This window comes from Brachybacterium sp. B718/18, assembly GCF_055454375.1.
Genome location: NZ_JBVDDO010000005.1, coordinates 139531 through 195566 on the forward strand (window position 1 = coordinate 139531; position 56036 = coordinate 195566).

Here is a 56036-nt window from a genome sequence, read left to right on the forward strand (position 1 = left end):
GGGCGCGCCCCACCGACGGTGATGGTGTCCGTGCGCCCCATCTCGGGCAGGCGCAGGGTGAAGGTCGAGCCCTGTCCGGGCATCGACCAGGCCGTCACCTCGCCCCCGTGGTCGGAGGCGATGTGCTTGACGATCGCGAGGCCCAGTCCCGAGCCGCCGGTCTCCCGCGACCGGGCCCTGTCCACGCGGAAGAAGCGCTCGAAGACCCGCTCGAGGTTCTCCTTCGAGATGCCGATTCCCTGGTCCTTCACCGACAGCTCCACCATGCCGTCCTCGCGGCGCACCGAGACGCCCACCCGGGTCATCGGACCTGAGTAGGTGATCGCATTGGAGATGAGGTTGGACAGGGCGGTGGTGAGCATCGGCGCGGAGCCGAAGACCCGCAGGCCGCTCGCGCCGCCCACGGTCACCTCGATCCGCGACCCCAGGGCGAAGTTCCGATTCATCGCCACCGCCTCGCGGACCACCTCGTCGATCTCGGTGGGCTCCGCATCCTGCAGCGCGGAGGAGCCCTGGACCCGGGACAGCTCGATGATCTCCTGCACCAGGCGCGCCAGGCGCCGGGTCTCGGACTGCATCCGCTCGGCGAAGCGGCGCACGGCCTCGGGATCCTCCGCGGCGTCCTCCATGGTCTCGGCGAGCAGGGTGATCGCCCCGACCGGGGTCTTCAGCTCGTGGGAGACGTTCGCGACGAAGTCGCGGCGCGTCTCCTCGACGCGCACCTGGCGGGTGAGGTCGTCGGCCAGGAGCAGCGCCCCGTGCTCGCCGAGAGCCCCGATGCGCACATCGATGACCGACTCCGAGTCGCCGCCCGCCGCGCGGCGCAGGGTCAGGCGCTCGTCCCGGAAGCCGCCGTTGCGGCCGACGTCGGCCGCGAGCTCCATCAGCTCCGCGCTCGCCAGCCGCGGGTAGTCGCCCTCCGCGGCACGCACGATGCCGTAGGAGTAGGCGAGCGGGGAGGCCCGCAGCACGTCGCCGCTCGCGTCGAGCACCACGTACGCGGAGGACAGGATCGCGAGCACCTCGGCGGCCGCCACGGGAACCACGGGGCGCTCCTCCTCGGACTCGGCCGCGGGAATCCGGCGGTCGGCACGCAGCAGCGCCAGCGCGGCCGTGCACCCGATCACCAGGCCGATCGCGCCGGCGAGCAGGAGGAGGGCAGTCGTGGGCACCACAACAGCCTAGGCCCCGGATCGCCTCGCCTGGCATTCCGCTGCGAGAACCGGCACACTGCGAGCCAGGAGTTCATGGGGACCACACCTGTCGTTCATCCGCCGCCGACAAGCGTTCACCGACGATTGCGAGGATGCGCGGCGACGATCCCCTTCAGACAAGGAGCATCACCATGCGCGAGGCGTACCGGAGCGACCTGCAGCACGTCGTCGACGATCTGGTCGACATGGCCGAGATGGCCGGGACCGCCCTGAAGGACGCGACCACCGCCCTGCTCGAGGGCGATCTCGCCCTCGCGGAGCGGGTCATCGCCGCCGACCCCCACCTCGACGAGCGCCAGAGCGAGCTGGACGCGAAGGTCGTCGAGCTGCTGGCCCGTCAGTCCCCGGTCGCCACTGACCTGCGCCTGCTCGTCGCGGCGCTGCGGATGAGCTCCTCGCTCGAGCGCATGGGCGACCTCGGGGCGCACATCGCCCTCATCGCCCGTCGGGCCCATCCGGCCCTCGCGGTCCCCGATTCGCACCGTGCGCAGATCGCCCGTATGGCCGAGCTGGCGGGGGCGGCGCTCGTGGAGGCCGCGCAGGTCATCACGGAGCGGGACCTGGCCCTCGGGGCCCAGGTCGAGAAGGAGGACGAGGAGCTCGACGAGCTCATGCTGCAGATCTCCCGCGAGATGTCCGGCGAGTCGGGCCTCACCAACAGCCAGGTCGTGGACATGACCCTGCTGATCCGCTTCTACGAGCGCCTCGGCGACCACGCCGTGTCCCTCGTGCGTCGCGTCGGCTTCCTGGTCACCGGCGACTCGCTCGACACGCTCAGCGCGAGCGTGGACGTGCAGGACATCTGAGCTGTCCCCCTCTCCGACGACGAACGCCCCGCGGTGCTCCGCGGGGCGTTCGTCGTCGTGCGGGGGAGTGTGCGGGCCGGGCCCGGCCCGCCGGCTCAGCCGCGGTTGGGGCGGGGCCGACGACGGGTCAGCCCCTCCGCGCCGGCCTTCGCGCCGCGCTGGGCGAGCAGGCGGAAGCCCTGCAAAAGCACGCCGGAGACCAGCGCCCACAGCAAGGCCTTCCAGATCGGCTGCTCCTCGGACGGATCTCGGATGGCCTGGATCTCCGCCTTCGAGAGACCGTCCTTCTTCGCCTGCTTGCGCTGCCGCAGCGTCTCCTTGCGGGTGGCCTTGGTGGCCTTCGGAGTCGGGGCGTCCTCCCCGAAGACGACGCCCCAGCCGACGGCGGCGACCTTCCTCCCGAGGGTGGCGGCGATGACGCCCGCCAACGGGACAGCGATCTTCACGAGCGGATTGGCCACGGAGTTCCTCCAGTCGACGAGGTGGTCAGTAGGTCCCGGCGTTCTGAGCGTAGTACGTGCCCATGTCGTCCTCGCGCAGCGCGGCGCGGAGGGTCTCCATGGCGTCCTCGTCCGTCGCGACGACGCTCGCGCCACCGCTGGTGGTGGTGGGACCGCCGTGGGGCACGGAGAGGAAGTACATGTCGCCGCTGCGGATCGAGCGCATCGACAGCCCCAGCTCGACCAGCGCCGAGGAGGTGAGCTGGTCGTCGGTGGTGAGATAGGGGGAGATCGAGCCGACGGTCTCCGAGAGCTTCCCCGGGTCGCTCAGGGTGTCGGCGCTGATCAGCTTCGTCGCGATGCCCTTGAGCACGGCCTGCTGGTTCCGGTTGCGCTGGAAGTCGCCGTCGGAGAACTGCTTGCGCTCGCGCACGAAGACGAGCGCCTGCTCGCCGTTCATCGTCTGGGTGCCCTCGGTGAACTCGAAACCGCCGGCGCTGAAGTTCTTCGGGACCGCCACGTCGATCCCGCCGAGGGTGTCGACGAGGCCCTGGATGCCGTCGAAGTCGATCAGCGCGACATGGTCGATCGGCACGCCGGTGTAGTTCTCGACGGTGGTCACCGCGAGGCTCAGACCGCCGAAGGCGAGGGCGGCGTTGATGCGGTTGGTGCCGTGGCCGGGGATCTCGACGTACAGGTCGCGGGGGAAGGAGACGACGTAGACGGCCTCGTTGTCGTCCGAGACGTGCACGAGCATCATGACGTCGGAGCGCTGCCCGGTCACGCCCTCCGAGGCCGCGTCCTCCTCGGAGCGCTTGTCGGAGCCGAGCAGCAGGAAGTTGCGGCCCGATCCGGGCTCCGCCTCGGGGCGCTCGCCGTCGGAGGCGCCGCGGGTGATGCTCTCGACGGTGCGCTTCTGGTACTGGTTGTCGATCCCGCGGAGGTAGTTCGCCACCACGAGGCCGACGCCGAGCACGAGCACGGCGACCAGGCCCAGGGAGATCAGGGCGACGCGACGACCCCGTCGACCGCGGGGATCGGGAGCGTCCTCGTCCTCCCAGTCGGAGGGGAGCTGGACGTCGTCGGGGGCGTTCATGAGGACTCGCTCTCGCAGATGGTCGACAGGCGCGCGAACCCCTCGCCGCTCAGGGCGCGGAGCGGGTGTACGCGAGATCCCATACTAGGCGGCCCGCCGCGCGTCCCTTGGTCTCGAAGCTGGTCTTCACACGACCCGCGAATCGCGGAGCCCATCCCTCCACGGGGAGCCCCGGCGGGACGTCGTCCGTGGTGGTGCCCTCGGGGCGGGGGCCGTCCGGGTGCAGCGGCTCGAGATCCTCGCGCGCGTCGAGCTGCTCGCGCATGTGCCCGGCGTACTGCGCCCAGTCGGTGGCGAGGCGGATGGTGCCGCCGGGGGCGAGCAGCGGCAGCACGGCGTCGAGGAACGGAGGGTTGATCAGGCGCCGCTTGTGGTGGCGGGACTTCGGCCAGGGATCGGGGAAGAACACCCACAGCTCCTGGATCGAGCCCGGGGCGAGCAGGGCCGGCAGGGCACGCTGCGCGTCCAGCGGCAGCAGCCGCAGGTTCTGCGGGAGGGCGGGGCGGAGCCGGTCCAGGCGGCTGAGGGTCTGCGCGAGCCCCGGACGGTAGACCTCGACGCCCAGGTGATCCCGCTCGGGGTGCGCCGCGGCGGCGGCGACGATGTTCTCGCCGAGTCCGCTGCCGACCTCGACGACCAGCTCGGCGCGGCGGCCGAAGACCTTCTCGAGGTCGAGCGCGGCGTCGTCGGCGGGGAGCGTGTCCCGCTCGCCGCGCGGGAGGTCGAGGACGTAGGGGTCGGCGAGACGGTCCCAGGCGGTCCGGCGGCTCGGCGTCAGGCGCTCGCCGCGCCGGACGAAGGAGACCACGTCGCGGGTCGGACCGGGCCCTTCAGAGGACACGGCGGATCGCGCCGTCGGCGACCTCGACGGCGACCTCGGGCAGATGGGTCGTGGCCGGGCCGAGGAGCACCTCGCCCGTCGCGGCGTCGAAGCGCGAGCCGTGGCACGGGCAGTCCAGCTCCGCCTCGTTCTGGCGCAGGGCGCAGCCGTTGTGGGTGCAGTACCCCGAGTAGGCGGCGATCTCCTCGCCGGTGCCGCGGACGATCAGCACGAAGGGGCTCTGCCCGCCGAAGTTCACGAGCGTCGAGGCGTTCTCCGGGACCTGGTCCAGGGGGATCGAGCCGTCCTCCGTGGCGCGCACCGGGTCCGCGGTCCCGAAGCCCTCGTCCTCGGGGGCGCAGGCGGCGAGGACGCCGAGCCCGGCGGCGGAGGCGGGCAGCAGCAGGGCATGACGGCGGGAGAGGCACGGGCGATCCATGCGTCCAGGATAGGCCGCGACCCTGGAGGTGCGACGGGCGGGGATCTCACACATCGGCGGCCTCGAGCTCGCGGGGATCCCAGGTCAGCAGGCCGCGGGCGCGCCAGCCCCGCTGCGTCACGGCATCCAGGGCCTCGCGGCGCAGCGCGGGGGAGAGGCGGTCGAGGTAGAGGGAGCCGTCGAGATGGTCCATCTCGTGCTGCAGGGCGCGGGCGAGCACTCCGCCCTCGTCCTCCAGCACCACCTCGGCGCCCTCGAGATCGATCCCGGTCACCCGGGCGCCGCGATGACGGGCCGTCGGATAGCCCTCACCGGGGACGGACAGGCATCCCTCGAGGGTTTCCTCGTCGAGCTCGAGCCCGCCGAAGCGCTCGAGCCGGGGGTTGATCACCACGGCGCGACGGCGCTCCCCGCTCGCGTCGGGGCAGTCCACGACGAACAGGCGCCAGCGCGACCCCACCTGCGGGGCGGCGAGGCCTGCTCCGTTCGCGGCGTCGGTGGTCTCGAACATGTCCGCGACCAGGCTGCGGAGCTCGTCGGTGATCTCCCGGACCCGACGGGTGCGCTGCGCGAGCGCGCGGTGGCCGACGATGGTGATGGGGCGGACGGTCATGCGGGTGAGTCTCCTGGAGGGTCGGATCGGGGGTGGTCGCGAGCGGCGGGGGATGCGGAGGAACCGGCGGAGGCAGAGGGGGACGTGGAGTCAGAGGAGGCGGCGGAGGCAGTGGAATCCGAGGAGGCAGCGGACGAAGACGGGGTGGGGGAGGAGGTCACCCGGTGCCGTGCCGGCGGGTTCACCGCGAGGGGATTGCGGGCGTCGACGATCCACGGCGTGCGCTCGTGGCGCAGCGGGTCGCCGCTGCGCACGGACTCGGCGACCGCGCGGCCGATCTGCTCGGCGTCCGCGGCGTCGGCTGCCAGGAAGTCGAGAGTGTGCGTGGCGTGGGAGTCGAGCACGATCGCGTGCCAGGCGTCGAGACCGCTCGCGATCTGGCGGGCGCGCAGGAACTCGGCGTCCAGGGCGGCGCCGCCGATGATCACGATGTTCGCGAGCCACAGCAGCAGCAGGATCGCGATGAGCCCGTTGAGGACCGTGAGCACCTCCGCGAAGCGCGTCGCGTAGGCCAGCAGGCGACCGGCGAGCAGCGCGGCCCCGAACAGGGTCAGCACCGAGAGCGTCGACCCGAGGGTCATGAGCCGGTACCGCGGCAGGCGCACGTTGGGGAACAGGTAGTAGGCCAGTGAAACCCCGATGATCAGGATGACCAGCAGGATCGGCCACTTCACCAGGTTCCAGGCGTGGAAGGCGAAGATCGGGATGCCGATGAACTCGCCGATCCGCTGGCTCGCCTCGCCGCCGACGATGATCATGCCGATCGCGAGGAGCACCACCGAGACGATCAGCACCGTCTCCCCGAAGACGATCGTGCGGAACCAGAGGAAGGGCCGGCCCTCGCGCGTGTCGTAGACCCGGTGCAGGGCGCGGTGCAGCGCCGCGACGCCGTTGGAGGCGGAGACGAGCGAGCCGAGGGTGCCCAGCAGCAGCCCGAGCAGGCCGCCGGAGGTGCTCGACGCGGCCTCGATCGCGGTGAGATACGGCGCGGGGTCCAGGGTCGGGAAGATCTCGACGACGAGGCGGGAGAGGGCCTGGAGGGTCTCCGCCTGGATGCCGATCAGCGACATCAGCGAGACCACCGCGACCGCGCCCGGGAAGAGCGACAGCACGGAGTAGAAGGTCATGGTGCCGGCGACGTCCCACACCTGGATGTCGAGCAGTCGCATGCGCACCCGGTTCAGGACGTGCACGATGCTGAGCCGAGGCCGGGCGTGCTCGACGATCGGTCGGGGCCGACGCCCGGCGCTCATCCTCGCTCCGCCCCGCGGGTCGCGCCCTGGCCGTCGCGGGGGACGGCGGGGGTGCGGCGCATGATGCTCCTCGATCGGGACGGGCGGGACGGATCGGGAGCCTATTGCATCAGGGGCCCTCGATCCGGGACCTGCCCGCTGCTCCCCGGGAGGTCAGGGATTCTCGAGCAGGTCGTCGGGATCGGTGGGGACCGGGTACTCCCACGGCTCGTCGGGATCCTTGGGGACGAAGGAGGTGACGATGCTGCCGTCGGCCCGCTGATCGCCCAGGCCGCGCGGGGAGGAGAGCACCGCGTCGTCGAGCACCGGACCCTGGTCGGCGAGCGGGACCGCCCGGCCCGCGGCGGTGACCCGGACCTCCTCGCCGCGCACCGTGACCTCGATCTCCGGACCCTCCTCGAGGGTGAAGGAGATCTCCTCGCGCACCAGGCGGACGGTGAAGCGGGACCCGCGCACGGTGAGCGGGAAGCTCAGCTCGGGCCAGTCCACCGGCAGACGCGGGTCGAAGGAGATCCGGCCCTCGTCGTGCCGCATGCCCGCGAAGCCGTGCACGAGGGCGTTCCACACCCCGCCGGCCGAGGCGATGTGCACGCCGTCGGCGGTGTTGTGGTGGAGGTCGCCGAGGTCCACGAAGAGACCCGCGCGGAAGTAGTCCAGTGCGGCCTTCTGATGGCCCACCTCGGCCGCCATGATCGACTGCACGACGGCGGAGAGCGAGGAGTCGCCGGTGGTGATCGGGTCGTAGTACTCGAAGTCGGCGCGCTTCTCCTCGGCGGTGAACTCGCTGCCGCGCAGGAACAGGGCGAGCACCACATCGGCCTGCTTGAGCACCTGGAAGCGGTAGATCACCAGCGGGTGGTAGTGCAGCAGCAGCGGGAAGGCCTCGTCGGGCGTCGCCGAGAGGTCCCACACCTCGCGCTCGAGGAAACGGTCCTCCTGCAGGTGGATGCCGAGGGACTCGTCCTTGGCGATGAGCATGCCGTCGGCGCAGGCCTCCCACTGCTCGAGCTCGAGGTCGTCGAGCTCCAGCTCGACGCGGAGCTCCTCGTGCGCCGCCGGATCGGTCTGCTGCAGATCTCGCACCGCGGCGGCGGCCCGGCGCAGGTTGTATCGGGCCATCACGTTGGTGAACATGTTGTTGTTGACCACGGTGGTGTATTCATCAGGCCCGGTCACGCCGTGGACGTGGAAGGCGGCATCGCCGTCGGCCGTGACCCGCCAGAACCCGAGATCCGACCACAGCCGCGCCGTCTCCACGAGCACCCGCACGCCGTCACGGCGCTGGAACTCGAGGTCCCCGGTCACGTCGGCGTACTGCGCGAAGGCGTAGGCGACGTCCGCGTCGATGTGGTACTGCGCCGTGCCCGCCGCGTAGTAGGCGGAGGCCTCGTCCCCGTTGATGGTGCGCCAGGGGAACAGGGCCCCGCGCTGGTTCAGCTCCCGGGCGCGCTCCCGCGCCTTGGGCAGCAGGTTCACGCGGAAGCGCAGCGCGTTGCGGGCCCAGCGCGGCTCGGTGAAGGTGAGGAAGGGGACGACGTAGATCTCGGTGTCCCAGAAGTAGTGGCCCTCGTAGCCGGAGCCGGTGAGGCCCTTCGCGGGGATGCCCCACTGGTCGGAGCGGGCCGCGGCCTGGGCGAGCTGGAAGAGGCACCAGCGGGTGGCCTGCTGCTCGACGGGGCGGCCGGGGAGGCGCACGTCGGAGCGGGTCCAGAAGTCTGCGAGATAGCGGCGCTGGTCCTCGAGCTGGACCGCGTGCCCCGCTTCGCGCACCCGGTCCAGGGTGCGACGGCAGCGGTCGAAGAGTTCCCGGTGGGGGACCGACCGGGAGGAGTGATAGGCGACCGCCTTGCGCACGACGAGGCTCTGCCCCGCCTCGAGATGGGCGCGCGAGATGTGCCGGCCCTGGTCCGGGGTGGTGTCCACCAGCTGCTGCACCGCGGCCTCGGACTCGACCTGGTGATCGGCGCCGACGCCGAGGGTCATCCCCGACTGCGCCACCCGATAGCCGAGCAGCATCCGCCGCTCGCTGTGCCAGTCCTGCTGCGGCTCGAGCACCCGGTGCGTGAAGGCGGTGGTCTGACGGGGATCGTGCTTGTCCGTCACGGGACCGGGCCCGCCGCGGGAGCCGAAGTCGTCGGGGAAGTCCGTCCGGTTGATGATCTGCGAGGAGATCGCGATCGGCGCCGCGCCGTCGAGCATCGTCACGCGCATCTCCATCAGCGCGAGGTGGCGCTGGGTGAAGGAGACCATGCGCGAGGTCTCGACCTTCACCCGCTTCCCCGCGGGAGTGCGCCAGATCAGCGCGCGGCGCAGCACCCCCTCGCGGAAGTCGATCCAGCGCTCGTACTCCTCGACGTCCGCGGTCGAGAGCAGCAGCGGCTCGTCGTCGACGTACAGCTTCATCACCGTCGAGTCGGGGACCGGGATCATCGTCTGCCCGGTGCGGGCGAAGCCGAAGGCGGATTCCGCGTGCTGGATCGGCCAGGTCTCGTGGAAGCCGTTGAGGAAGGTGCCGTGGCTGTGCACGTCGCGGCCCTCGGAGGGCGTGCCGCGCATGCCCAGGTAGCCGTTCGCGGTGGCGAACAGCGTCTCCATCAGGCCCAGGTCGCCCCCGGGTCGGGACTCCACCAGCCGCCACTCGTCCAGCGGCAGCCGCGTGCGGTCGACGGGGTCGGCGGGGATGGTGCGCAGACGGGTCATGCCAGCTCCTCCAGGTCGGCGACGACGAGGGTCGCGCCCGCGGCGGAGAGCGCCGCGGCGCCGGCGCCGCGGTCCACGCCGATCACCGCGCCGAAGGCACCGTCGGCCCCGGCGCGCACCCCGGAGACGGCGTCCTCGTAGACGACCGCGTCGGCCGGCTCGACGCCCAGCAGACGGGCCGCGTGCACGAAGGTGTCCGGGGCGGGCTTGCCGGGCAGCCCCTCCCGGGCCGCGACGTTCCCGTCGACCACGTGCTCGAAACGATCGCGCAGACCCGCGCCGCGCAGCACCTCCTCGGCGTTGCGGCTCGAGGAGACGATCGCGAGCCGCGCCCCCTCCGGCAGCGCGTCGAGATAGGCGACGGTGCCCGGGTAGGGGGCGACGCCTTCGGCGCGCAGCAGCTCGAGGACCTGGTCGTTCTTGCGGTTGCCGAGTCCCTTGACGGTCTCCTCGCCCGGCGCCTGGTCCGCGGGATCGGTGTCCTCCCCGAGGGGCAGCTCGATCCCGCGCGAGGCGAGGAAGGAGGCGACGCCGTCGTAGCGGGGCTTGCCGTCGACGAAGGCGAAGTAGTCCTCGTCGGTGTACGGCTCGGCGACGCCGCGGGAGGCGAGGAAGTCCGAGAACATTCGGGCCCAGGCCCGCATGTGCACCTCGGCGGTGGGGGTGATCACGCCGTCGAGGTCGAAGAGATGGGCGCGGAAGCCCGTGCGGACGTGCGACGGGTCCAGGGACGGGGAGCGGTCTGCATCAGGGGTCACGCGCGCCATGCTACGGCCCGTCCCGTGCCCTCCCCGGGGAGGGAGATCGATGGCCCCGCGGCGAAGGGTCGGCTAGTCTGCTCGCGTCCGTGCCCGCGCGAGCGCCGGTGCGGAGCCATGACGAACCCCTCCGAGGAGAAGATGGCTGTCACGGAGTCGCTGCCCGTGGTCGACGCGGTGCGCCGCGAACTCGAGATCGACGAGCAGGTGCTGGACGGGCGCCCCCGCGTGCGCGCCGTGCTCTCCCTCACCACCCACCTGTCCCGCTCCCCGGCCCAGCTGTGGCCGCTGCTGACCGATCCTGCCCGCCTCGCGCGCTGGTTCGGCCCGGTCGACGGCGAGCTGGTCGAGGGGGGAACATTCCGCGGCCCGGGTGGCGCCCGGGGGAGGATCGAGACGGTCGAGGCCCCGCACCGGCTCTCCCTCGTCTGGGAGCGGGAGGGGGCGGCGGACCCGCTGCTGATCCGGTTGGACCCCGAGGACGACGGAACCACCGCGCTGTCGCTGCGCCACACCGCGCTGCTGGACCGGAAGGACTTCGCGCGCGGCGGTCCCGGCCTCGCCGCCATGGACTGGGAGATCGCGCTGCTCGCGCTCGCCGCCGAGACCGACGGCTGGCGCGACACCTGCCAGCAGGAGGTCCCGGTGCCCACGGCCGACTGGCTCGACGGTCCGGACGGTGCCGGCCTCGTGCGCGCCTGGTCGGTGCGCTGGGCGGCGCAGGCGCTCGCCGCGGGGGTCGACGAGGAGACGGTGCGGCGAGGCGAGAACGCGACGGTGCACGCCTTCGAGGGGTGAGCGAGGCCCCGCCCGGCGCGTGTCCACAGGGCGGAGGTCTTTGCCCGGGCTCACGATCTCCTGGCACACTCGGCAGGTGACCCCACCCGTGCCCCGCCCCCGCTCCGGGGACGGTCGCACCTCCGCGCAGGTCATCCGCTCCCTCGCCCCGTCCATCTACGCGCCGAGCTTCCTCGAGTTCGCCGGGATGGCGGCGCTCATGCCGATGGTCCCGCTGCTCGCGCTCGACCTCGGGTTCAGCCAGTCGTCCGCGGCGGCGCTCACGGTCATCTTCGGGATCGCCTCCTTCGTGGGGCCGATCCCGGCCGGCCGGGTCCTCACGCTGCTCGGGGCGCGCCTCGCCCTGGTGGGCACCGGCGTGCTGATGATCCTCGCGAGCCTCGTGGCCTTCGCGGTGATCGAGCCGGGTGCCGCCGCGGAGCCGGCCCGTCACCAGCAGCTCGTCCTGGTCGGCCTCCTGGTCGTGATCGCCGCCTGCTCGCAGGTCTGGCACCTGGGACGGCAGTCCTATCTCGGCACCGCCCTGCCGCCCATGATGCGCGCCCGCGGGATGACGCTCTACGGGGGCACGATCCGCCTCGGCGAGGTCGTCGGGCCGCTGCTCGGGGCGGTGGTGATCGCGATGATCTCCTCGACAGCGGTCTTCGTGCTCTTCGCGGTGATGGTCGGCGCCGCGACGGTGATGATCACCGTCTTCCTGCCGCCGGGGGAGACCCGTGCCGCGGTCCCGTCGCGCCCCCGGAGGGGCATGCGCAGCGAGGCCCGGGTCCGGCTCGACCGGGCCGTGCTGGGCCGCATGATCGCCGTCGGCGCCGGCATCACCCCGGTGATGATGGCGCGCGTGAACCGGCCTGTCATCGTGCCGCTCCTCGGCGCCCACCTGGGGCTGGACCCCGCGTGGATCTCGCTCGTGTTCGGGGTCGGCGCCGCCCTCGAGATCCTGCTCGTGCTGCCTGCGGGGACGATCATGGACCGCTTCGGGCGCGCCGCCGTAGCCGTCCCCTGCGCCCTGCTGATGGGAGCGGGCTTCGTGCTCCTGGCGGTGCTGGGCACGACGCTCGACGGCCACGGACGCACCGCGGCGCTGATCGCCCTGCTCGTGCCGAGCCTGCTCATCGCGCTCGGCAACGGCATGGGGTCGGGGATCGTCATGACCCTCGGGGTCGACGTCACCCCGGTGCACGGCCGCACCGGCTACCTCGCGTGGTGGAACACGATGCTCGGCGCCGGGCGGCTGGTCGCCCCGCTGCTGGTCACGGGGGTGACGCTGGTCGCGCCGGTGGCGGTCGCCGGGGCCGTCACCGGCGGACTGTGCCTCGTCGGCGGCTCCTGGCTGCTGCGGGCCCTGCCCCGGTACACCCCGGCCGGGACCGGGCGCCGGGGCGCGGACGGGACGGTGGCGGTGCCTTTCCGCCGGTGGGGCGGACGGGTCAGGCGGCGCTGGGTCCCTCGCCGGCCGCGACGGCGGCCGCGGCGAGGCCGAGCATCTGCTGGGTGGTCTCCTCACGGCTCGAACCGCGGGCGATCGCGATCTCCACGGCGAGCGGCTCCACGGCCTGCTTGAGCAGGTTCTTCTCGGCGAGGCTGGAGGGGTTGCCGCCGCTGTCGCCGTAGATCTCGCGGACGACCTCGATGCGGTCGGCGAGCCGTCCGGTCTGCAGCTGCATGGTGAGGGTCTTGATGCGATGGGCCCAGGAGGCCTTCTTCTCGGGGGCGACGATCGGCGCGGCGAGCTGCTCGAGCAGCGCCACGATCTCCTGCTCGCCGAGCAGCTCGCGCAGCCCCACGACATCCTTGCCGTCGGCGGGCACCGAGATCGCCATCTCCCCGTCGACCACCGAGAGGTCCACGTACTCCCGGTCCTCGCCGCGCACGGTCCGGGTGCGGCGGGCGACGATGCGCACCGGGCCGTGCACCGGGTGGCTCAGCAGTGAGCCGATGGCGGGGACCGACGAGGGGGCGGGGGTGGCGGCGACGGACACGGGTGTTGACCTCCTGGAAGGGCGCGGGATGCCGCGGATCGGAGCCGAGCTGCTCGGGGCGAGCGGGCGGCGCGCCGAGGGCGACACAGACCAGTTTCTCACGGTTCTGACAGAAAGGCCAGGTCACGACGTCTCCAGGGGAGGGATCTCACGGTCGCGGCGTCCTCGGCGAGGCCTGCACGACCTCTCGGAGCGTCGAGATCTCGACCAACGGCGGACGGCGCGGCGCGACGGCATGCGCTGTGATGGGGCGCATGGTCGCCGCCCCCGCCTCCCCGGTCGTCGTCTTCGACCGGGTCGGGGTCCTGCGGGACGACAGCGTGCTGCTGCTCGAGGCGAGCGGGAGCGTCGGTGCCGGGGAGGTGCTCGCGATCACCGGGGCCAACGGCAGCGGGAAGACGACGCAGGGCGACCTGTCGGTGCTGGTGATGCTCGCCTGGCAGGCCGACGCGGTGATCGTGCCGCTGCTCGCGGCCGCCCTGTTGCTGGCCGTGCTGCCGCTCGGGCAGCTCGCGGTGCTCGGCGTCGCCGCCGCGCTCGCCGCTCTGCTCGGGCTGCTGGCCGCGCGGCGCCTGCGAGCGCTGGAGAGCTAGGAATCGGAGATCCTGCAGAACCTCGAGAGTCCGCAGACCACGACGACAGGAGACGCACCGTGGACGTCCGCACCACACCGAACCCGCTGGTCCGTGCGGCCGGGCGCCTGCTGCACCGGCTGAACTCCCGCCACCCCTGGGACCACAACGCCCACTTCCACCGCTGGATCCTGCGCTCCCTGCCCGTGGGGGCGACCCGTGCCCTCGACGTGGGCTGCGGCCGCGGCGAGCTGGTCCGGGCCCTCGCCGGGGCCGGCCTCGCCGTGGACGGCATCGACCCCGATCAGGAGATGGCGTACGTCGCCGCGCAGCGCTGCCGTGACCTCCCCGCGGTGGCCATCCGCCGTCGGACCCTCGACGAGCACGCGGACGAGATGCTCGCGAGGCACCCGGAGGGTGCCTATGACGCGATCACCGTGCTCGCCTCCCTGCATCACCTGGAACTCGAGCCCGCGATCGCCCGCCTCCGCGCGTTGCTGCGCCCGGGCGGGAGTCTCCTCGTCGTGACCCTCACCGTGCCGCGCACCGCGGCCGACACCCTGTGGGACATCGGGAACGCGCTGACGAACCCGCTGATCGGACTCGTCAAGCACCCGCGACCGGTGCGAGATCCGGTGCCGGGGCCGAGAATCCCGCTGCGGGACCCCGCCTGGTCCCACGGAGAGCTCCGCGAGCGCGTCCGGGCGATCCTGCCGGGCGCGGAGCTGCGTCGGCGGGAGGGGTTCCGGTCGACGCTGCGCTGGCGGAAGCCGGCCTGAAGCCGGCCCGAAGTCGGGCCGCGTCAGGCGCGGTGCGCGGCGATGACCTCGCCGAGGCGGCCGATCGCGTCCTCGATCACCGCGGGGGCATGGGTGACGAAGCTCAGCCGCATCGTCGAGTGGTCGGGATGGTCGGCGAAGAAGGACCAGCCGGGGAGATAGGCGACCCCGGCCTCGACCGCGTCCTCGAGCATGGACTGGGCGTCGTAGCCCTCGCCGAGCGCCGCCCACAGGAACATGCCGCCGTCGGGGTGGGTGACGTGCGCGCCGTCGGGGAGGACCGGGGCGATCGCGCGCGCCATCGCGTCGCGCCGTTCGCGGTACACCCTGCTCACCGTCGCGATGTGCGCCTCGAGGTCCGCCGTCTCCAGGTATCGGGCGACCATCAGCTGGTCCACCACGGAGGACTGCATCGAGATCGCGGCCTTCGCGACCGCGAGGGTGTCCCGCACGCGACCCTCCGCCCGCATCCAGCCGATCCGCACGCCCGGCGCCATCAGCTTGCTCATCGAGTTCAGCAGGATCGTCCGCTCGGCCATGCCGGGCAGCGCGGCGATCGGCGCCCAGGTGCCGCCGGTGAAGCTCAGCGCGCCGTAGGGGTCATCCTCGACCAGCGGCACGTCGGTGCGCAGCAGCACGTCGGCGACCGCCTGCCGGCGCCCGACGGGCATGGTCCGGCCGGTCGGGTTCTGGAAGGTGGGGATCAGGTACACCATCCGCGGATGATGCGTGCGGATCGCTTCCTCGAGCGCCTCGGGGATCACGCCGTCGTCGTCGGTCGCCACGCCGATCATCCGGGCGCCGTGCACGGAGAACGCCTGGACCGCGGCCAGGTAGGTCGGGGACTCCACGAGCACCACGTCGCCCGGCTCGAGGAGCGCCTGCGCGACGACGAACAGCCCCTCCTGCGAGCCCGAGGTGATCCGGATCTGCGAGGCGTCGGTGGCGAGGTCCTGGGAGAGACGCCGCGCCGCCTGCTCGCGCAGTTCCCGCTCGCCCTCGCTCACGCCGTACTGCAGGGCGCGCTTGCCCTGATGGGCGAGCACCCAGTCGTAGGCAGCCGTGACCGTCCGGAGGTCGAACAGCTCCGGGTCCGGGATCCCACCGGCGAAGGAGACCACGTCCTCGCGGGCGGCAAGGGCGAAGATGTCCTTGAGCGGGGACGACTCCATGCCCGCATAGCGGGGGGCGATCGGGAAGCGGTACGGCGCGGCGGACGGGGACGAGGTCATCGCTCCATCGTGTCACGCGCGGGGGATGGCGCCGGGCAGCGGCACCGTGAGATCCGTCCGCGCGGCCGTCCGGCGTGCGCCTGGCGGCGCGTGGCCGCTGCGGGGAGACTGAGGGGATGGACGATCCCGGGGACGACACGACGGTCCGGCGCCTGCGCGCTGCGGGCTGCGTCTTCGCCGAGGAGGAGGCCGAGGTGCTTCGCCGTGCCGCCCGGGACCCGGCGCAGCTCGAGGCGATGATCCGCCGACGCGAGGCGGGCGAGTTCCTCGAGCACGTCGTCGGGTCGGTGGAGCTCCTGGGGGAGCGCCTCGCGGTCGCGCCGGCGGTGTTCGTGCCGCGGCAGCGCACCGCCCTGCTGATCGGGGAGGCCGTGCGGCAGGCCCGCGCACGCCGCGAGCCGCGGGTCCTGGAGCTGTATGCGGGCGCGGCCCCGGTCGCCGCGCTCGTGGCCCGGCGCGTGCCCGGTTCACGTGTCCAGGCGGCCGACGTCGACTCGGCGGCCCTCGCCGTCGCCCGGGAGAACCTGCCCGCCAGAGCGGGACTGCACCTCGGCGACGGCTGGGCGGCCGTGCCCCCGGGGGAGCGGTTCGACGTGATCGCCGCGGTGCCGCCCTATGTGCCCGAGGGTCGGCTGGCGCTGATGCCGCGGGAGGCCCGCGAGCACGAGCCGCCGGCGGCGCACCTCGGCGGTCAGGACGGACTGGACCACGTGCGAATTCTGCTCGACGGGGCGGCCGAGCACCTCGCGGACGATGGCGTGCTGCTCCTCGAGCTGCACCGGGAGCAGATCCCCGACGCCGCCGAGGCGGCCGCCGCGACCGGCCGACTCGGCGCGGTCGACCATCTGCTCGGCGAGGACGGCAGCACCGCCGTGCTGCGGGTGCGGGCACGACCGGCTCTCCCTGCCGCGGTGCCCTCCGACCTCGTGCTGCTGCGCCGGGTGCGCGACCGGATGGACCGCGAGCACCATCGACCTCTGGACGTCGAATCGCTCGCCGCCGGAGTGCATCTCTCCGCCGGCCACCTCAGCCGACGCTTCCGCGAGGAGTACGGGGAATCGCCCTACTCCTATCTCATGACCCGCCGCATCGAACGGGCGATGAGCCTGCTGCGCAGCACCGATCGCAGCGTCACCGACATCTGCCTCGAGGTCGGCTTCTCCTCGCTCGGCACCTTCAGCACCCGCTTCAAGGAACTCGTCGGCGTGCCGCCGAGCACCTATCGCCGCGACGGCGCCAGGGTGCTCGACGGGATGCCGCCGTGCATCGCTCGCCAGGTCGGTAGACCGGTCAGGAATCGAGAAGCGCCCGGCGCGGGCTCCTCGTAGCGTTCTGCCCATGACCACTCCCCAGACCACAGCGTCCGGCTCCGGCCTCAGCATCCATTCCAGTTTCCTGCCCCACACCGATCCCGAGGCCTCCCTCGCCTTCTACCGCGACGTGCTCGGATTCGAGGTGCGGCTCGACGTCGGCGGCGGCCCGATGCGGTGGATCACCGTGGGGCCCGCCGGCCAGCCCGACACCGCTTTCGTGCTCCATCCCCTCCTGGAGGGGAACGGGATCACCGCCGAGGAGCTGGCGACCCTGCGGTCGATCATCGCCAAGGGGGCCTACTTCGGCGCGAACCTCGCCGCCGCCGACCTCGACGCGACCTTCGCCGCGCTCGAGGCCGCGGGCGCCGAGATCGTCCAGGAGCCCGTGGACCAGGACTACGGGATCCGCGACTGCGCCGTCCGCGATCCCGCGGGGAATCTGCTCCGCATCCAGCAGGCCGCCTGACCCCGAGCATCCCCCCACGACCCCACCTCGAAGGAGCGCCATGAGCCGCACCACCCCCGACACCGCAGGAACCTTCAGCGACGCCGAGAAGGAGGCGATGCGCGCCCGCGCGGAAGAGATCCGCACGGAGAAGGCACAGGGCCGCGGCGCGAAGAAGCGCGAGAGCGACCGCGCGAAGCTCGAGGAGCTGATCGCCGCACTGCCCGAGGGCGACCGTCGCGACGCGCAGCGCGTCCACGAGATCGTCGGCCTCGTCGCCCCGGAGCTCGACCCCCGCACCTGGTACGGGATGCCGGCCTGGGCGCTCGACGGCGAGGTGGTGTGCTTCTTCACCCCCTCCTCGAAGTTCGACGAGCGCTACTCGAGCTTCGGCTTCAACGCCGCCGCGCGCCTCGACGAGGGCAGCATGTGGCCGACCGCCTTCGCCGTCACGGCGGTGGACGACGCCGCCGCGGAGCGGATCGCGGAGCTGGTCGCGCACGCCGTTGGCTCCTGAAGGACGGCGGGCCCGCCTTCAGTCCCAGCGGAACAGCGCCCCGGCCACGACGGTCCCCACGACCACGGCCCCGGCGAGCGCCAGCAGCGACCCGCCCGGTAGCGGCTGGCCCGCCCAGGCCGCGGCGAGCGCCTCCACCCCGGCGCCGAAGGGGAGCAGCGCCCCGATCTCCGCCAGCGGATCCGGCAGCGCGTCGCGGCCGCCGAACATGCCGCCCAGCGCGCCGAGGCCCAGGAAGCCGAGCAGGCCGATCGCGGTCCCTGCGCTCGGGGACGGGGCGACGGCGGCGATGATCATCCCCGTCGCGTACATCGCGGCGGCCGTGAGGGCGAGGGCGCCGAGCGCCGCCCCGGGGTGCAGCGGTGCGTTCGCACCGAAGGCGAGGACCGCCACGGCGCCCGCGATGAGGATTCCGAGCGTCGCCTGCACCGCCGAGACGATCGCCTGGGCGAGCAGCACCAGCACGGGGGAGGCCGGGGTCACCGCGAGGCGGCGGAGGATCCCGGATCTGCGGTAGTACGTGAGGAAGCTCGGCATGTTCAGCACGCCCACGAAGGCGAGCACCATCACCAGCACGAGCGGGAGCACGTACAGGTCCAGGACCGTGTGGCCGGCGACGACCTCCTGTCGGCTCGCCCCCGAGGCGGTCGTGAGCAGGATCAGCAGCGGCAGCGCGAGCGGGGTGACCAGTCCTGCGGTGTCGCGGAGGACCATCCTCCCCTCGGCGCGGACCGTCATCGCGAGCGCCCGCAGCCCGGGGCCGCGCGCGTCGAGGGATGCTCGGGGCTCGGGGGCGGGGGAGAGAGTACTCATCGCGAGGCCTCCTGGGCTCGGGGCGCGTCGCCGGTCAGGGCGAGGAAGGCGTCCTCGAGGGTCGCCACCCCCGCGGCGCCGATGACCTCCGCAGGGGTGCCGGCGGCGCGCACCCGACCGGCCGCGAGCAGCACGATCCGGTCGCACAGGTGCTCCACCTCGTCCATCGCATGGCTCACCAGGAGGATCGTCACCCCCTCCGCATGCATCGTCTCGAGGGTGCTCCACATGCGGCGCCGCGCGGAAGGGTCCAGGCCCGTGGTCAGCTCGTCGAGGATCAGCACGCGCGGCCGACCGATCATCGCCAGCGCCACCGAGACCCGCTGCTGCTGGCCGCCGGAGAGGTGCTCGAAGCGGGTCCCGGCCTGGTCCCGCAGCTCCACGAACTCGAGCAGCTCCTCGCGCGGGCGCGGCGCGGAATAGAAGCTGCCGTAGAGGCGGAGCAGCTCGTCCACCGTGAGGGCGCCGTGGAGGTAGCTCTCCTGGAGCTGCACCCCGAGCACCTGCCGCAGCGCACGCCGATCGCGCACCGGGTCCAGGCCCAGCACCGAGATCCGTCCCGCGTCTGGGCGCCGCAGCCCCGCGACCAGCTCGACCGTGGTGGTCTTGCCCGCACCGTTCGCCCCGAGGATGCCGAGGGTCTCTCCCTGCCGCACCTTCAGATCGAGCCCGTCCACGGCGGCGCGCCCCCGGTAGCTCCTGCGCAGCCCGGCGACGCGCACGGCGATCTCACGCGGATCCCCCCTGCCGCCTGTGCCGTCCGTGCCGTCTGTGCCGTCCGTGCGTCCGGTGTCATCGGTGCCGTCCCCGTCGCGCTCGTCATGCCGTTCCTCGGTGATCATGCCCCCGACGCTAGGGAGCGGCGGCCGGTCGGCGCGCGTGCCGCCGGTCACCGGCTCCAAGCCGCCGGACCATGACCATCGGCACGGGCGGGGACCGGAGCGCGGCCCTACGCTGAGGTCATGCCGTGGTTGAGGACGGAGGGCTGGGCCGGGGCGGTGATGCTCGTGGTCGCCGTCGGCGTCTCCCTGCCTGCGCTGCTGGGCATGATCGACTCCGCGCTGCCGCGCCCGGTGTGGTTCCTGCTGCTGGTGGCCTACCTGCTGGGCTTCGGCGCGATGGGCGTCGTCGGCCGGCCGCGGTGGGAGCGCACCGCCCTCGGCGTCGCGGTGCTGTGCTCCTGGGGCCTGATCCTCTCGACATCCGGCGGCGGGCTGATCCAGGTGCTCGTCGTGCTGACCGCCGCCGCGAGCGTGTACGTCGTCCCGGCGCCGGCCACCGCCGGGATCATCCTGCTGAACACGGCGGTGGTCACGACCTCCGTCCAGCTCGCCCACGGCGACCTGATCGAGTCGGTGCTCCTGTCCGGCTTCTACCTGCTGATCCAGGTCGCGAGCGCCTTCAGCACCGCCACCCTGCTGCGGGAGGTGCAGATGCGCACGGAGCTCGCCCGCGCTCACGTCGAGCTGCGCGCGGCGGGCGTCCTGCTGGCGGAGTCGGCGCGCACCGCGGAGCGGCTGCGCATCTCCCGCGAGCTGCACGATCTCATCGGCCACCAGCTCACCGTCCTCACCCTCAGCCTCGAGGCCGCCCGCCACCTCGAGGGGGAGGAGTCCCGCCGCCAGGTCGAGCGCGCCGACCGGGTCGCCCGGGAGCTGCTGGGCGACGTGCGGGCGACGGTGGGGGAGATGCGGGAGCGGCCCGCGGATCTCGGCGCCGCGCTGCGCGGCATGGTCGAGGGGCTGCCCGGGCTCGAGGTCGAGATCGTGACGGATCCGGGGGAGCCGCTGAACCTCGGCGAGGTCGAGCAGATCGCGCTGATCCGGCTCGCCCAGGAGGCGGTCACCAACACGCTCCGTCACGCCGACGCGACCCGGCTGCGGATCGAGGTGAGCGCTCGCCAGGGCGAGGTGGAGCTGAGCGCACGCGACGACGGGGCCGGGGCGGAGGAACTGGCGCTCGGGAACGGGCTGCGCGGGCTGCGGGAGCGGTTCGAGCAGCTCGGCGGGGAGCTCACGGTCGATCCGGGGCCCGGGTTCGCGGTGCGGGGACGGCTGGTGGGCTCGTGACGCGGGTGATCGTGGTGGACGACCAGGCCCTCGTGCGCGAGGGGATCCGCACTCTGCTGGAGCTCGCGGGGATCGAGGTGGTCGCCGAGGCCGAGGACGGCGCGGAGGCGCTCGCCGTGATCCGGGAGCACGTGCCCGACGTGGCCCTGATGGACCTGCGGATGCCGCGCCGGGACGGCATCTGGGCGCTCGAGCGGCTGCGCGAGCAGGGCAGCGAGGTCCCGGTGCTGGTGCTGACCACCTTCGACGACGACCACCTGGTGCTGCGGGCGCTGCGAGCGGGGGCGCGCGGCTACCTGCTCAAGGACGTCACGATCGAGCAGCTGGCCCGTGCTGTCGGCATCCTCGCGGGCGGCGGCACCCTCATGTCGCCCTCGATCACGGACTCGCTGCTGCGCGCGCTGCGCGACGGCGCGGCGGAGCGGGAGGCGGAGAAGTCGCCGCTGCAGATGCTGACCGCGCGGGAGACCGAGGTGCTGAGGCTCGTGGCGGAGGGTTGCAGCAACCGGGAGATCGCCGAGGTGCTGCACCTGGCCGAGGGCACCGTGAAGAACCATCTCTCGGTGATCCTGCAGAAGACCGGGTCCCGCGACCGCACCAGCGCCGTGCTGCGGGCGCTGCGCGAGGGACTGCTGGGGTGAGCCGGCGCTGCCTGCTGCGGGGGCGCCGCGGGGGTGGGCCGCGGGGGGTGAGGAGTGCCGGACGAGGACGGGCCGCGTCTCCCCGAGCGGGGAGGCCGCGGCCCGTGATGTGGAGCGGGCGACGGGAATCGAACCCGCGTAATCAGTTTGGAAGACTGAGGCTCTACCATTGAGCTACGCCCGCATGACCGGACCATTGAACCAGATCAGCGGCCCGGGAGCACCTTCGCTGTGCGCCGCGCGACATGCATCTCCTCACAGGGGCGTCGAACGCATCCGATGGGAGGGCGGGCGAACGGGTAGGCTTCCCTGGGTTGCCCTCCGGGGTGTAGCTCAGCTTGGTAGAGCACCCGCTTTGGGAGCGGGAAGTCGCAGGTTCAAATCCTGTCACCCCGACTCCGCTGCCGGTCGCCACCGCGCGCGAGCCCCGGGCATCCGTGACAGCAGTCCACCGATCCACGATCCACAGGGAGACCTGACCAGTGAAGACCGAGTCCGAGAAGCTCAGCCCCACCCGGGTGAAGCTCACCGTCGAGGTGCCCTTCGACGAGCTGAAGCCCGCCGTCGAGGCCGCCACCGCCAAGATCGCCGACCAGGTGCAGATCCCCGGCTTCCGCAAGGGCAAGGTCCCCTCCACGCTCGTCGAGCAGCGCTTCGGCCGCCCCGCGATCATGCAGGAGGCCGTCAACGACGCCCTCCCGGACTTCTACCAGCAGGCCGCCGCCGAGGCCGAGCTCAAGCCCGTCGGCCGCCCCGAGGTCGAGGTCAACGAGGTCCCGGGCCTGGACGGCACCGAGACCGGCAGCCTGATCTTCACCGTCGAGCAGGACGTCCGCCCCGAGATCGAGCTGCCCGATCTGTCGACCCTCGAGGTCGAGATCGAGGAGCCCGCGGTCGACGACGACGCCGTCGAGGTGCGCCTGACCGAGCTGCGCGAGCGCTTCGGCACCCTTGTGGGCGTGGACCGCCCCGCCGAGGATCGCGACTTCGTCTCCCTCGACATGGTCGCGACCATCGACGACGAGGAGATCGAGACCGTCGAGGGCGTCTCCTACCAGATCGGCGAGGGCAACATGCTCGAGGGCCTCGACGAGGCGCTCATCGGCCTCTCGGCCGGCGAGGACACCACCTTCACCTCGACGCTCGCCGGTGGCGAGCGCGCGGGCGAGGAGGCGACCATCAAGGTCACCGCCCAGTCCGTCAAGGTGCGCGAGCTGCCCGAGGCCGACGACGAGTTCGCCGAGATGGCCTCCGAGTTCGACACCATCGACGAGCTCAAGGAAGACCTGAAGACCCAGGCCGAGGCCGACGCCGCGGGCAACCGCGTGGCCCTGGCCCGCAACGCCCTCCTCGAGAAGCTCCTCGAGGAGCTCGAGATCCCGGTGCCCGAGCAGCTGGTCGAGGACGAGGTCCTCACCCATTTGCAGAACGAGGGCAAGGAGGCGGGCGACCCGCACGGCGAGGAGATCCGCGAGGACACCGTCAAGGCGATCCGCGCCCAGTTCCTGCTCGACGAGCTCAACGCCACCCGCGAGGTGCAGGTCGGCCAGAACGACCTGATGAACTACATGGGTCAGCTCTCCCAGCAGTACGGCATCGAGCCGAACCAGCTGCTGCAGATGCTCGCCCAGTCCGGTCAGCTCGAGCAGATCTTCGGCGAGGTGCAGCGTTCCAAGGCCCTCGACGTCGCGCTGCGCGAGGTGACCGTCAAGAACGCCTCCGGCGATGTGCTCGACCTCGGCCTCGAGGCCGACGAGGAGGACGCCGCCGAGGAGTCCGTCGAGGACGAGGCCCCGGCCGAGGCCGACGAGGCCGCCGACTCCGAGAAGTGAGTCCTCCCCGTCCGTCTGCCTAGGGCAGGGCAGGGTCGCTGAGAATCGGGATCGTGCCGCTCAGCGGCGGCGCGGCCGGTAGAGGCGCCCGCAGGTCTCGAGATCGGTGCCGATCGTGCCGGCCGCGTCCCAGCGCACCCGTCGGCCGCCCGGCACGTCGAAGATCCGCACCCCGTCGCCCAGGAAGATCGGCACGGTCCATACCTGCAGCTCGTCGACGAGATCGTGCTCGAGGGCCTGCCGGGCGATGTCGGCGCTGATGATCTGGACGTCGAGGGGGCCGGCGAGCTCCCGGGCCCGAGCGATCGCCTCGCGGACATCCAGGTCGAGGGCGATCACCGAAGGATCCGCGGCGAGCTCCTCGGGGCGGTGGGTCAGGATGATCTCCGTGCCGGACCAGGCCCCGCCGTAGGCCTCCGCCGTCAGCTCGTCCCGCTCGCCCGCCTGCTCGCGGGCCGCGTCGTAGCCGCGCCGTCCGGAGATGATCACGCCGACGGCCGCCGCGAGTCCGGCGAGCTCCGCCTCGTCGGCCGCCTGCCCCTCGGCCGCACTCTCGGCCCCGCCGGGCGCCGCGGGAGTGTCGGAGAGGAAGCTCATGTCGTGGCCGGGGCCCGCGATGAACCCGTCGAGCGAGGCAGTGAAGCCGTAGGCGACCTCGCCCATGTCTGCTCCTGGTGCGCTCGGGATGGCCGGACCCGCGGTGGCGGGGTGGCGGACCCTCGTGTCCTTCAGCCTGCTCCCGCGGTCGTGAGGAGGTCAAGGAATCCGCCCGGGATGCGGGACGAGCCCGATCCCCTCGAGGGGATCGGGCCCGTAGCCGGCGGAGCCGGAGGGATCAGCGGTAGCTGACGAAGGTCGGGTTGCCCCAGATCGAGCGCTCGACCACGCGCTGCTTCGAGCCGGAGGCGTCGATGACCTGGCCGTTGCCGGCGTAGATCGCGACGTGGCCGGGCCAGGCGACGATGTCGCCGGGACGCGCCTCGGACTGCGAGATGGTGCGGCCGCCGTCGGCGATCGCGCCGGAGGAGCGGGGCAGGTCGATGCCCGCGGCCTCGTAGGCGAAGTTCACCAGGCCGGAGCAGTCCATGCCGCTGAGGCTGGAGCCGCCCCAGGAGTAGGGGGTGCCGACGGCCGAGCGGGCCGCGTTGACGATGCTGCTCGAGGAGGAGGAGCCCTCGGAGGAGGACGCGGAGGCGGAGCCGCCGACGGGAGCCGACGAGCCGCCGTTGAGCGCGCCACGGGTCTGGGGGCCGACCACGCCGTCGACCTGCAGGTCGTTCGCGGCCTGGTAGTCCTTGACGGCCGCGTGGGTGCGCTTGCCGAAGACGCCGTCGACCTCGAGGGAGGCGCCGTTGTCGTTGAGCGCCTTCTGCAGGTCCTCGACGTTGTCGCCGCGCGAGCCCCAGCGGAGCTTCTCGGTCGAATCGAGGGCGGCGGAGGGGGCCGCGGTCTGGGCGGCGGGGGCGGACTGCGCGGGAGCGGCGGGAGCCGCCGGGGCGGCCTGGGCGGCGCCTCCGGTGAAGGCGGTGCCGACGAGGACGGAACCGAGGATCGCGGCACCGCCGACGCCATAGGCAGCCTTGCGGGCGCCGGCGATCGGGGTACGGGCGAGACCGGGGGTCCGGTGGGTGTTGTGCTTGGCCATGAGTGCGGTTCGTTCCTTCCGGGCCGGTCACGTCGACCGGGGCTGTCGTGCTGGATCGTGCGACCACCGCTGTCGGGGTGAGTGCGTCACCGTGGGTGATGGATTCACCGTAGGGGCCGGTGCGCGCCCGACCGAAGGGCTTTGGGGGAGCCGGGCAGGGGACTTGACGGGTTCTTTGCGTCAGGTCGACCAGACGTGACCCGACGGAGGGACGGCTTGACGATCCGGCGAACCGTCGGACACAGCGGCGGACGGGGTGCCCTCGCGCCGTCGGCCAGTGCGCCTGCGGCGAACAGCCCCCCGAGGCGCCCTGCGCACCGCCTAGAGTCGAGCCATCGTCCATCCCGCCCTGAAGGAGACACCGTGACCTCTCAGAACACCAGGACCTCCGCGCCGCGCGGCGCCATGGGGGACACCCCCATGGGGCTTGACGACAACGTCTACCAGCGCCTGCTGCGCGAGCGCATCGTGTGGCTCGGCTCCGAGGTGCGCGACGAGAACGCGAACGCCATCTGCTCGAAGCTGCTGCTGCTCGCCGCGGAGGATCCCGACAAGGACATCTACCTCTACATCAACAGCCCCGGCGGCTCCATCACCGCGGGCATGGCCATCTACGACACCATGCAGTTCGTCAAGCCCGACGTGGTGACGGTCGGCATGGGCATGGCGGCCTCGATGGGGCAGTTCCTGCTGTCGTCCGGGACCAAGGGCAAGCGCTACGCGACCCCGCACACCCGGGTCCTCATGCACCAGCCGCTCGGCGGCCTCGGCGGCACCGCCACCGACATCAAGATCCAGGCCGACCTCATCCTCTCCATGAAGCAGCAGCTCGCCGAGCTGATCGCCGAGCAGACGGGCAAGAGCGTCGAGCAGATCCACGCCGACTCCGACCGCGACCACTGGTTCACGGCCGCCGAGGCCCTCGAGTACGGCTTCATCGACAAGATCGTCAGCGGCTCGGGCGACGTCACCGGCGGCGGCGGCACCGACGACTGACCGTCCTCCCGCCCGCCCCGTCACCCGCCGACACCACCCCACGCCAGGAGACCTCGTGACCTTCGACCCCCGTTTCTACGGCTCGCTGCCGTCCGTCCCGACCGCGCAGGTCGGTGCGGGCACAGCCCCGATGCCCACCAGCCGCTACGTGCTCCCGCAGTACGAGGAGCGCACCGCCTACGGCTTCAAGCGCCAGGACCCGTACACCAAGCTCTTCGAGGACCGCATCATCTTCCTCGGAGTGCAGGTGGACGACGCCTCCGCCGACGACGTGATGGCGCAGCTGCTCGTGCTCGAGTCCCAGGACCCGGACCGCGACATCACGCTGTACATCAACAGCCCCGGCGGATCCTTCACCGCGCTGACCGCGATCTACGACACGATGCAGTACATCAAGCCCGACATCACTACCGTGTGCCTGGGCCAGGCGGCCTCCGCCGCCGCCGTGCTGCTGGCCGCGGGCTCCCCGGGCAAGCGCCTCGCCCTCCCGAACGCCCGCATCCTCATCCACCAGCCCGCCATGGGCGGTCAGGGCGGCGGCCAGGCCTCCGACCTGGAGATCCAGGCCAACGAGATCATGCGCATGCGCGAGTGGCTCGAGCAGACCCTCGCCCACCACTCCGGCCGCACTGCCGAGCAGGTGAGCAAGGACATCGAGCGCGACAAGATCCTCACCGCCCAGAGCGCTCTCGAGTACGGCCTGGTCGACCAGGTGCTGACCTCCCGCAAGGAGCCCCGCGCCCAGGTCGCGCGCTGAGTCCGACGGGGCGGGGGTCGTGGCCCCCGCCCCGTCCGGCACGCCTCCGTCCCCGGGCGCGGCCTCCCGCATCCGCGGGGCCCCGCACGGTACCGTGGACGAGGTCCTCCACCGCGAGGACCGCCCTGCCGGGCATCGGCCCCGGAGACTCCCGACCACCTGACGAGAGGACACGCAGATGGCCCGCACGAGCGAGGGGACGGACGTCTTCAAGTGCTCCTTCTGCGGCAAGTCGCAGAAGCAGGTGGAGCGCCTGATCTCGGGTCCCGGGGTGTTCATCTGCGAAGAGTGCATCGAGCTGTGCAACGAGATCATCGCGGAGGAGATCCAGGCGGCGCAGCCCGTCGCCGAGGAGCAGGCGCCGCTGCCCGCCCCCCGCGAGATCTTCGACTTCCTCGAGGAGTACGTGGTGGGCCAGGAGCCCGCCAAGCGCGCCCTCTCGGTCGCCGTCTACAACCACTACAAGCGTCTGCGCGCCCAGGACGCCGAGGCCGGTGCGCACGGCGGCAAGACCGCGGCGGCGGCCCTGGCCGAGGAGGCCGGGAGCCACGAGGACCCGGTCGAGGTCGCGAAGTCCAACGTGATGCTCGTCGGGCCCACCGGCTGCGGCAAGACCTATCTCGCCCAGACCCTCGCGCGCATGCTCGACGTCCCCTTCGCCATGGCGGACGCGACCGCGCTGACCGAGGCGGGCTATGTCGGCGAGGACGTCGAGAACATCCTGCTGAAGCTGCTGCAGGCCGCGGACTACGACGTCAAGAAGGCCGAGCGCGGCATCATCTACATCGACGAGGTCGACAAGATCGGGCGCAAGGCCGAGAACCCCTCGATCACCCGCGACGTCTCGGGCGAGGGCGTGCAGCAGGCGCTGCTGAAGATCCTCGAGGGGACGGTCGCCGCGGTGCCTCCGCAGGGCGGGCGCAAGCACCCCCACCAGGAATTCATCCAGATCGACACCACGAACGTGCTGTTCATCGTCGCGGGCGCCTTCGCCGGTATCGAGGACATCATCGGTTCGCGGATCGGCAAGCGCGGCATCGGCTTCGGCGCGGAGCTGCACACCCCCCTCGAGCAGGAGCAGATCTACTCCAAGCTGCTGCCGGAGGACCTGCTGAAGTTCGGGCTCATCCCCGAGTTCATCGGCCGCCTGCCGGTGATCACGAGCGTGACGAACCTGGACCGGCCGGCCCTCATCTCGATCCTGACCGAGCCGCGGAACGCCCTGGTGAAGCAGTACCAGAAGATGTTCGCGCTGGACGGTGTCGAGCTCGACTTCGAGCAGTCGGCGCTCGAGGCCATCGCGGACAGGGCGATCGCCCGCGAGACCGGGGCGCGCGGGCTGCGCGCGATCCTCGAGGAGGCGCTGCAGCCGGTGATGTTCGAGGTGCCCTCGCGGGACGACGTCGCGAAGGTCGTGATCACCGCCGGGGTGGTCACCGAGGGCCGCGCGCCTCTCATGGTCACCGCGAAGGACGGCGAGCGCGCCGGCCGCGAGCGCCAGGATCGCTCGGCCTGATGAGCGCAGACCGTCCCGCCCCGCTCGTGCCCGACGACGTCGAACGCGCCCGCGAGCTGCTCCTCGGGGAGCGCCGCAGCATCGACAACATCGACGCCGCCCTCGTGCACCTCCTCGCCGAGCGCTTCGCCCACACCCAGCGGGTGGGGGTGCTCAAGGCGGCCCACGGCCTGCCCCCGGCGGATCCGGACCGCGAGCAGCAGCAGATCCAGCGTCTGCGCTCCCTCGCCGACGAGGCGGGCCTGGACCCCGTCTTCGCCGAGGCCTTCCTGCGCTTCATCGTGACCGAGGTGATCCGCCATCACGAGCGGCTGCGCGAGGAGCACCCCTCCTCGCCGGAGCAGCCCGGCCCGTCGGACCCCGCCGCCTCCTGACCAGCAGGGGAACCTGCCAGGAGTCCCCGCCGCGCGGCGTGCGCGCTGGTAGGGTCGGCGCCATGGCTCGCACCACGTTCCTCGACTGGCCGGTGATCCGGCAGCTTCGCGGAGCGGATCCGACCGGTCGTGGCACCGCCGTCACCTCCGCGCGGACCCGCAGCATCGCGCCGCGCACCGCCGCCGCGGACGGCGTCGTCGACAGCGTCTGCCCCTACTGCGCCGTCGGCTGCAGCCAGCGCGTCCACCACCAGGACGGACGCGTCCTCAGCATCGAGGGCAACCCGGACTCCCCGATCTCCCGCGGTCGGCTCTGCCCCAAGGGGGCCGCGAGCGAGCAGCTCGCCAACTCCTCCCTCCGCCAGACCACGGTCCGCTACCGCCGGCCGTACGGGACCGAGTGGGAAGAGCTCGACCTCGACACCGCGATGGACATGATCGCGGACCGCTTCCTCGAGGCGCGCCGAAAGCACTGGGAGGACGTCGACGCGAAGGGCCACCCCCTGCGGCGCACGATGGGGATCGCGAGCCTCGGCGGCGCGACCATCGACAACGAGGAGAACTATCTGATCAAGAAGTTCTTCACCGCCGCAGGCGCCATCCAGATGGAGAACCAGGCCCGCATATGACACTCCGCCACGGTTCCCAGTCTGGGAGCCTCGTTCGGTCGTGGCGGAGCCACGAACACGGTGCAGGACTTCGCCAACGCTGACCTGATCGTCATCGAGGGCTCGAACATGGCCGAGGCCCACCCCGTCGCCTTCCAGTGGGTGATCGAGGCGAAGAAGCGCGGCGCGCGCGTGATCCACATCGATCCGCGCTTCACCCGCACCTCGGCGAACGCGGACCGGCACATCCCGATCCGCAGCGGCACCGACATCGTGCTGCTCGGCGGCGTGATCCGGCACGTGCTCGAGAACGAGCTGTTCTTCGACGAGTACGTGCGGGCCTACACCAACGCCTCGACGCTGATCTCCGAGGAGTACGGCGATCCCGAGGACCTCGGCGGCCTCTTCTCCGGCTACGACCCGGAGACCGGCACCTATGACGACTCCACCTGGGCGTACGCCGGGGATCCGGACCGCATCGCCCGCGGACTCCCCGAGCGCGACGAGACACTGCAGCACCCGCGCACAGTCTTCCAGATCCTGAAGCGCCACTACGCGCGCTACACGCCGCAGAGGGTGCAGGACACCTGCGGCATCTCCCCGGAGGACTTCGAGTTCCTGGCGCGCTCGATCGTGGAGAACTCGGGCCGCGAGAAGACGACGATGTTCGCGTACGCCCTCGGCTGGACCCAGCACCAGGGCGGTGCGCAGATGATCCGCACCTCCGCGATCCTGCAGCTGCTGATGGGGAACATGGGCCGCCCGGGCGGCGGGATCATGGCCCTGCGCGGCCACGCCACCATCCAGGGCTCCACCGACATCCCGACGCTCTACCACATCCTCCCCGGCTACCTGCCGATGCCGAAGGCCGGCCAGGACGACTTCGCCGAGTACGTCCGCTCCGTGGGGAGGAAGGAACAGAAGGGCTTCTGGGCGAACGCGGACGTCTACGCCGTGAACCTGCTGAAGGCCTGGTGGGGGGAGCACGCCACCGCCGAGAACGACTGGGGCTTCCACCACCTGCCCCGGCTCACCGGTGCCCACGGCACGTACCAGACGGTGATGCGGATGCTCGAGGGCGGGGTCGACGGATACTTCCTCTTCGGCCAGAACCCCGCCGTCGGCTCGGCCAACGGCCGCCTGCAGCGCCTCGGGCTCACCCACCTCAAGTGGATGGTGGTGCGGGACTTCTACATGATCGAGTCCGCGACCTTCTGGAAGGACGGGCCGGAGATCGAGTCGGGGGAGCTGTCCCCGGAGCAGATCGGCACCGAGATGTTCTTCCTCCCGGCCGCGAACCACACCGAGAAGGCCGGCTCCTTCACGCAGACCCAGCGCCTGGTGCAGTGGCGCGACAAGGCCGTGGACCCGCCCGGTGATGCGCGCAGCGACCTCGAGTTCATGTATGACCTGGGCTGCCGCATCCGCGAGAAGCTCCGCGACTCGACCGATCCGCGGGATCGACCGATCCTGGATCTGACCTGGGACTATCCCGTCGACGAGCACGGCGAGCCCGATGCGGAGGCGGTCCTCGCCGAGATCAACGGCCGCCACCTGACCGGGGAGAAGGCCGGTCAGCCGCTCGCCTCCTTCGGGGAGATGGCGGCCGACGGTTCGACCATGGGCGGCTGCTGGATCTACGCCGGCGTGCAGGCGGGCGGGGTCAACCGGGCACGCCGGCGCACCCCGGGACAGGATCAGGACGAGACCGCGGCAGACTGGGGCTGGGCCTGGCCCGCGAACCGTCGGATCCTCTACAACCGCGCCTCCGCCGATCCGGCCGGCCGGCCCTGGAGCGAGCGGAAGAAGTGGGTCTGGTGGGACGAGGAGGCCGGGACGTGGACCGGCAAGGACGTCCCCGACTTCCCGCCGACCAAGCGACCCGACGATCCCGGTGACCCGAGCAAGGGCGGCGCCGCAGCCCTCGCGGGAACCGACGCCTTCATCATGCAGTCCGACGGGAAGGGCTGGCTCTTCGCCCCGACCGGGATGGTCGACGGGCCGATGCCCACGCACTACGAGTCGCCCGAGTCGATGATTCGCAATCCGTTGTACGCGCAGCAGTCCAACCCCACGCGCGTCACCTTCCGCGACGAGGACAACCTCAGCTCGGCGGGCGCGATGGGGGCGAGCGGCGAGGTCTACCCGTACGTGTTCACCACCTACCGGATCACCGAGCACCACACCGCGGGCGGCATGAGCCGCTTCCTGCCCTATCTCGCCGAGCTCCAGCCCGAGATGTACTGCGAGGTCTCCCCGGAACTCGCCGAGGAGCTCGGACTCGAGCCCTACGGCTGGGCCACCATCATCTCGGCGCGCAATGCCATCGAGGCGAAGGTGCTGGTGACCGAGCGGATGACGCCGCTGCGCGTGGGGGAGCGGACCGTCCATCAGATCGGCCTGCCCTTCCACTGGGGGCAGGGCAGCGAGGCGATCGTGACCGGGGACGGGGCGAACGACCTGATCGGCATGAACCTCGACGCCAACACCCAGATCCAGAACAGCAAGAACAACGCCTGCACGATCCTCCCCGGTCGCCGGCCGCGCGGCGCCGGCCGGGCCGAGCTGGTCCGGGAGTACCGTCGGCGGGCCGGGCTGGTCCCCGCGCTGCACCCGCAGGTCGACGGAGCCGAGGGGGCGCCGGGTGCGGGACCGGTCGTCGAGGGGACGGCGCATCAGGTGCGCGGTCCCGTGGAGGCGACCGCCGTCCCCACGGGGGAGCCGACGATGAAGGAGATGAGGAACCGATGACCCTGCTCGCCGGACCCGAGGGACCCGCGGCGGAGGCCGGCTGGGGCCACGATCACGAGCGCCGGGGGTTCTTCACCGACACCTCGATCTGCATCGGCTGCAAGGCCTGCGAGGTGGCCTGCAAGGAGTGGAACCGCAACCCGATCGACGGGAACCTCGAGATCCTCGGCTCCAGCTACGACAACACCGGCGAGCTCGGCGCGAACACCTGGCGCCACGTGGCCTTCGTCGAGCAGGGCCGGGAGCGGATCGAGGAGGCGCGCGAGTCCGGGCGGAAGCTGGTCAGCCTCGGCATGCCGGGGATCGGGCCGAGGAGCGCCGGACCGCGCGGCGCCATGCCCGCCGGGGACATCGCGCAGGCGGACCGCACCCCGCCGGACACCCCTGAGTTCCGCTGGCTGATGTCTTCGGACGTGTGCAAGCACTGCACCAACGCCGGATGCCTCGACGTGTGCCCGACCGGCGCGATCTTCCGCTCCGAGTTCGGCTCCGTGGTGGTCCAGCAGGACGTGTGCAACGGCTGCGGCACCTGCGTCAGCGCCTGCCCCTTCGGGGTGATCGCGCGCCGCGACGACGGCACCGTCTCGCCCTTCGCCGTGCGCGAGGAGGAGGACCCGCGCCGCAACACCGCGAGCAAGTGCACGCTGTGCTACGACCGGCTCGTCGACGGCGAGCAGCCCGCCTGCTCCGCGACCTGCCCCACGCAGTCCATCACCTTCGGCGAGCACCCGGATCTCACCGCCGAGGCCCGGCGGCGCGTCGCCGATCTGCACGAGCGGGGCATGACCGAGGCTCGGCTGTACGGCGCGAACCCGCGGGACGGCGTCGGCGGCACCGGCTCGGTGTTCCTGCTGCTGGACGAGCCCGAGGTCTACGGCCTCCCGCCGGACCCGCAGGTGCCCACGAAGTCCCTGGCCCGCACCTACGCCCGCACCGGTCTCGCGGCCGCGGGCATGGTCGCGGCCGTCGCGCTGTCCTTCCTGGGGGCGCGCCGATGAGCCTCACCGCCTTCGACGCCGACCGACCGCCGGAGCAGCCCCGCCGCCGCGGCGGCGGGAGACGCCGCCGGCGCCGCGGTCTCGGCGAGGTCGGGATGGGCGACGGGTCCCGCGAGGGCGCCGTCGTCGAGGACGTCGAGATCGAGCGGTCCGGCGAGTACGACTCCTACTACGGCCGGCCCGTCGTCAAGGCCCCGCCGTGGAAGGCCCCGATCGCCGCGTACCTGTTCCTCGGCGGGGTCGCCGGCGGCTCCGCCCTGCTGGCCTTCGGCGCGCAGACCACGGGCAGGCCGACGCTGCGCCGCACGGCACGGCTCACGGCGCTGGGTACGATCGGGCTCGGCACCGTCGCGCTGATCGAGGACCTCGGCCGTCCGGAGCGCTTCCTGAACATGATGCGGACCGTGAAGGTCACGAGCCCGATGAGCCTGGGGACCTGGGTGGTGGGCGGGTTCGGCTCGCTCTCCGGGGTGCTCGGCGCGGTCGAGGTCGACCGCCTGGCGGGGGAGCGGCTGCCGCTCGGCCCGCTGCGCCCGCTGCTGCATGCCGCCGAGGGCCCGGCCTCCGTCGGCCAGGCGGTCCTCGCCCCGCTGCTGGCCTCGTACACCGGGGCGCTGCTCGGCAACACCGTCGTCCCCACCTGGGAGGCCGGCCGCGGCCACCTCCCGGTCCTCTTCGCCTCCTCCGCGAGCCTCGCCGCGGGCGGTGCCGCGATGGTCACCACCCCGGTGGAGGAGGCCGGACCGGCGCGGCTGCTCGCGGTCGCCGGTGTCGCGGGGGACGTGGTGAGCATGCACCGGATGAAGGAGTCGATGCACCCGCTCGAGCGGGAGCCGCTCGAGACCGGTGCCCCGGGGCAGCTGCTCGTCTGGGCGGAGCGCCTCGCCGTCGTCGGCGGGATCGGGGCGCTGCTGGGGCGGCGCAGCCGCGCGCTCTCGGTCGCGAGCGGTGCCGCGCTGCTCACCGCCTCGGCGCTGACCCGCTTCGGCGTGCTGCACGCCGGCCTCGAGTCCGTAAAGGACCCGCGTCGCGTGATCGAGCCGCAGAAGGCGCGCCTGGCGGCCCGCCGCGCCGCCGGCATCACCGTCGACTCGATCACCACCGCCGGCTGAGCGGGCGGCGGGAGCTCGGTCAGCGCACCCGGATCCCGGAGCCCGCGACCGTCTCGCCGATCACCGGGTAACCGGGCACCTCGCCGACCACGAGCAGCCCGCCCGAGGTCTGCGCATCGGCGAGCAGCAGCAGATCGTCCTCGGTGATCCCGGGACCCGCCTCGATCGCGGGCCGCACCCAGTCGAGGTTCCGTCGCGTCCCGCCGGAGACGAAGCCGTCCCGCAGCGCCTCCGCCGCCCCGTCGACGAGCGGCACCGCGCCCCGCTCGATCACGGCGCCGACCCCGGAGGCCCGGGCCATCTTCGCCAGGTGCCCGAGCAGCCCGAATCCCGTCACGTCCGTCGCTGCCCGGGCTCCGGCGGCCAGCGCCGCCCGGGACGCCTCGCGGTTCAGCGTGGTCATCACCTCGATCGCTGCGGTGGAGACCTCGCCGGTGGTCTTCATACGGTTGTTCAGCAGCCCCACCCCGAGCGGTTTGGTCAGGGTGAGCGGCAGGCCCGGCTCCGCGGCGTCGTTGCGCAGCAGGCGATCCGCCGGAGCGGTGCCGGTCACGGCCATGCCGTACTTCGGCTCGGGATCGTCCACCGAGTGGCCGCCGATGACCGGGACCCCGGCCTCCTGCGCGATCGCGAGACCGCCTCCGAGCACCTCCTGCAGCAGCTCGTAGGGCAGCACCCCGCGGGGCCACCCGACGAGGTTGATCGCGACCACGGGCTCGCCGCCCATCGCGTAGATGTCGCTGAGCGCGTTCGCGGCCGCGATCCGCCCCCAGTCGTAGGGGTCGTCGACGACGGGGGTGAAGAAGTCCGCGGTGGAGAGCACGGCGGTGTCCCCGTCCGGTCCGCCGATCCGCACCGCGGCGGCGTCGTCGCCGTCGTCGAGCCCCACGATCACCTGGTCGTACCGCTGCCCGGTCAGGCCCCGGACGACCTCCTCGAGCTCGCCCGGCGGGAGCTTCGAGGCGCAGCCGCCGCCGTGCGCCATGGTGGTCAGGCGGAGCCGGGGACCCGGCAGCGCGGGGACCACAGGAGCAGGTGCGCCGATCGTTGTCGGAGCGGTGTCGGGAGCGGTCGGGGGGAGGTCGTCGGCAACCATGCCCCGAGCCTAGCCGTCCCCGTGAAGCGGCAGGTGAGGCGGTGATAGCGTGGGAGATGGAGGCGTCTGCGCCCTGGTGGTCGCCCCAGTCTTCAAAACTGGTGGGACCGAGCATCTCGGTCCGGCGGGTTCGATTCCCGTCCGCCTCCGCCACACCGTCCGCGGTCGACGTCCGTCGGCCCCGCCCGCGCGAGCAGCGCGACGAGGAGGTCCCGTGCGCGCATCATCGTCGAGCGCCGGCGCCGGCCCCGGGGCCGGCATCGGCGAGGACCCGCGCCGCCGGATCCCCCGCACCGACCATCTGCTCGCCGATCCCGAGATCGCCGCGGCCGGGGCGAGCCTCGGCGCGGCCGTGCTGCGGCGCACGGTCCAGGGGGCGCAGGACCGCGCCCGACGCGGCGAGATCGGCCCCGAGGGCGTCCGCGACGCGGTGCTCGCCGCGCTCGCCCCTCGCTCCGCCGGATCGCTGCGCCCCGTCCTGAACGCCACCGGAGTGCTCGTGCACACGAACCTCGGCCGGGCCCCGCTCTCGGACGCCGCGAGGCAGGCCCTCCAGGACGCCGCGGGGTACACCGACGTCGAGCTCGACCTGGCAACCGGGATGCGCTCGCGGCGCGGCGCCGCTGCCCGCGCGGCGCTCCTCGCCGCCTGCCCCGCCGCCGAGGACGCGCTGGTCGTGAACAACGCAGCGGCCGCCCTGATGCTCGCGACCACCGCGCTCGCCGGCGGGCGCGAGGTGCTGTGGAGCCGCGGGGAGCTCGTCGAGATCGGCGCCGGTTTCCGCCTCGCCGATCTCGTCGCCTCCTCCGGGGTGCGCATCCGCGAGGTGGGCAGCACCAACCGTACCCACGCCGAGGACTTCCGGGCAGCCTGCGCGGCGGGACCGACGGGGGCGGACGTCGGCGCGGAGGGGAGCCCCGGCGTGGGCGCGATCCTCACCGTGCACCCGAGCAACTTCCGCCTCGAGGGATTCACGAGCGGCGTCGGCATCGCGGAGCTCGCCGCGATCGCCCACCAGCACGACCTGCCGCTGATCGCCGATCTCGGCTCCGGCCTGCTGCGCCCCGAACCGGCCCTGCCCGCCGAGCCCGACGCCGCCGGCGCCCTCGAGGCCGGCGCCGACCTGGTGCTGAGCAGCGCGGACAAGCTCCTCGGCGGGCCTCAGGCGGGGATCCTGCTGGGGCGGGCGGAGATCATCGCCCGCCTCGCCCGCCACCCCCTCGCCCGCGCCGTCCGTGCCGACAAGCTCGCCCTCGCCGCGCTCGAGGCGACCCTCCGCGGGCCCGTCCCGCCGGTGCTCGCCGCCCTGCGCGCCGATCCGCAGGCGCTCCGGGAGCGCAGCGCGCGCCTCGCCGCCCGGCTCGGCGGGGAGCTGCGGGCGCACGACGGGCGCGTCGGCGGCGGGGGAGGGATCGGGGTGCCCCTGCCCGGCTGGGCGGTCGCGCTCGAGGAGGGGCTCGCCGCCCCGCTGCGCACCGGCGATCCGGCCGTGGTCGGCACCGTCCGCGACGGCGTCTGCCTGCTCGACCTGCGCTGCGTGCCCGAGGCCGAGGACGGCGCGGTCGAGCGGGCCGTGCTCGCCGCCCGCGCCCGCCTCGAGGCGGAGACCCCCGCCCCATGAGCCAGGTGATCGCGACCGCCGGCCACGTCGATCACGGCAAGTCCACCCTGGTCCGCGCCCTGACCGGCATCGAACCGGACCGGCTCGCGGAGGAGCGGCGGCGCGGACTCACGATCGAGCTCGGCTTCGCCGGGACCGTGCTCCCCTCGGGGCGGGAGGTCGCGTTCGTGGACGTCCCCGGGCACGAGCGCTTCCTCGCCACGATGCTCACGGGCCTCGGCCCCGCCCCGCTGGTCTGCTTCGTCGTGGCTGCCGACGGCGGCTGGAGCGCTCAGTCCTCCGACCACCGCGATGCGATCGCCGCCCTCGGCCTCGACCAGGGCCTGCTCGTGATCACCCGCACCGACCTCGCCCCGGACCGGACCTTCGAGGTCACCGCCCGCGCCCGCGAGGAGCTCGCGGGCACCGGCCTCGCGGACGTCCCCGCGGTCGCGGTCTCCGCCCGCACGGGGGAGGGGATGGAGACCCTGCGCGAGGTGCTGGACGAGGTGGTCGCCGGAGCGCGGACCCCCGACGAGACCGCCGACGTGCGCCTGTGGGTCGACCGCTCTTTCTCGCTCCCCGGGGCGGGCACCGTGGTCACCGGCACCCTCGGCGCGGGCGCCCTGCGGGTCGGCGACGAGCTGGACCTGGTCGGCGCGGGCCAGGCGCGACGCACCACCGTGCGTGCGCTGCAGTCCGGCGGCGAGGACGCCGAGCAGCTCGGACCCGTGCGGCGCGCGGCCGTGAACCTGCGTGGTGCCGACGCCGGCTCGATCCACCGCGGCGACGCCCTGCTCACCCCCGGGGCCTGGGACCTCGTCGGCGTCGTCGACGCACGGGTAGACCTCCTCGGCGCGCTGGACGAACTCGGCGCGGCGCCCGCGGAGCTCGTCGCCCATGCGGGCACCGCCGCGGTGCCGGTGCGTCTGCGCCCCCTCGGCGGTCCCCACGCCCGCCTCACCCTCGACCGGCCGCTGCCGCTGCGCTGCGGCGACCGGCTCGTGCTGCGCGGCAGCGGCGAGCACCCGCTGCTCGGCGGCGCTCTGGTGCTCGACGTCGATCCGCCCGTGCTGACCCGTCGCGGGGACGCCGCCCGTCGGGCCGCTGCGCTCGCGGGGATCGGGGCCGACGGGGATGCCGCCGGGATCATCCGCCGCCACGGGGCGGTGCCGTCCGGGCGGCTCGTCCGGCAGGGGGTCCGCCTCCTGGACCCGCTGCCCGAGGGGATCGCGCGCGCAGGCGATCTGCTGGTGGACCGCGAGGCGCAGGCGGCCTGGTCGCGGCGGCTCGCCGAGCTGGTCGACGCCGAGCACACGGCCCGTCCGCTCTCGGCCGGGCTGCCGCTCAAGGCCGCCCTCGACGCGCTCGCCGCCCGCCGGGACGATGCCCGGACCGGTACGCGGGCCGGCACCGCCGGGCCCGCCGCCCCGCCGCTGCCCGCCGCGCTCGGCCCCGCGCTGCTCCCGAGGCTGCTGCGCGCCGCGGGCCTCGTCGAGCGGGACGGCCGGCTCGTCGATCCGGTGCGTGCGGGAGGGCTCGGTCAGGCGGAAGCGGCGATCACCCGGCTCGAGGAGCGGCTGCGCGCAACACCCTTCGCCGCTCCCGAGGCGGAGGAACTCGCCGCCCTGGGTCTCGGACCGGAGCAGCTCGCCGCCGCGGCCCGGCAGGAGCGGATCCTGCGCCTGCCGGGCGAGGTGGTGCTGTTGCCGGCCGCGGCGGCCCTCGCCATGCGCGAGCTCGCCCGGCTGGAGCAGCCCTTCACCGCTTCCGCGGCGCGGCAGGCGCTCGGCACCACCCGCCGGGTCGCGATCCCGCTGCTCGAGCATCTCGATCGCCGCGGCTGGACGAGGCGCGTCGACGCCGGCCGCCGCGAGATCGTGCGCTGACCGCCCGCCGCCCGGAATGGGGAGTGCTCCCCATGGTCGGTTCCGGGCATCCGTCCTAGGCTCCGATTCAGATTAGGGACGAGCATCCGCCGACGGGGCGGGGCAGGGGAGGGGACGACATGAGCGGGTTCCTCGGAGCGGACACCGAGCAGCTGCGCACGCAGGCAGAGGCCTGCCGGCGCGAGGCGGGCACGCTGCACGACCTCCTCGGAACCACCTCGGCGCTGATCGCTTCGGTCGACTGGAACGGGCCCGACGCCGACGCCTTCCGGGAGCGGTGGACCTCCCACGTGCGGGCGGGGATCTCCGCGCGGGCCGAGGAGTTGCGGGCGCGCGCCGACCAGCTGCGGGAGCACGCCGAGGAGCAGGACAGCGCCTCCGCGAACGGCCGTGGGGCAGGACCAGGACACGGCCCCTTCGGGCTGCCGCTGCCCTTCCCCTTCCCGCTCCCCGGCCCCTTCGGTCCTCTCGGCCCCGGTGGGCCGTTCGGTCCGGGTGGTCCCTTCGGGTCCGGAGGGCCCTTCCCGCCCTTCCCCCTGCCGACGCCGTCGGGTCCCCCGGCCCCGCCGTTCTTCTACGGCGACCCGGGCTATTCGACCCGGGGCACCACCTTCGGGGAGCAGCGCCCCATCGGGGACGACTTCACCTGGACGCCGGAGCTCCTGCCCGGTCAGGAGATCAGCAATGACGCGGGCTACGTGGACGTTCACGCAGGGGCGAACTACAGCGCCGGCACCAACGTCACCACCGACCCGTACGGCAACACCACCGCCACCATCGGCGGCCGCGGGAGCCTCGAGGCGGGGGTCGAGACCCGGCTGAACGGCCCGTTCGGGACGGGGCTCACCACCAGCCATCGGGTCGGGGCGGAGGCGTACGTCGAGGCCGGCGGCACGCTCGGGCCGGACGGTTACTCCTACGGTGCCAAGGCGGGCTCGGGCCTGTACGCCTCCCAGAGCGCGACGCTCGACGGGCCCTTCGGGTCCTCCAGCACCATCACCACCGACGCCTACGTCGGCGCCAACGCGAACGCCTACAGCTACGCCCACGTCACCCGGAACGAGGACGGCCAGGCCAACGGGTTCACGATCGGCGGCGGCGCGAACGCCTTCGCCGGCGGCCAGGTCACCCAGACCTACGAGAGCACCAGTCCGGGCGGATGGTTCTCCTCCTCGACGTCGATCAGCGAGAAGGCCGGGGCCGGGGCCGGGGCCTCCGCCGGCGCGACCGTCTCGACCGACGAGGTCTCGGTGAACGTCGGCGGGCAGCTCGCGGTCGAGCTCGGGCTGGGCGGGACCACGAGCCTCGCCATCCACCCCAACCAGATCGTCAACACCTTCACCCCCGGCGACTATGACATCGACGACGCCATCTCCGACGCCTCCGGTGCCTGGGACAGCGCGAGCAGTGCGGTCAGCGACACCGTCAGCTCCCTGAACCCGTTCGACTGATGACCCTCGCCCTCGAGGGCGAGGGTCCGGGGCGGAGCGGCTCGTCGGCCGCGATCCGCCTCAGCGGTGGCCGGGGTGGCGCGCCCACCACGCGGCGTGCGCCGCGGTGATCGCCTGCGCGGCACGGAGGTAGCCGCCGTCGGCGGAGTTGCCGCCCTCTCCGGAGGACATGGCCACGGCGCCGACGGACACGACGGTCCCGTCCAGCAGGTGCAGGCGCACCCCGGTGGGACCCCGCCGTGCCGTGGGCACCTCCACCCCGCGCACCGCCGAGAAGGGAACCGAGCGGCGGGCGCTGGTGAGAGTCCGCCAGGAGACGTCCTCCGTGCTGACCGTGACCGAGGAGCGCTGTCCGGCCAGGAACAGCAGCACCCCGGCGATCATGCCGATCGGGACGAAGAGCAGCATCAGCAGCACCCAGGCGTCCTCGCTCGAAAGCCACAGCAGCACCGGGAGCGGCACGAACACGAGGATGTCGAGGACGGCGATCAGCGGGCCGACGACGCGCAGCATCGCCGCCGACCCGCTGCGATAGGTGCGAGCACTCATCAGGGACCGATCGATCCCCCCGGTCAGGACGCGGTGCCCTGGCCGCCGCGCGGCTGCTTCACCGGCGGCTCGCCGAGCACGGCGTCCTCGGTGGTGATGCCCTCGACCTCCGCGCCGATGATCTCGAGCGCCTCGATCCTGCCCAGTGCCATCAGGTCGTCGCGCGCGGCCTCGAGGTGTGCGGCCGTGGCCTGCGGGGCGCGCACCGTCACCGAGAGCACCGGCGTCTTCTGCGAGACCTTCGCATCGGACTTCAGGCGGCGCACCACGATCGCGGCCTGCGCGACCGCGTCGAGCAGGGCGGCGTCCTGCCCCGCGGCGGCCTCGCGCAGGGGCGCGGCCTCGGGCCAGGGCTGGGTGTGCACCGAGCCGTCCCGCCACCACGACCACACCTCCTCGGTCGCGAAGACGATCACCGGGGCGAACAGCCGCAGCTGCACCTCGAGCGCGATCGCGAGCGCCGCCCGCGCGGAGTCCGCGCCGGCCTGCCCGGTCGCGGAGTTGCCGTGAGCGCGCTCCTTGACCAGCTCGATGTAGTCGTCGCAGAACGCCCAGAAGAAGGGCTCGACGAGCTCGAGCACCCGCGCGTAGTCCATCTCGTCGAAGGCGGCGGTGGACTGCTCGACGACCTCGGCGAGGTTCGCCAGCAGCGCCCGGTCCAGCGGATCGGTGACGACGACGGGATCGGCGGCCAGGCGGCCCGCCGGATCCGCGGGCGCCTCGCCGAAGCCGAGCGCGAACTTCGAGGCGTTGAGGATCTTGATCGCGAGACGACGGCCGATCTTCATCTGCCCCTCGTCGAACGCGGTGTCCACGCCCTGGCGGGCCCGGCCGGCCCAGTAGCGGACGCCGTCGGAGCCGTGCTGCTGCAGCAGGCCGATGGGGGTGACGACGTTGCCCTTGGACTTGGACATCTTCTTGCGGTCCGGGTCCAGGATCCAGCCGTTGATCGAGGCGTGCTTCCACGGCAGGGCGTCCTGCTGCAGGTGCGAGCGGACGATCGTGGAGAACAGCCAGGTGCGGATGATGTCGTGGCCCTGGGGGCGCAGGTCCATCGGGTAGACCTTCTCGAACAGCCCATCGGACTCAGCGTCACCGTGCCAGCCGCCCGCGAGCTGCGGGGTGAGCGAGGAGGTGGCCCAGGTATCGAGGATGTCCGGGTCCGCGACGAACCCGCCGGGCTGGTTCCGCTGCTCCTCGGTGAAGCCCTCGGGCACGTCGATCGTCGGGTCGATCGGGAGCCGGTCCACGGAGGGGGTCAGCACGGCGTCGTAGTCCGTCTCGCCGTCGGCGCCGACGCCGTACCAGACCGGGAAGGGCACGCCGAAGAAGCGCTGGCGGGAGATCAGCCAGTCACCGGCGAGGCCCTCGACCCAGTTGCGGTAGCGGGCCTCCATGTGGGCGGGGTGCCAGGTCAGCTCCTTGCCGCGGGCGATGAGCGCATCGCGCAGGCCGCCCTCGGACTGGTCGCGGCCGCCGTTGGTCAGGTACCACTGGCGGGAGGTCACGAACTCGAGCGGCTTGTCGCCGTTCTCGTAGAACTTCACCGGGTGGGAGATCTTCTCGATCTCGCCGGTGAGGTCGCCGGACTCCGTCGCCATCTCCACCACGCGCTTCTGCGCGCTGAACACGGTGAGCCCGGCGAGCTCGGCGTAGTTCGCCTGCCCCTCGGGGGAGGTGATCCACGGAGTCTCCGGGAGGAAGCGGCCGTCGCGGCCGATCACCGAGCGGGTGGGCAGCTCGAGCTCGCGCCACCAGGTGACGTCGTTCGCGTCGCCGAAGGTGCAGATCATCGCGATGCCGGCGCCCTTGTCGGGCTGGGCGAGGGGATGGGCGAGCACGGGCACCTCGACACCGAACAGGGGTGAGGTGACGGTGGTGCCGAACAGGCCCTGGTAGCGCTCGTCGTCGGGGTGGGCGACGAGGGCCACGCACGCGGGCAGCAGCTCGGGGCGGGTGGTCGCGATGACGACCTTCTCGCCGGAGCCGTCCGTGCGGGTGAAGCCGAGGCGGTGGTAGGCGCCCTCGCGGTCGCGATCCTCCTGTTCCGCCTGGGCGACGGCGGTGCGGTAGGTGACGTCCCACATGGTGGGGGCCTCGGACTGGTACGCCTGGCCGGCGGCGAGGTTCTCCAGGAAGGCTCGCTGGGAGGTCGCGCGGGAGTGGGCGTTGATGGTCTGGTAGCCGTGCTTCCAGTCCACGGAGAGGCCGAGGGCGCGGAAGACGTCCTCGAAGGACTTCTCGTCGATCTCGGTGAGGCGCTCGCACAGCTCGATGAAGTTGCGGCGGGAGATCGGCAGCTGGTTCGCGGCCTTCGCCGACTTGTTGTCGCCGCCCTCCTGCGGGGGCGTGAAGTCAGGGTCGTAGGGCAGCGACGGATCGCAGCGCACGCCGTAGTAGTTCTGCACCCGGCGCTCGGTGGGCAGGCCGTTGTCGTCCCAGCCCAGCGGATAGAAGATGTTCCTCCCGCGCATGCGCTGGTAGCGGACGATCATGTCCGCCTGCGAGTAGCCGAAGACATGGCCGACGTGCAGCGAGCCCGAGGCCGTGGGCGGCGGGGTGTCCACGCTGAACACCTGATCACGGGTGGTCTCCGGATCGAAGGAGTACAGCTGCTGCTCGCTCCATACGCCGTCCCACTTCTCCTCGAGGCCCTCGAGGGAGGGACGATCGGGGATCGAGGTCTGGGCGTCAGGGCGCGATGCGGTGTCGGTCATGCGGGACATTGTTCCAGGTCTGCGGCGCGGTGCAACGCAGACGTCGGCAGTGTGAGCGCCCTCGCGTCCGGGGCGGCCGCGGCCCGGGGACGTCGAGGTCCGGCGCTCCGTGATGCGAGCTGCAAGATATCGCAGCTCGCATCACCCGCGTCCCCGCGCCGACGAGGGCTGGGCTCGGGGTGCCCCGATGGGGGGTGGGCTCTGGGTGCGCCGACGAGGGCGGGGCTCGGGGTGCGCCGACGGGGGCTGGTGCAAGGGCGGGCGGCGCGGACGGGCCGCTCACGGCACGCGCGCGGTCCACTCCTCGCTGCCGAACTTCGTCTCGACGAGCTGCCGGGCCCGCGCGAGCTCGTCCTCGGTGTACGTCGACTCGGTCGTGTCGTAGCGGGTGCGGAAGTAGTCCAGGAACCCGTCGATGATCTGCTCCCGGGCCAGTCCCGTCTGGGAGCGCATCGGGTCCACGCGCTTGTTCGCGCTGCGGGTGCCCTTGTCGGAGAGCTTCTCGCGGCCGATCCGCAGCACCTCGCCCATCTTGGCGGCGTCGATGTCGTAGCTCATCGTCACGTGGTGCAGCAGCACGCCGCCTGCGAAGCGGCGCTGGGCGGCGCCGCCGATCTTGCCCTGCTCGGAGGCGATGTCGTTGAGCGGGACGTAGCGGGCCTTCACCCCGATCTCGGCGAGGGCGCCCATCACCCAGTCGTCGAGATAGGCGTAGGCCTGCTCGAAGCTCAGCCCCTCCACCAGCGAGGTGGGGACGACCAGGGAGTAGGTGATGCAGTTGCCCTGCTCCATGAACATGGCGCCGCCGCCGGTGATGCGCCGCACCACACCGATGCCGTGCCGTGCCGCGCCCTCGGGGTCGATCTCGTTGCGCAGCGACTGGTAGGAGCCGATCACCACGAGCGGCGAGTCCCAGTCCCAGAGGCGGAAGGTGGGCCCGCGCCGACCGGCGACCATCTCGAGCGGCAGCACCTCGTCGAGCGCCACGTGCATCACGGGCGGCAGCACGAGGGGAGGGATCACCTCGAAGGTCAGGTCCTCCCAGCTCGAGGCGTGCCCGAGAGCGCGACGCACCGCGATCGCGACCGCCTCGGCGTCGAAGCCGATCATCTGCACCGGTTCCGGTCGCCCGGCGAGGCGGTCGGTGATCGCGGCGGCGAGCTCGGCGGCTGTCGCGTCGGTGTGCATGCCCATCAGCGCGGCGTTCAGGTCCTCGAGCGCCTCGTCGGGCTCGAGGAAGAAGTCGCCGAACACGTGCGCGGACACGATCCGGCCGTCTGCCACCGTCACGTCGACCGCGACCAGCTTCCCTCCCCGCACCTTGTACTCGCCGTGCAGGACCTGCGTCTCCTCGGGGGTCACCATGGCTCCATTGTGCGCCGATGGGACGGGGGCCGCGGGCCCGGGACCGCGCGTCAGGGGATCGTCAACGAACGCAGCGCCTTGTGGACCTCCCACACGAAATCCGCCGTCGACTGGCTCTTGCGGGGCGCGACCGCGTAGGTCTCGGCCGGCCGGTCCGGAGACGCCTCGCGGGTGACCCGCGGGATGAGGTTCCGCCACTCGCGCGAGCCGCCCACCCACAGGCGGTACTCGGTGCCGGAGTCGTCGCCGCGCTGCACCAGGCGCACGCCGAAGGAGGTCGCGGTCAGGGCGGGCTGGCGGCGGGCGGGGGCGAGGTCGAAGCCGCGGTCGCGCAGCAGCATCGGGTTCAGCACCGCCCACAGCAGCAGCCGGGCGCCCTCGACGGCGGAGGAGGCGGGCTCGCCGATCAGCTCGCCCGTCTCCGGCGGGGTGCCGGCCTCGGTGCGCCAGGCCGTCCGCCGGGACAGCTGCGCGAGCCGCTCCTCGGCGGCGGTGCGGTCCGCCTCGTCCACCAGCGCCCCGATGCCGAGCGGGACCGGCGACTGGCCGGTGCGCAGGAAGTGCACGGGCGACCCGTGATCCGCCTCCCCGAACTCGAGGCCGGTGCGAGTGCGGCCCACGCCGGCCTGCAGGTGGGCATCGGTCTGACCACGGCGGGTGGAGAAGCGGGGACTGGTGCCGAACAGGGTGCGGGAGGCGTGGTGCAGCACGTCGAGGTGGGCGCGGAACTCGCGGGCGGTGTCCTTGTCGGTGAGCAGGCGCTTCGCATCGACGGGGAACTGCACGACGGGTCGGCCCGCGTTCTCGCCGACCTCGCCGAGGGTCTCCCAGAGGTGGGCGTGACCGGGATCCGCCTTCGGCATGCGGCGACCGACGCGCGCCCAGCTGGTGGCGACGACGCCGTCCGGGACCGGTCCGTCGAGCTCGGCCCGATCGGTGTGGCGGGCGATCGCGAGCAGCAGATGCTGCGGGGAGGACCCCAGCGCCGTCCGCATCTGCTGCAGCTGGGCGGTCGAGAAGGGTCCGCCGACGCGCAGCGAGATCGCGAGGCGCGCCCCGTCGTCGCTCTCGGTGCCCGAGGGGAGGAGCTCGGCGACGAGGTCGGGGGAGGAGCGACGCAGCCGCGGGGCGGCCGTGATCGAGCCGGTGGTGTGCTCCGTGCGACCCACCACGCGCAGGAAGGCGTCGCGGCTGCGCGGGGACATCAGCACGAACTCGAGCATGTGACGCAGCATCACCTCGATGCGCACGTTGCGCTCGGACCAGTTCTCGAGATCCGGGGAGGAGGAGGCTCGGTCGACCGCGTAGGTGAGCATCTGGCCGACGGTGGCGTAGGAGCGGGCCATGGTCCTCCTTCTGACGGGGTAGTCGTCCATTATGTCCCCGCCCAGTCTGTGACATCGCAGGTGAGAGGGGAAGACGGGGGACGACGCGGGGTGGAGGGCCCGCAGGGGGTCAGGCGGTGGGGCCGTTCTGGGCGATCCGCCGCACCAGGTCCTCGATCGCGGGCTCGCTGAGGGAGAGGTCGCGCACCTCCGCCTGGGCACCGATCACGGCGAGGATCCCCGGCACCGTGTGCTCCTGCCCCGAGAAGCGGAGCCGATGCCGGATCCCGTCGGCCTCTACCCCGGACTCCAGCACCCCGGGCGGCAGCTCGAGGTGCTCCCGCGGGGCGGCGAGGTCGACGATCAGCTCGCGCGGCGCGCCGAGGTGTCGGCGGAAGTCCTCGAGGGAGCCGTCGTAGGCGACCGTCCCCTCGCTGACCACGACGATCCGCTGGCAGAGCCGCTCGACATCGCCCATGTCGTGGGTGGTGAGGAAGAGCGTGGAGCCCCGCTCCGCGCGGTCCTCGCGCAGGAACCGCCGCAGTCCCTCCTTCGAGACCAGGTCCAGGCCGATCGTCGGCTCGTCGAGCACCACCAGCTCGGGGGAGTGCAGCAGCGCCGCCGCGACCTCGCCGCGCATCCGCTGGCCGAGGGACAGCTGGCGCACCGGGCGGGAGAGGAAGGTCGCCAGGCCCAGGCCCTCGACGAGACGCTCGAGCCGGGCCTCGCGCTGCCGCTCGGTGAGGCGGTGCATGGCGCCGAGGATCCCGTAGGACTCCCGCAGCGGCAGGTCCCACCACAGCTGCGAGCGCTGCCCGAAGACGACACCGATCTCCCGCGCCAGACGGCGCCGTTCGGGCACCGGATCGCGCCCGAGCACCCGCACCGAGCCCGCCGTCGGGCGCAGGATCCCGGTCATCATCTTGATGGTGGTCGACTTCCCGGCGCCGTTGGCGCCGACGAAGCCCACCGCCTCCCCGCGCTCGATGCGCAGGGAGACCTGGTCGACCGCGCGCACGATCCGGCGGCGCCGCCGACGCTCGCCCGGCTCGGCCGCGCGGACCGCGTAGTCACGGCGCAGGTCCTCCAGCACGACGGCGGGGGAGGCGGGGGCGGTGGCGGCATCGGGTCGGGTGGGTTCGGGGGTGCTCATCCGCCGGCTCCTGTGTATCTGCGGACCCCCGCCCGCCAGAGCACGGCCGCGAGGATCCACACCAGCACCGCGGCGGGCGCGCCCGCCCAGCCGGCCGACGTCGGGATCAGCGCGGGACCGGGCAGGTCCAGCAGGACGAGGGTGGGGGCGTAGGCGACGAGGGTCGCCGGGATGACGAAGGTGAAGAAGGCCCGCAGCGGCAGGGCGAACACCGCGCCGGGGGTGGTGGCGACGTAGTTGCCGCCGTAGGTGAAGGCGTTCGCGAACTCGCGCCCGTCGATCAGCCAGAACTGCAGGGCGCCGGCGAGCACGAACAGGCCGCCGAAGATCGCCGCCCCGGCGAGCGGCGCGAGCACGGCGAGCAGCAGCGTCTCCGGTCGGGGGGAGAAGTCGGCGACGACGAGCGCCGCGACGTACATGACCAGGCCCACCCCGATCCGTCCGATGCGCCGCAGCGAGAGGTCCAGGCTCGAGATCTGCAGCAGCATCGGCACCGGGCGCAGCAGCAGGGTCTCGAGCTTCCCCGACCGGATCGCGGCGGAGAGCGAGTCGGTCTCCCCGAAGAACATGTCGGCGAGGCCGAAGGCGAGGGCGCCTAGCCCGTAGACCACCGCGACCTGGGCGAGGGTCATCCCGCCGAGGGTGCCGACCCGGGTGAGGATCACCCACAGCTCGAGGAACTCGATGCCCACCACGAGCAGCTGCCCCAGCACGTCGGCGAGGAAGCTGGTGCGGAAGGTCGCCTGCGAGCGGATCCGGGAGGCGTACAGCATCCAGATCATCCGCGGCGTCGAGACCGGCCGGTCCGCCGGGTCGAGACGGCCGACGGTGGTGTTGCGCTCAGCCACCCTGCACCTCCAGGCTGCGCACCCCGGCGCGGAGCACGGCCCAGGCCGCGAGGGCGAGCACCCCTATCCATCCCGCCTGCACCGCGACCAGGCCCGCCGCCTCCGCGACGGGGACCCGCCCCGAGAGGGTGTCGATCGGGGTCTGGATCATCGAGGGGAAGGGGGTGGCGCGCGCGATCGCGAGCAGCCAGTCCGGGAACCAGACGATGGGGATCAGGAAACCCGACAGCAGGTTCATCACCGCCATGTACACCACCGACAGGCCGCGGGTCTCCACGAGCCAGAAGGCGGCGAGGTTGACGAGCATGTCCGCGAGGAAGGCGAGGGTGATCGCGAGCAGCAGCGAGAGCAGCCCCAGCGGGTAGGACAGCGGATCCTCGGGCAGGGCCAGACCCGTGATCAGGGCGCCGATCAGCAGCGGCGGCAGGCCGCGACCCAGCAGGAGGAACGAGGAGCGGCCCAGCTTCTGCGCGTAGAAGAGGGTCAGGAAGGGCACCGGGCGGAGCAGGTCCACGGCGATGTCGCCCTGGTGCACCCGCTGCGACACCTCGCGGGTCCCGAAGGCCTCGATCGGGGCGAGCAGCGCCTGCCCGAGCCATACGTAGGTCGCGGCCTGCAGCGCGGTGTACCCGGCCAGCTCGCCGTCGGCCGTCGCGATCGCCGCGAACAGGATCGAGGCCCGGATCAGCCCGAACACCGAGTTGGTGAACACCCCGGCAGCGGTGGCGAGGCGATAGGTCGAGTACTGCCGGAAGGCGGCGACGGCGACCCTCCAGTGCACGGACACCCGCGCGACAGTAGCCATCCGCGCGGCCCGTCGCAAGGGGGTGTGATCGGTCGGTCGCTCCGGCGGGGTCCCGGCGCAGTACCCTGTGGCGGTCCCGCCCCCTCCCCCTGAACCGGACTGCCATGAACTCCGTCGACACCCCTGCCGAGAGCACCGTCGCTCCCGACCCCGCGGGCCCGGCCGCTCCGCGTCGTCCCCGATTCGGCCTGCTGCCGCGGATCGCGGTCGCGATCGTGCTCGGCATCCTGCTGGGCCTGGTGATGCCCGAGGCGATCGCCCGGGTCTTCACCACCTTCAACGGCCTCTTCTCGGGCTTCCTCGGCTTCCTCATCCCGCTGATCATCGTCGGCCTCGTGACCCCGGCGATCGCCGAGCTCGGCCGCGGTGCCGGGAAGCTGCTCGCCGCGACGGCGGGCATCGCCTATCTCTCCACGATCCTCTGCGGCTTCTTCGCCCTCGCGCTGTCCCTGCTGGTGCTGCCGCGGATGCTCGACGGCGCCGAGGTGGTGAGCCTCGAGAACCCCGAGGACTCCGCGATCGCCCCGTACTTCTCGATCGAGATCCCGCCGGTCTTCGACGTGATGACCGCGCTCGTGCTCTCCTTCTGCCTCGGCATCGGCCTGACCCTGGTGCGCCGCGGCGCCCTCCAGGAGAGCTTCGAGCAGCTGCGCACGATCGTGGTGCGCACCATCGAAGCGGTCATCATCCCGCTGCTGCCGGTCTACATCTTCGGCATGTTCCTGGGCCTGACCATGAACGGCCAGATCTGGACCGTGATCGGCACCTTCCTCGCCGTGGTGCTGCTGGTGTTCGCCATGACCGTGGTCGTGCTCCTGGCGCAGTACACCGTCGCCGGGCTCGCCGTGGGGAAGAACCCGCTGCGGATGCTGTGGACCATGGCCCCGGCCTACATGACCGCGCTCGGCACCAGCTCCTCCGCCGCGACGATCCCGGTCACGCTCGAGTGCACCAAGCGCAACGGGGTGCCCGAGGCGGTCGCCGGCTTCGTGGTGCCGCTGTGCGCGACCATCCACCTTGCCGGCTCGACGCTGAAGATCACCACCTTCTCCGTCGCGATCCTGGTCGTGACGGGCATGCCGATCGACGTCTGGGCGCTCGCCGGCTTCGTGCTGATGCTCGGCGTGGTGATGATCGCGGCGCCGGGCGTCCCCGGCGGCGCGATCATGGCAGCCGCCGGCATCCTCTCCTCGATGCTCGGCTTCAGCGAGGCCGCGGTGGGTCTGATGATCGCCTCGTACATCGCGATCGACTCCTTCGGCACCGCCACCAACGTCACCGGCGACGGTGCGATCGCGGCGCTCATGGGCCGGTTCACGAAGGGCCGCGAGGGCCTCGTGGCCGCGAGCGGCCGCGCCCCCGAGGTGCACGGCATCTGACACCGCCCGACGGGGCGGGTCGACCGGTGCGTCGGCCCGCCCGTCCGTGCATCCGGGCTGCCCCTCGGGCCGCCCAACGGCCCCCGTGTCCGCTCCGCGGCACGGCCCCTTGACCCGTGCAGCGGCCACTCCTACTCTCCACATATGAATACCTCGTCAGATGTGCAGGAGTCGGCGGTGGCAGACCCCGCGCCGGGGCAGGGGGATGCGGGGCGGATCGCCGCCGCCCGTGCGCATCTGCCCGCGCCCGCCGCGACGGCCGCGACCGCCGAGGTCTTCTCCCTCCTCGGCGATCCCACCCGGCTCACCCTGCTGCTCGCCCTGCTCGAGGGGGAGCTGTGCGTGCACGATCTGGCGGAGATCAGCGGACAGTCCGACTCCTCCACCTCTCACGCCCTCAAGCTGCTGCGCGCCCATCGCGTGGTCGCCACCCGCCGCGACGGCCGCCGGGTGTTCTACCGGCTGGACGATCCGCACGTGCGGATGCTGCTGGACCTCGCGGTCGCCCACACCGCCCACACCGACGCGGGAACCCGCTGATGGGCGCCGGGCACGCCCACGGTGCGGGGCACTCCCACGGTGCGGGACACTCCCACGGTCCCTCGGCCCTCGAGCTGAGCGCGAGCGGTCGGCATCGCCGCCGGCTCCTCGTCTCCCTCGTCCTGATCGGCACGTTCTTCGTCGTCGAGCTCGTGACGGCGCTCCTGACCGGCTCGCTCGCCCTGCTCTCCGACGCCGGGCACATGGCCGCCGACGTCCTCACCCTCACCGCGGCCCTCGGCGCGACCGTGCTCGCTGCGCGCACCGCCCGCAGCAGCCGGCTCAGCTTCGGCCTCTACCGGGTCGAGGTCTTCGCCTCCCTGCTCGCGGTGATGGTCATGCTGGCCGTCGCCGTCTGGGTGGTGATCGAGGCGATCGGCCGGATCGACACCCCCGCGGCGATCGACACCGGCCCGATGCTCGTCGTCGGCGTGCTGGGCCTGCTCGTGAACCTCGTGGTGATGCGCCTGCTGGCCGCCGGGGCACAGGAGAGCCTGAACCTCAAGGGCGCCTACCTCGAGGTGCTCGCGGACACCGTCGGCTCGGTCGGCGTGATCGTCGCGGCGGTGCTCGTGGCCCTCACCGGCAGCGCCCTCGCCGACACCGTCGTCGCCCTCGCGATCGGCGCCTTCATCGCCGTGCGCGCGGTGATGCTGGGTCGCGAGGTGTTCGGGGTGCTCGCCCAGGAGACCCCGCGCCACCTCGACGCCGAGGGCATCGAGACCCACCTCGGGGAGGTCCCCGGCGTCGCCGAGGTGCATGACCTGCATCTGTGGACGCTCACCTCCGGCATGGATGTACTCACCGCCCACCTGCGGGTGGAGCCGGGGGCCGACGCCCACGGTGTGCTCGATGCCGCCCAGCAGGTGCTGCGCGAGGCGCACGGCCTCGACCACAGCACCCTGCAGATCGAACCGGCGGAGCATCGCACCGACGAGGAGAGCTCCTGGTGAGCGCAGGGGCGGGCGCCGGGGCGAGCGCCCGGCGGACGTAGGCTCGGACCCATGAGCTCTCCCGTCGCGCACCCTGCGTCCTCCGCGTCTTCAGCGTCTCCGGTCCCGCCTCCCGCCCTGACCGCCGTGGTCACCGGGGCGTCCTCCGGCATCGGTCGCGCGACCGCCGCCCGCCTCGTCGCCGACGGCTGGCGCGTCCTCGCCGTCGCCCGCCGCGAGCAGCGTCTCGCGGAGCTCGCCGCGGAGACCGGCTGCGAGGTCCTGGGCGTGGACATCACCGAGGACGCCTCGGTCGACGCCCTCGTCGGCCGGGTCCACGAGCTCTTCGGTGATGGCCTCAACGCCCTCGTCCACGTCGCGGGCGGCGCCCTCGGCATCGAGCCCGCCGCGGAGGCGGACCTCGAGAAGTGGCAGCGCATGTACGACATCAACGTGCTCGGCACCGTGCGCGTCACCCGCGCCCTGCTGCCCGCCCTGCGGGCGAGCGGCCGCGGCGACCTGCTGTTCGTCACCTCGGTCGCCGCCCAGGAGGCCTACCCCGGCGGGTCCGGCTACAACGCCGCCAAGGCCAGCGAGCACATGCTCGCCGCAGCCCTCCGCCTCGAGCTCAACGGCGAGAAGGTCCGCGTCATCGAGATCGCCCCCGGCATGGTGCACACCGAGGAGTTCTCCCTCGTGCGGCTCGGCGATCAGGAACGGGCCGACGCCGTCTACGACGGGGTCGAGAACCCGCTTACCGCCGAGGACTGCGCCGACGTCATCTCCTATGCCCTGAACGCCCCGCACCACGTGAACCTCGACCTGGTGACGGTGCGCCCCCTCGCGCAGGCCGCGGCGCATCGGGTCGCGCGCCACCAGGGGGTCTGATGGTCCACGGCGGATTGCCGGGCGGCGGCATGGGCATGGGCCTGGGCGGCGGAGGCGGAGGCAGGGGGCCCGAGGAGCGGCTCCCGAAGGGGCAGAAGGCCGACGTGCGCCGGGTGCTCGCCCTGTTCTCGCCCTACCGGGCGACCCTCATGGCGGTCCTCGCCCTGATCGTGCTCGGCGCCGCGGCGGGCGTCGTCTCCCCCTTCCTGGTGCGGGAGATCGTCGACGTCGCGCTGCCCGAGCAGCGCGCGGACCTGCTCGGCTGGGCGGTCGGCGGGCTGATCGCCGTCACCATCGTCTCCAGCGCCCTGGGCGTCACCCAGGCGATGCTCTCGACCCGGGTAGGACAGTCCGTCATGCACGACCTGCGCGTCGCGGTCTACGGCCACCTGCAGCGGATGGGGCTGGGCTTCTTCACCCGCACCCGCACCGGCGAGATCCAGTCCCGCATCTTCTCCGACATCGGCTCCATGCAGGCCGTGGTCACCAACGTCATGACCCAGATCGTCTCGAGCGGCGCGGGGATCCTCATGGCGATCGTGGCGATGTTCGCCCTCGACTGGCGGCTGACCCTCTTCTCGCTCGTCGCCCTGCCCTTCGCGGTGTGGATGAACCGGCGCGTCGGCGGGCGCCGACGGGCGATCGTCAAGCAGCGGCAGGAGAAGGCGGCGGACCTCTCCGCCGGCATCCAGGGGTCGCTGTCCGTCTCCGGGATCCTGCTGGGGCTGACCATGGGGCGCACCCGCGCCCTGGTGGACGACTTCACCGCCGACTCCCGCGGGCTCGCCGATCTCGAGGTGCGCTCCGAGATGGCCGGCCGCTGGCACATGGCCGTGTTCACCACGCTGATGGCGCTGTTCCCGGCGCTGACCTACCTCCTCGGCGGGCATCTGCTGTTCGCCGACCGCGGGGTCACCATCGGCACCCTCGTCGCCTTCATCGCCCTGCAGTCGAGCCTGTTCCCGCAGATCAACGGCATGCTCCGGGTCGCGAACCAGGTCAACGCGTCCCTCGCCCTGTTCACGCGGGTCTTCGAGTACCTCGATGCCCCGCTCACCGTGACCGACGCCCCCGGCGCGACGGCCCTGGATCCCGCCACCGCGCGCGGCGAGATGCGCCTCGAGCACGTGGACTTCACCTATCCCGGCGCGGAGGAGCCCTCGCTCCACGACATCGACCTGGTGATCCCCGCCGGGAAGCACACCGCGCTCGTGGGGACCACCGGGTCGGGCAAGACCTCGACCGGGTACCTCCTCGCCCGGCTCTACGATCCCTCGTCCGGGCGCATCACCCTCGATGGCCACGACCTGCGCGAGCTGACCCGCGAGTCGCTCGCCGCGTGCCTCGGCGTCGTCACCCAGGAGACCTACCTGCTGCACGCGAGCATCGCCGAGAACCTGCGCTTCGCCCGGCCGGGGGCGAGCGACGAGGAGCTCGTCGCCGCCTGCCGGATCGCCCAGATCCACGACCACATCGCCGCCCTGCCCGACGGATACGCCACGATCGTGGGGGAGCGGGGCTACCGGTTCTCCGGCGGGGAGAAGCAGCGCCTCGCCCTCGCCCGCACGATCCTGCGCGACCCACCGGTGCTCCTGCTCGACGAGGCGACCTCCGCCCTCGACACCGCCACCGAGCGTGCCATGTCCGGGGCGCTCGACGCCGTCTCCCGCGGCCGCACCGTCATCTCCATCGCGCACCGGCTCTCGACGATCCGTGACGCCGACCAGATCGTGGTCCTCTCCGCGGGCCGGATCATCGAGCGCGGCACCTATGCGGAGCTCCTCGCCGCCGGCGGGGCCTTCGCCGAGCTCGCGGCGCGGGACGAGGGTGCAGTCGCGGGCTGAGGGGGCCGACGCGGGCTGATCCGCGAGGCGGCTCGGGTACCGCCTCGGGGAACGTCCCCCCGAGGTCTGACCGCCCCGGTGGCGCCGTCGACCAAAGACGGGGTCCTCACCCCTCCGCCGGGGGACGCCCTGCGCGGTGCCGCCCCGGAGGATGAGTCTCATGCCCCGATGCACGGATCCACCCGGGGAGCCCCTGATGAAGGATCCGCGCCCTATGCCGCACCGCACCTCCGAGGAGGACCCCTTGGCGATCTCCACCGCACCCGGCTCCGAGTCCGCGCTGACCGCCCGCTCGCGCAAGCCGCTCGGCGGTCGCCCGGTGCTCTTCGCGGCGATGCTGCTGGTCGCGACCCTCGGGGTGCTGGTCCTGCTCGTGGTGGGGCCGACGGCGCCGCTCCCGGTGGCGCTCGTGGCGGCCGCGGGGCTGGTCGCGCTGGTGGGGCTCGCCTGGGTGGTGGCGGGGCCGCGGCTCTAATCGGCGGGGCTCAGCGCCCGGCGCCGATCAGACGTCGATCTCGATCTCGCCCTCGCCGCGCGACACGCAGGTGATCATCTGCGAGTCCTTCTCGTCGTCCATCAGGAACTCGTCCATGTGCTCGACGTCGCCGGAGACCAGGGGCACCACGCAGGTGCCGCACACCCCACCCTCGCAGGAGTAGTCCATCGAGACCCCGGCGTCCAGGAGCGCCTGCAGCAGGGATTGGCCCTCGGCGACCTCGACGGTGACCCCGGACTTCAGGCACTTGGCGGTGAAGGGCTCTCCGAACAGCGACATCCTCGCTCCTTCTGCGTCGGCCACCCGGTCGGGCGACTCCATGGAGATACCAGTCTCCCATCCTCGGCGGCCGCGCAGGAGGTGAGGCGCGCCTCACCCGTCGGACCCGTCCTCCTCCGCGGAGCGGGGCGGGAGGGCGAGGATCGGAGTCTGACCGGTCAGCGGGGTCGTCCACACGCCGCCCGCGGCACCGGACGATCCGGCGGCCGACGAGGTGGGGGAGAGGGCCAGCGCCGCGGGGCCGAAGCTCAGCACCAGCAGGGTCGCGGCGCCGAGGGCGGCGACGCTCGCGGTCGCCCGCCCGCGGAGACTCCGCGGGGGCTGGGCGTCGGCCCCGCCGTCTGCGGCGTCTCCGGGTCTGTCTGCTGTCGTGCCGTCCTCGTCCATGCCGGATCCTCCCTCGGGTCCCGTGCGGCGATCTGCCGATGGCGACCATGCAAGGCCGCCCACCTGTGCCGGTCCTGTGCGCGCGGACCGGGTTCGCTGTGACCTGCTCGGAAGCGGGGCGGAGCGGTCCCTCATGGGGGAGCGCGGGGCTACTCTCGGATCCACCGGCCGGGCCGCCCGTGCCGACCGGCCCGCATCGACCGTCCCCGTGGAGGCGCCCCGTGACCGAGTCCGCGAGATCCGCCCTCGCCGCCCTGCCCGCGCTGTCGCATCCCGACGGCGGGCCCGTGCGCGTCCTGGTCGTCGAGGACGAGCCCACCATCGCCGATCTGCTGCGCTTCCCGCTGCAGATGGTCGGCTGGGACGTCACGGTGTGCGGCGACGGCCTCGAGGCGGTGCGGCTCGCCCGCAGCAACCGACCCGACGTGCTCGTCCTGGACCGCATGCTGCCAGGCCTCGACGGTGTCGAGGTTCTGCGCCGCATCCGCGCGCTGCATCCCGAGATCCCCGCCCTGATCCTGACCGCGATGGACGCTCCCGCCGACCGCATCGACGGGCTGGCCGCCGGGGCCGACGACTACGTGACCAAGCCGTTCACGATCGA

52 protein-coding genes, 3 tRNA genes and 2 pseudogenes (1 of these 57 running past the window's edge) are annotated in these 56036 nt (G+C 72.8%); 31 read left to right on the plus strand and 26 right to left on the minus strand.

Annotated elements, in window-relative coordinates; all coding sequences use genetic code 11:
• Positions 1-1172: sensor histidine kinase (locus ACZCAH_RS09815; RefSeq protein ID WP_464340904.1), on the minus strand; the 1172-nt coding region annotated here is incomplete at its 3' end.
• Positions 1173-1345: 173 nt separating this feature from the next.
• Here ACZCAH_RS09815 and phoU point away from each other — a divergent pair.
• The gene (gene phoU, locus ACZCAH_RS09820; RefSeq protein ID WP_464340905.1) at positions 1346-2020 is read left to right on the plus strand and encodes a phosphate signaling complex protein PhoU; all 675 of its coding nucleotides are present in this window, start codon (positions 1346-1348) and stop codon (positions 2018-2020) included.
• 95 nt (positions 2021-2115) lie between these two features.
• On the opposite strand, the gene ACZCAH_RS09825 is transcribed toward phoU, so the two are convergent.
• From ACZCAH_RS09825 to ACZCAH_RS09860, 8 genes are all read right to left on the minus strand, one after another.
• The gene (locus tag ACZCAH_RS09825; protein WP_464340906.1) at positions 2116-2481 is read right to left on the minus strand and encodes a DUF4235 domain-containing protein; all 366 of its coding nucleotides are present in this window, start codon (positions 2479-2481) and stop codon (positions 2116-2118) included.
• Positions 2482-2506: 25 nt separating this feature from the next.
• On the minus strand, positions 2507-3556 hold the full coding sequence (locus ACZCAH_RS09830; RefSeq protein WP_464340907.1) for an LCP family protein: 1050 nt from the start codon (positions 3554-3556) through the stop codon (positions 2507-2509).
• Between the two features lie 49 nt (positions 3557-3605).
• On the minus strand, positions 3606-4397 hold the full coding sequence (gene trmB, locus ACZCAH_RS09835) for a tRNA (guanosine(46)-N7)-methyltransferase TrmB (RefSeq protein ID WP_464340908.1): 792 nt from the start codon (positions 4395-4397) through the stop codon (positions 3606-3608).
• Positions 4387-4815: a QcrA and Rieske domain-containing protein gene (locus ACZCAH_RS09840; protein ID WP_464340909.1), complete on the minus strand. Its 429-nt coding sequence runs from the start codon at positions 4813-4815 to the stop codon at positions 4387-4389. The genes trmB and ACZCAH_RS09840 overlap by 11 nt, the downstream gene beginning before the upstream one ends.
• Before the next feature lie 46 nt (positions 4816-4861).
• Positions 4862-5428, minus strand: a complete 567-nt coding sequence (gene def, locus ACZCAH_RS09845; protein WP_464340910.1) for a peptide deformylase — start codon at positions 5426-5428, stop codon at positions 4862-4864.
• Complete coding sequence (locus ACZCAH_RS09850) at positions 5425-6681, minus strand: YihY/virulence factor BrkB family protein (RefSeq protein ID WP_464340911.1); 1257 nt, start codon at positions 6679-6681, stop codon at positions 5425-5427. Before ACZCAH_RS09850 ends, def begins: the two co-directional genes overlap by 4 nt.
• A gap of 153 nt (positions 6682-6834) precedes the next feature.
• The gene (locus tag ACZCAH_RS09855) at positions 6835-9381 is read right to left on the minus strand and encodes a glycoside hydrolase family 65 protein (RefSeq protein WP_464340912.1); all 2547 of its coding nucleotides are present in this window, start codon (positions 9379-9381) and stop codon (positions 6835-6837) included.
• Positions 9378-10148, minus strand: a complete 771-nt coding sequence (locus ACZCAH_RS09860) for an HAD family hydrolase (RefSeq protein WP_464340913.1) — start codon at positions 10146-10148, stop codon at positions 9378-9380. Before ACZCAH_RS09860 ends, ACZCAH_RS09855 begins: the two co-directional genes overlap by 4 nt.
• 108 nt (positions 10149-10256) lie before the next feature.
• Between ACZCAH_RS09860 and ACZCAH_RS09865 the strand changes: the two genes are divergently transcribed.
• Together ACZCAH_RS09865 and ACZCAH_RS09870 are read left to right on the plus strand one after the other, a co-directional pair.
• Entirely contained in the window at positions 10257-10937 is a 681-nt protein-coding gene (locus ACZCAH_RS09865; RefSeq protein ID WP_464340914.1) for an SRPBCC domain-containing protein, read from the plus strand.
• 76 nt (positions 10938-11013) lie between these two features.
• The gene (locus ACZCAH_RS09870) at positions 11014-12501 is read left to right on the plus strand and encodes an MFS transporter (protein ID WP_464340915.1); all 1488 of its coding nucleotides are present in this window, start codon (positions 11014-11016) and stop codon (positions 12499-12501) included.
• On the opposite strand, the pseudogene ACZCAH_RS09875 reads toward ACZCAH_RS09870, so the two are convergent.
• Positions 12488-13021 (minus strand): annotated as a pseudogene (locus ACZCAH_RS09875) (CarD family transcriptional regulator); the annotation flags it as partial. The gene ACZCAH_RS09870 and the pseudogene ACZCAH_RS09875 overlap by 14 nt on opposite strands.
• Positions 13022-13173: 152 nt before the next feature.
• On the opposite strand from ACZCAH_RS09875, the gene ACZCAH_RS09880 reads away from it, so the two are divergent.
• Both ACZCAH_RS09880 and ACZCAH_RS09885 read left to right on the plus strand, forming a co-directional pair.
• Positions 13174-13512, plus strand: a complete 339-nt coding sequence (locus tag ACZCAH_RS09880) for a hypothetical protein (RefSeq protein ID WP_464340916.1) — start codon at positions 13174-13176, stop codon at positions 13510-13512.
• A gap of 59 nt (positions 13513-13571) precedes the next feature.
• Positions 13572-14270, plus strand: coding sequence for a class I SAM-dependent methyltransferase (locus ACZCAH_RS09885; RefSeq protein ID WP_464340917.1), 699 nt, complete (start codon positions 13572-13574; stop codon positions 14268-14270).
• A 23-nt stretch (positions 14271-14293) separates the two neighbouring features.
• Here ACZCAH_RS09885 and ACZCAH_RS09890 read toward each other — a convergent pair whose 3' ends face one another.
• Entirely contained in the window at positions 14294-15502 is a 1209-nt protein-coding gene (locus tag ACZCAH_RS09890) for an aminotransferase-like domain-containing protein (protein WP_464340918.1), read from the minus strand.
• A gap of 236 nt (positions 15503-15738) precedes the next feature.
• Between ACZCAH_RS09890 and ACZCAH_RS09895 the strand changes: the two are divergent.
• The 4 genes and pseudogenes from ACZCAH_RS09895 to ACZCAH_RS09910 form a co-directional block, all read left to right on the plus strand.
• A pseudogene (locus ACZCAH_RS09895) lies at positions 15739-16110 on the plus strand (class I SAM-dependent methyltransferase); the annotation flags it as partial.
• A 345-nt stretch (positions 16111-16455) separates the two neighbouring features.
• Positions 16456-16830, plus strand: a complete 375-nt coding sequence (locus ACZCAH_RS09900) for a helix-turn-helix transcriptional regulator (protein ID WP_464340982.1) — start codon at positions 16456-16458, stop codon at positions 16828-16830.
• 10 nt (positions 16831-16840) lie between these two features.
• On the plus strand, positions 16841-17281 hold the full coding sequence (locus ACZCAH_RS09905) for a VOC family protein (protein WP_464340919.1): 441 nt from the start codon (positions 16841-16843) through the stop codon (positions 17279-17281).
• 40 nt (positions 17282-17321) lie between these two features.
• Entirely contained in the window at positions 17322-17777 is a 456-nt protein-coding gene (locus ACZCAH_RS09910; RefSeq protein WP_464340920.1) for a hypothetical protein, read from the plus strand.
• Positions 17778-17795: 18 nt separating this feature from the next.
• Here the strand turns inward: ACZCAH_RS09910 and ACZCAH_RS09915 are convergent, their stop codons facing one another.
• Positions 17796-18590, minus strand: a complete 795-nt coding sequence (locus ACZCAH_RS09915; protein ID WP_464340921.1) for an ABC transporter permease — start codon at positions 18588-18590, stop codon at positions 17796-17798.
• Positions 18587-19432, minus strand: coding sequence for an ABC transporter ATP-binding protein (locus tag ACZCAH_RS09920; RefSeq protein WP_464340922.1), 846 nt, complete (start codon positions 19430-19432; stop codon positions 18587-18589). The genes ACZCAH_RS09915 and ACZCAH_RS09920 overlap by 4 nt, the downstream gene beginning before the upstream one ends.
• Positions 19433-19552: 120 nt before the next feature.
• Here ACZCAH_RS09920 and ACZCAH_RS09925 point away from each other — a divergent pair, with 120 nt between their 5' ends.
• Together ACZCAH_RS09925 and ACZCAH_RS09930 are read left to right on the plus strand one after the other, a co-directional pair.
• Positions 19553-20659 carry a sensor histidine kinase gene (locus ACZCAH_RS09925; RefSeq protein WP_464340923.1) on the plus strand — a complete coding sequence of 369 codons (1107 nt, stop codon included), beginning with the start codon at positions 19553-19555 and terminating at the stop codon, positions 20657-20659.
• A complete protein-coding gene (locus ACZCAH_RS09930; RefSeq protein WP_464340924.1) occupies positions 20656-21300 on the plus strand; it encodes a response regulator in 645 nt (214 codons plus the stop codon). The genes ACZCAH_RS09925 and ACZCAH_RS09930 overlap by 4 nt, the downstream gene beginning before the upstream one ends.
• A gap of 110 nt (positions 21301-21410) precedes the next feature.
• On the opposite strand, the gene ACZCAH_RS09935 is transcribed toward ACZCAH_RS09930, so the two are convergent.
• Positions 21411-21484, minus strand: a tRNA-Gly gene (locus tag ACZCAH_RS09935).
• Between the two features lie 138 nt (positions 21485-21622).
• Between ACZCAH_RS09935 and ACZCAH_RS09940 the strand changes: the two genes are divergently transcribed.
• Positions 21623-21696: transfer RNA gene (locus ACZCAH_RS09940), tRNA-Pro, on the plus strand.
• An 86-nt stretch (positions 21697-21782) separates the two neighbouring features.
• A complete protein-coding gene (gene tig, locus ACZCAH_RS09945; RefSeq protein ID WP_464340925.1) occupies positions 21783-23132 on the plus strand; it encodes a trigger factor in 1350 nt (449 codons plus the stop codon).
• Between the two features lie 60 nt (positions 23133-23192).
• Here the strand turns inward: tig and ACZCAH_RS09950 are convergent, their stop codons facing one another.
• Entirely contained in the window at positions 23193-23795 is a 603-nt protein-coding gene (locus ACZCAH_RS09950) for a dihydrofolate reductase family protein (protein ID WP_464340926.1), read from the minus strand.
• 172 nt (positions 23796-23967) lie between these two features.
• Entirely contained in the window at positions 23968-24777 is an 810-nt protein-coding gene (locus ACZCAH_RS09955; RefSeq protein WP_464340927.1) for a C40 family peptidase, read from the minus strand.
• Positions 24778-25140: 363 nt separating this feature from the next.
• Here ACZCAH_RS09955 and ACZCAH_RS09960 point away from each other — a divergent pair, with 363 nt between their 5' ends.
• From ACZCAH_RS09960 to nrfD, 7 genes are all read left to right on the plus strand, one after another.
• Positions 25141-25773, plus strand: coding sequence for an ATP-dependent Clp protease proteolytic subunit (locus tag ACZCAH_RS09960; protein WP_329747287.1), 633 nt, complete (start codon positions 25141-25143; stop codon positions 25771-25773).
• A gap of 130 nt (positions 25774-25903) precedes the next feature.
• Positions 25904-26530 carry an ATP-dependent Clp protease proteolytic subunit gene (locus tag ACZCAH_RS09965; protein ID WP_329747320.1) on the plus strand — a complete coding sequence of 209 codons (627 nt, stop codon included), beginning with the start codon at positions 25904-25906 and terminating at the stop codon, positions 26528-26530.
• 178 nt (positions 26531-26708) lie between these two features.
• Positions 26709-28046, plus strand: coding sequence for an ATP-dependent Clp protease ATP-binding subunit ClpX (gene clpX / locus ACZCAH_RS09970; protein WP_464340928.1), 1338 nt, complete (start codon positions 26709-26711; stop codon positions 28044-28046).
• Positions 28046-28420 carry a chorismate mutase gene (locus ACZCAH_RS09975; protein WP_329747289.1) on the plus strand — a complete coding sequence of 125 codons (375 nt, stop codon included), beginning with the start codon at positions 28046-28048 and terminating at the stop codon, positions 28418-28420. Before clpX ends, ACZCAH_RS09975 begins: the two co-directional genes overlap by 1 nt.
• A 62-nt stretch (positions 28421-28482) precedes the next feature.
• Entirely contained in the window at positions 28483-31779 is a 3297-nt protein-coding gene (gene fdnG, locus ACZCAH_RS09980; RefSeq protein WP_464340929.1) for a formate dehydrogenase-N subunit alpha, read from the plus strand.
• Entirely contained in the window at positions 31776-32777 is a 1002-nt protein-coding gene (locus ACZCAH_RS09985) for a 4Fe-4S dicluster domain-containing protein (RefSeq protein WP_464340930.1), read from the plus strand. The genes fdnG and ACZCAH_RS09985 overlap by 4 nt, the downstream gene beginning before the upstream one ends.
• A complete protein-coding gene (nrfD, locus tag ACZCAH_RS09990) occupies positions 32774-33889 on the plus strand; it encodes an NrfD/PsrC family molybdoenzyme membrane anchor subunit (protein ID WP_464340931.1) in 1116 nt (371 codons plus the stop codon). Before ACZCAH_RS09985 ends, nrfD begins: the two co-directional genes overlap by 4 nt.
• Positions 33890-33908: 19 nt before the next feature.
• Here the strand turns inward: nrfD and selD are convergent, their stop codons facing one another.
• A complete protein-coding gene (selD, locus tag ACZCAH_RS09995; RefSeq protein WP_464340932.1) occupies positions 33909-34985 on the minus strand; it encodes a selenide, water dikinase SelD in 1077 nt (358 codons plus the stop codon).
• 58 nt (positions 34986-35043) lie between these two features.
• Between selD and ACZCAH_RS10000 the strand changes: the two genes are divergently transcribed.
• The 4 genes from ACZCAH_RS10000 to ACZCAH_RS10015 all read left to right on the plus strand — a co-directional run bounded on the left by ACZCAH_RS10000 (position 35044) and on the right by ACZCAH_RS10015 (position 39925).
• A tRNA-Sec gene (locus ACZCAH_RS10000) sits at positions 35044-35138 on the plus strand.
• 61 nt (positions 35139-35199) lie between these two features.
• Entirely contained in the window at positions 35200-36606 is a 1407-nt protein-coding gene (gene selA, locus ACZCAH_RS10005; RefSeq protein WP_464340933.1) for an L-seryl-tRNA(Sec) selenium transferase, read from the plus strand.
• The gene (locus ACZCAH_RS10010) at positions 36603-38474 is read left to right on the plus strand and encodes a SelB domain-containing protein (RefSeq protein ID WP_464340934.1); all 1872 of its coding nucleotides are present in this window, start codon (positions 36603-36605) and stop codon (positions 38472-38474) included. Before selA ends, ACZCAH_RS10010 begins: the two co-directional genes overlap by 4 nt.
• A 119-nt stretch (positions 38475-38593) precedes the next feature.
• Positions 38594-39925 (plus strand): WXG100 family type VII secretion target, encoded by a 1332-nt coding sequence (locus ACZCAH_RS10015; RefSeq protein WP_464340935.1) that lies wholly within the window; start codon positions 38594-38596, stop codon positions 39923-39925.
• Between the two features lie 60 nt (positions 39926-39985).
• On the opposite strand, the gene ACZCAH_RS10020 is transcribed toward ACZCAH_RS10015, so the two are convergent.
• The 7 genes from ACZCAH_RS10020 to ACZCAH_RS10050 form a co-directional block, all read right to left on the minus strand.
• A complete protein-coding gene (locus tag ACZCAH_RS10020; protein ID WP_464340936.1) occupies positions 39986-40474 on the minus strand; it encodes a PH domain-containing protein in 489 nt (162 codons plus the stop codon).
• Positions 40475-40497: 23 nt separating this feature from the next.
• Positions 40498-43191 (minus strand): valine--tRNA ligase, encoded by a 2694-nt coding sequence (gene valS / locus ACZCAH_RS10025; protein ID WP_464340937.1) that lies wholly within the window; start codon positions 43189-43191, stop codon positions 40498-40500.
• A gap of 279 nt (positions 43192-43470) precedes the next feature.
• Positions 43471-44529, minus strand: coding sequence for a lipoyl protein ligase domain-containing protein (locus ACZCAH_RS10030; protein ID WP_464340983.1), 1059 nt, complete (start codon positions 44527-44529; stop codon positions 43471-43473).
• Between the two features lie 77 nt (positions 44530-44606).
• Complete coding sequence (locus tag ACZCAH_RS10035) at positions 44607-45902, minus strand: hypothetical protein (RefSeq protein ID WP_464340938.1); 1296 nt, start codon at positions 45900-45902, stop codon at positions 44607-44609.
• 109 nt (positions 45903-46011) lie between these two features.
• Positions 46012-47034, minus strand: a complete 1023-nt coding sequence (locus tag ACZCAH_RS10040) for an ABC transporter ATP-binding protein (RefSeq protein WP_464340939.1) — start codon at positions 47032-47034, stop codon at positions 46012-46014.
• Positions 47031-47882: an ABC transporter permease gene (locus ACZCAH_RS10045; RefSeq protein ID WP_464340940.1), complete on the minus strand. Its 852-nt coding sequence runs from the start codon at positions 47880-47882 to the stop codon at positions 47031-47033. The genes ACZCAH_RS10040 and ACZCAH_RS10045 overlap by 4 nt, the downstream gene beginning before the upstream one ends.
• Positions 47875-48669, minus strand: coding sequence for an ABC transporter permease (locus tag ACZCAH_RS10050; RefSeq protein ID WP_464340941.1), 795 nt, complete (start codon positions 48667-48669; stop codon positions 47875-47877). Before ACZCAH_RS10050 ends, ACZCAH_RS10045 begins: the two co-directional genes overlap by 8 nt.
• A gap of 122 nt (positions 48670-48791) precedes the next feature.
• Between ACZCAH_RS10050 and ACZCAH_RS10055 the strand changes: the two genes are divergently transcribed.
• The 6 genes from ACZCAH_RS10055 to ACZCAH_RS10080 all read left to right on the plus strand — a co-directional run bounded on the left by ACZCAH_RS10055 (position 48792) and on the right by ACZCAH_RS10080 (position 54745).
• Entirely contained in the window at positions 48792-50066 is a 1275-nt protein-coding gene (locus ACZCAH_RS10055; protein ID WP_464340942.1) for a dicarboxylate/amino acid:cation symporter, read from the plus strand.
• Between the two features lie 144 nt (positions 50067-50210).
• On the plus strand, positions 50211-50606 hold the full coding sequence (locus tag ACZCAH_RS10060) for an ArsR/SmtB family transcription factor (RefSeq protein ID WP_464340943.1): 396 nt from the start codon (positions 50211-50213) through the stop codon (positions 50604-50606).
• Positions 50606-51559 (plus strand): cation diffusion facilitator family transporter, encoded by a 954-nt coding sequence (locus ACZCAH_RS10065; RefSeq protein ID WP_464340944.1) that lies wholly within the window; start codon positions 50606-50608, stop codon positions 51557-51559. The genes ACZCAH_RS10060 and ACZCAH_RS10065 overlap by 1 nt, the downstream gene beginning before the upstream one ends.
• A 51-nt stretch (positions 51560-51610) precedes the next feature.
• Positions 51611-52426, plus strand: a complete 816-nt coding sequence (locus ACZCAH_RS10070; protein WP_464340945.1) for an SDR family oxidoreductase — start codon at positions 51611-51613, stop codon at positions 52424-52426.
• On the plus strand, positions 52426-54270 hold the full coding sequence (locus ACZCAH_RS10075; RefSeq protein ID WP_464340946.1) for an ABC transporter ATP-binding protein: 1845 nt from the start codon (positions 52426-52428) through the stop codon (positions 54268-54270). The genes ACZCAH_RS10070 and ACZCAH_RS10075 overlap by 1 nt, the downstream gene beginning before the upstream one ends.
• 214 nt (positions 54271-54484) lie before the next feature.
• Entirely contained in the window at positions 54485-54745 is a 261-nt protein-coding gene (locus ACZCAH_RS10080; RefSeq protein WP_464340947.1) for a hypothetical protein, read from the plus strand.
• 27 nt (positions 54746-54772) lie between these two features.
• Here the strand turns inward: ACZCAH_RS10080 and ACZCAH_RS10085 are convergent, their stop codons facing one another.
• The gene (locus ACZCAH_RS10085; RefSeq protein WP_329749698.1) at positions 54773-55045 is read right to left on the minus strand and encodes a 2Fe-2S iron-sulfur cluster-binding protein; all 273 of its coding nucleotides are present in this window, start codon (positions 55043-55045) and stop codon (positions 54773-54775) included.
• A gap of 93 nt (positions 55046-55138) precedes the next feature.
• Positions 55139-55432: a hypothetical protein gene (locus ACZCAH_RS10090; RefSeq protein ID WP_464340948.1), complete on the minus strand. Its 294-nt coding sequence runs from the start codon at positions 55430-55432 to the stop codon at positions 55139-55141.
• Positions 55433-55653: 221 nt separating this feature from the next.
• On the opposite strand from ACZCAH_RS10090, the gene ACZCAH_RS10095 reads away from it, so the two are divergent.
• On the plus strand, positions 55654-56036 hold the 5' portion of the coding sequence (locus tag ACZCAH_RS10095) for a response regulator transcription factor (RefSeq protein WP_464340949.1). The gene runs 373 nt beyond the window's last position; 383 of the gene's 756 nt are visible here — the first part of the coding sequence; its start codon is at positions 55654-55656; its stop codon lies off the right edge, out of view.

Coding starts and splice junctions, on each gene's coding strand:
- ACZCAH_RS09880 (WP_464340916.1), top strand. CDS start 13,174: ATGGTCGCCGCCCCCGCCTCCCCGGTCGTCGTCTTCGACCGGGTCGGG.
- ACZCAH_RS09900 (WP_464340982.1), top strand. CDS start 16,456: ATGGACCGCGAGCACCATCGACCTCTGGACGTCGAATCGCTCGCCGCC.
- clpX (WP_464340928.1), top strand. CDS start 26,709: ATGGCCCGCACGAGCGAGGGGACGGACGTCTTCAAGTGCTCCTTCTGC.
- ACZCAH_RS10070 (WP_464340945.1), top strand. CDS start 51,611: ATGAGCTCTCCCGTCGCGCACCCTGCGTCCTCCGCGTCTTCAGCGTCT.
- ACZCAH_RS09965 (WP_329747320.1), top strand. CDS start 25,904: ATGCCCACCAGCCGCTACGTGCTCCCGCAGTACGAGGAGCGCACCGCC.
- valS (WP_464340937.1), bottom strand. CDS start 43,191: ATGACCGACACCGCATCGCGCCCTGACGCCCAGACCTCGATCCCCGAT.
- ACZCAH_RS10075 (WP_464340946.1), top strand. CDS start 52,426: ATGGTCCACGGCGGATTGCCGGGCGGCGGCATGGGCATGGGCCTGGGC.
- ACZCAH_RS09840 (WP_464340909.1), bottom strand. CDS start 4,815: ATGGATCGCCCGTGCCTCTCCCGCCGTCATGCCCTGCTGCTGCCCGCC.
- ACZCAH_RS10080 (WP_464340947.1), top strand. CDS start 54,485: ATGCCGCACCGCACCTCCGAGGAGGACCCCTTGGCGATCTCCACCGCA.
- ACZCAH_RS09920 (WP_464340922.1), bottom strand. CDS start 19,432: ATGATCACCGAGGAACGGCATGACGAGCGCGACGGGGACGGCACCGAT.
- ACZCAH_RS09975 (WP_329747289.1), top strand. CDS start 28,046: ATGAGCGCAGACCGTCCCGCCCCGCTCGTGCCCGACGACGTCGAACGC.
- def (WP_464340910.1), bottom strand. CDS start 5,428: ATGACCGTCCGCCCCATCACCATCGTCGGCCACCGCGCGCTCGCGCAG.
- ACZCAH_RS10065 (WP_464340944.1), top strand. CDS start 50,606: ATGGGCGCCGGGCACGCCCACGGTGCGGGGCACTCCCACGGTGCGGGA.
- ACZCAH_RS10020 (WP_464340936.1), bottom strand. CDS start 40,474: ATGAGTGCTCGCACCTATCGCAGCGGGTCGGCGGCGATGCTGCGCGTC.
- ACZCAH_RS10085 (WP_329749698.1), bottom strand. CDS start 55,045: ATGTCGCTGTTCGGAGAGCCCTTCACCGCCAAGTGCCTGAAGTCCGGG.
- ACZCAH_RS10060 (WP_464340943.1), top strand. CDS start 50,211: ATGAATACCTCGTCAGATGTGCAGGAGTCGGCGGTGGCAGACCCCGCG.
- ACZCAH_RS10010 (WP_464340934.1), top strand. CDS start 36,603: ATGAGCCAGGTGATCGCGACCGCCGGCCACGTCGATCACGGCAAGTCC.
- ACZCAH_RS10035 (WP_464340938.1), bottom strand. CDS start 45,902: ATGGCCCGCTCCTACGCCACCGTCGGCCAGATGCTCACCTACGCGGTC.
- ACZCAH_RS09925 (WP_464340923.1), top strand. CDS start 19,553: ATGCCGTGGTTGAGGACGGAGGGCTGGGCCGGGGCGGTGATGCTCGTG.
- ACZCAH_RS10040 (WP_464340939.1), bottom strand. CDS start 47,034: ATGAGCACCCCCGAACCCACCCGACCCGATGCCGCCACCGCCCCCGCC.
- ACZCAH_RS09955 (WP_464340927.1), bottom strand. CDS start 24,777: ATGGCCAAGCACAACACCCACCGGACCCCCGGTCTCGCCCGTACCCCG.
- phoU (WP_464340905.1), top strand. CDS start 1,346: ATGCGCGAGGCGTACCGGAGCGACCTGCAGCACGTCGTCGACGATCTG.
- ACZCAH_RS09860 (WP_464340913.1), bottom strand. CDS start 10,148: ATGGCGCGCGTGACCCCTGATGCAGACCGCTCCCCGTCCCTGGACCCG.
- ACZCAH_RS09910 (WP_464340920.1), top strand. CDS start 17,322: ATGAGCCGCACCACCCCCGACACCGCAGGAACCTTCAGCGACGCCGAG.
- nrfD (WP_464340931.1), top strand. CDS start 32,774: ATGAGCCTCACCGCCTTCGACGCCGACCGACCGCCGGAGCAGCCCCGC.
- ACZCAH_RS09890 (WP_464340918.1), bottom strand. CDS start 15,502: ATGACCTCGTCCCCGTCCGCCGCGCCGTACCGCTTCCCGATCGCCCCC.
- ACZCAH_RS10055 (WP_464340942.1), top strand. CDS start 48,792: ATGAACTCCGTCGACACCCCTGCCGAGAGCACCGTCGCTCCCGACCCC.
- ACZCAH_RS09830 (WP_464340907.1), bottom strand. CDS start 3,556: ATGAACGCCCCCGACGACGTCCAGCTCCCCTCCGACTGGGAGGACGAG.
- ACZCAH_RS09915 (WP_464340921.1), bottom strand. CDS start 18,590: ATGAGTACTCTCTCCCCCGCCCCCGAGCCCCGAGCATCCCTCGACGCG.
- ACZCAH_RS09905 (WP_464340919.1), top strand. CDS start 16,841: ATGACCACTCCCCAGACCACAGCGTCCGGCTCCGGCCTCAGCATCCAT.
- ACZCAH_RS09865 (WP_464340914.1), top strand. CDS start 10,257: ATGACGAACCCCTCCGAGGAGAAGATGGCTGTCACGGAGTCGCTGCCC.
- ACZCAH_RS09950 (WP_464340926.1), bottom strand. CDS start 23,795: ATGGGCGAGGTCGCCTACGGCTTCACTGCCTCGCTCGACGGGTTCATC.
- ACZCAH_RS09855 (WP_464340912.1), bottom strand. CDS start 9,381: ATGACCCGTCTGCGCACCATCCCCGCCGACCCCGTCGACCGCACGCGG.
- ACZCAH_RS10090 (WP_464340948.1), bottom strand. CDS start 55,432: ATGGACGAGGACGGCACGACAGCAGACAGACCCGGAGACGCCGCAGAC.
- selD (WP_464340932.1), bottom strand. CDS start 34,985: ATGGTTGCCGACGACCTCCCCCCGACCGCTCCCGACACCGCTCCGACA.
- ACZCAH_RS10015 (WP_464340935.1), top strand. CDS start 38,594: ATGAGCGGGTTCCTCGGAGCGGACACCGAGCAGCTGCGCACGCAGGCA.
- ACZCAH_RS09850 (WP_464340911.1), bottom strand. CDS start 6,681: ATGAGCGCCGGGCGTCGGCCCCGACCGATCGTCGAGCACGCCCGGCCT.
- ACZCAH_RS09985 (WP_464340930.1), top strand. CDS start 31,776: ATGACCCTGCTCGCCGGACCCGAGGGACCCGCGGCGGAGGCCGGCTGG.